60 protein-coding genes and 2 pseudogenes (1 of these 62 cut by a window edge) are annotated in these 57,671 nt (G+C 41.9%); 8 read left to right on the plus strand and 54 right to left on the minus strand.

The window, feature by feature from the left end; translation table 11 throughout:
- From WG8_RS16410 to WG8_RS16450, 9 genes are all read right to left on the minus strand, one after another.
- Window positions 1–781, minus strand: a 781-nt coding sequence (locus WG8_RS16410; protein WP_007431352.1) for a 2-keto-3-deoxygluconate permease, incomplete at its 3' end; no start/stop codon positions are given.
- Window positions 782–829: 48 nt separating this feature from the next.
- Window positions 830–1,837, minus strand: coding sequence for a tripartite tricarboxylate transporter substrate binding protein (locus WG8_RS16415; RefSeq protein ID WP_007431353.1), 1,008 nt, complete (start codon window positions 1,835–1,837; stop codon window positions 830–832).
- A 129-nt stretch (window positions 1,838–1,966) separates the two neighbouring features.
- Window positions 1,967–4,408: an AraC family transcriptional regulator gene (locus tag WG8_RS16420; RefSeq protein WP_083837588.1), complete on the minus strand. Its 2,442-nt coding sequence runs from the start codon at window positions 4,406–4,408 to the stop codon at window positions 1,967–1,969.
- A 179-nt stretch (window positions 4,409–4,587) separates the two neighbouring features.
- Window positions 4,588–6,252 carry a methyl-accepting chemotaxis protein gene (locus tag WG8_RS16425; RefSeq protein ID WP_007431355.1) on the minus strand — a complete coding sequence of 555 codons (1,665 nt, stop codon included), beginning with the start codon at window positions 6,250–6,252 and terminating at the stop codon, window positions 4,588–4,590.
- Between the two features lie 28 nt (window positions 6,253–6,280).
- Complete coding sequence (locus tag WG8_RS16430) at window positions 6,281–7,285, minus strand: BMP family lipoprotein (RefSeq protein ID WP_043891118.1); 1,005 nt, start codon at window positions 7,283–7,285, stop codon at window positions 6,281–6,283.
- 170 nt (window positions 7,286–7,455) lie between these two features.
- Complete coding sequence (locus WG8_RS16435; protein WP_007431357.1) at window positions 7,456–8,046, minus strand: restriction endonuclease; 591 nt, start codon at window positions 8,044–8,046, stop codon at window positions 7,456–7,458.
- A 193-nt stretch (window positions 8,047–8,239) separates the two neighbouring features.
- A complete protein-coding gene (gene aspA, locus WG8_RS16440) occupies window positions 8,240–9,649 on the minus strand; it encodes an aspartate ammonia-lyase (RefSeq protein WP_007431358.1) in 1,410 nt (469 codons plus the stop codon).
- 202 nt (window positions 9,650–9,851) lie between these two features.
- Window positions 9,852–10,382, minus strand: coding sequence for a GNAT family N-acetyltransferase (locus tag WG8_RS16445; protein WP_007431359.1), 531 nt, complete (start codon window positions 10,380–10,382; stop codon window positions 9,852–9,854).
- Window positions 10,383–10,500: 118 nt separating this feature from the next.
- Window positions 10,501–10,902 carry a VOC family protein gene (locus tag WG8_RS16450; RefSeq protein ID WP_007431360.1) on the minus strand — a complete coding sequence of 134 codons (402 nt, stop codon included), beginning with the start codon at window positions 10,900–10,902 and terminating at the stop codon, window positions 10,501–10,503.
- Between the two features lie 317 nt (window positions 10,903–11,219).
- Here WG8_RS16450 and WG8_RS16455 point away from each other — a divergent pair, with 317 nt between their 5' ends.
- Window positions 11,220–12,383: an aminotransferase A gene (locus WG8_RS16455; RefSeq protein ID WP_007431362.1), complete on the plus strand. Its 1,164-nt coding sequence runs from the start codon at window positions 11,220–11,222 to the stop codon at window positions 12,381–12,383.
- 335 nt (window positions 12,384–12,718) lie between these two features.
- Here WG8_RS16455 and WG8_RS27445 read toward each other — a convergent pair whose 3' ends face one another.
- The 10 genes from WG8_RS27445 to WG8_RS16505 form a co-directional block, all read right to left on the minus strand.
- Window positions 12,719–13,102, minus strand: coding sequence for a hypothetical protein (locus WG8_RS27445; RefSeq protein WP_043891119.1), 384 nt, complete (start codon window positions 13,100–13,102; stop codon window positions 12,719–12,721).
- A 14-nt stretch (window positions 13,103–13,116) separates the two neighbouring features.
- On the minus strand, window positions 13,117–13,743 hold the full coding sequence (locus tag WG8_RS28630; protein ID WP_232289112.1) for a hypothetical protein: 627 nt from the start codon (window positions 13,741–13,743) through the stop codon (window positions 13,117–13,119).
- A 74-nt stretch (window positions 13,744–13,817) separates the two neighbouring features.
- Window positions 13,818–14,258 carry a hypothetical protein gene (locus tag WG8_RS28635; protein WP_007431363.1) on the minus strand — a complete coding sequence of 147 codons (441 nt, stop codon included), beginning with the start codon at window positions 14,256–14,258 and terminating at the stop codon, window positions 13,818–13,820.
- 468 nt (window positions 14,259–14,726) lie between these two features.
- Window positions 14,727–15,800, minus strand: a complete 1,074-nt coding sequence (locus tag WG8_RS16475; protein WP_007431365.1) for an ABC transporter substrate-binding protein — start codon at window positions 15,798–15,800, stop codon at window positions 14,727–14,729.
- Complete coding sequence (locus WG8_RS16480) at window positions 15,797–16,618, minus strand: ABC transporter permease (protein ID WP_007431366.1); 822 nt, start codon at window positions 16,616–16,618, stop codon at window positions 15,797–15,799. Before WG8_RS16480 ends, WG8_RS16475 begins: the two co-directional genes overlap by 4 nt.
- Window positions 16,608–17,420, minus strand: coding sequence for an ABC transporter permease (locus WG8_RS16485; RefSeq protein ID WP_007431367.1), 813 nt, complete (start codon window positions 17,418–17,420; stop codon window positions 16,608–16,610). Before WG8_RS16485 ends, WG8_RS16480 begins: the two co-directional genes overlap by 11 nt.
- The gene (locus WG8_RS16490; protein ID WP_007431368.1) at window positions 17,410–18,519 is read right to left on the minus strand and encodes an ABC transporter ATP-binding protein; all 1,110 of its coding nucleotides are present in this window, start codon (window positions 18,517–18,519) and stop codon (window positions 17,410–17,412) included. Before WG8_RS16490 ends, WG8_RS16485 begins: the two co-directional genes overlap by 11 nt.
- Window positions 18,520–18,600: 81 nt before the next feature.
- Window positions 18,601–19,737 (minus strand): N-acetyldiaminopimelate deacetylase, encoded by a 1,137-nt coding sequence (locus tag WG8_RS16495; protein ID WP_007431369.1) that lies wholly within the window; start codon window positions 19,735–19,737, stop codon window positions 18,601–18,603.
- Between the two features lie 179 nt (window positions 19,738–19,916).
- Window positions 19,917–20,630: a 2,3,4,5-tetrahydropyridine-2,6-dicarboxylate N-acetyltransferase gene (dapD, locus tag WG8_RS16500; protein WP_007431370.1), complete on the minus strand. Its 714-nt coding sequence runs from the start codon at window positions 20,628–20,630 to the stop codon at window positions 19,917–19,919.
- A gap of 215 nt (window positions 20,631–20,845) precedes the next feature.
- On the minus strand, window positions 20,846–21,784 hold the full coding sequence (locus WG8_RS16505; RefSeq protein ID WP_007431371.1) for a hypothetical protein: 939 nt from the start codon (window positions 21,782–21,784) through the stop codon (window positions 20,846–20,848).
- Window positions 21,785–22,067: 283 nt separating this feature from the next.
- Here WG8_RS16505 and WG8_RS16510 point away from each other — a divergent pair, with 283 nt between their 5' ends.
- On the plus strand, window positions 22,068–23,012 hold the full coding sequence (locus WG8_RS16510) for a DMT family transporter (RefSeq protein WP_007431372.1): 945 nt from the start codon (window positions 22,068–22,070) through the stop codon (window positions 23,010–23,012).
- A gap of 100 nt (window positions 23,013–23,112) precedes the next feature.
- Window positions 23,113–23,985 (plus strand): sulfurtransferase, encoded by an 873-nt coding sequence (locus tag WG8_RS16515; protein ID WP_007431373.1) that lies wholly within the window; start codon window positions 23,113–23,115, stop codon window positions 23,983–23,985.
- Window positions 23,986–24,324: 339 nt separating this feature from the next.
- Here WG8_RS16515 and WG8_RS16520 read toward each other — a convergent pair whose 3' ends face one another.
- The 10 genes and pseudogenes from WG8_RS16520 to WG8_RS16565 all read right to left on the minus strand — a co-directional run bounded on the left by WG8_RS16520 (window position 24,325) and on the right by WG8_RS16565 (window position 31,066).
- Window positions 24,325–24,612 carry a hypothetical protein gene (locus tag WG8_RS16520; RefSeq protein ID WP_157136335.1) on the minus strand — a complete coding sequence of 96 codons (288 nt, stop codon included), beginning with the start codon at window positions 24,610–24,612 and terminating at the stop codon, window positions 24,325–24,327.
- A 185-nt stretch (window positions 24,613–24,797) separates the two neighbouring features.
- A pseudogene (locus WG8_RS16525) lies at window positions 24,798–25,164 on the minus strand (YdeI/OmpD-associated family protein); the annotation flags it as partial.
- A gap of 190 nt (window positions 25,165–25,354) precedes the next feature.
- Complete coding sequence (locus WG8_RS16530) at window positions 25,355–25,687, minus strand: hypothetical protein (protein ID WP_232289113.1); 333 nt, start codon at window positions 25,685–25,687, stop codon at window positions 25,355–25,357.
- A gap of 284 nt (window positions 25,688–25,971) precedes the next feature.
- Window positions 25,972–26,670 carry an HNH endonuclease gene (locus WG8_RS16535; protein ID WP_043891123.1) on the minus strand — a complete coding sequence of 233 codons (699 nt, stop codon included), beginning with the start codon at window positions 26,668–26,670 and terminating at the stop codon, window positions 25,972–25,974.
- A 179-nt stretch (window positions 26,671–26,849) separates the two neighbouring features.
- Entirely contained in the window at window positions 26,850–27,590 is a 741-nt protein-coding gene (locus tag WG8_RS16540) for a toll/interleukin-1 receptor domain-containing protein (RefSeq protein WP_043891124.1), read from the minus strand.
- 201 nt (window positions 27,591–27,791) lie between these two features.
- A complete protein-coding gene (locus WG8_RS16545; protein WP_043891125.1) occupies window positions 27,792–28,229 on the minus strand; it encodes a nuclear transport factor 2 family protein in 438 nt (145 codons plus the stop codon).
- Between the two features lie 242 nt (window positions 28,230–28,471).
- Complete coding sequence (locus WG8_RS16550) at window positions 28,472–28,843, minus strand: retropepsin-like aspartic protease (RefSeq protein ID WP_007431377.1); 372 nt, start codon at window positions 28,841–28,843, stop codon at window positions 28,472–28,474.
- Complete coding sequence (locus WG8_RS16555) at window positions 28,833–29,090, minus strand: hypothetical protein (RefSeq protein ID WP_007431378.1); 258 nt, start codon at window positions 29,088–29,090, stop codon at window positions 28,833–28,835. The genes WG8_RS16550 and WG8_RS16555 overlap by 11 nt, the downstream gene beginning before the upstream one ends.
- 280 nt (window positions 29,091–29,370) lie before the next feature.
- Entirely contained in the window at window positions 29,371–29,820 is a 450-nt protein-coding gene (locus WG8_RS16560; protein WP_043891188.1) for a GNAT family N-acetyltransferase, read from the minus strand.
- 187 nt (window positions 29,821–30,007) lie between these two features.
- A complete protein-coding gene (locus WG8_RS16565) occupies window positions 30,008–31,066 on the minus strand; it encodes a DUF5677 domain-containing protein (protein WP_052310869.1) in 1,059 nt (352 codons plus the stop codon).
- A gap of 479 nt (window positions 31,067–31,545) precedes the next feature.
- On the opposite strand from WG8_RS16565, the gene WG8_RS16570 reads away from it, so the two are divergent.
- Entirely contained in the window at window positions 31,546–31,971 is a 426-nt protein-coding gene (locus WG8_RS16570) for a hypothetical protein (protein WP_007431379.1), read from the plus strand.
- Window positions 31,972–32,395: 424 nt separating this feature from the next.
- Here WG8_RS16570 and comI read toward each other — a convergent pair whose 3' ends face one another.
- The 8 genes from comI to WG8_RS16605 all read right to left on the minus strand — a co-directional run bounded on the left by comI (window position 32,396) and on the right by WG8_RS16605 (window position 38,584).
- On the minus strand, window positions 32,396–32,488 hold the full coding sequence (comI, locus tag WG8_RS27450; RefSeq protein ID WP_007431380.1) for a competence inhibitor ComI: 93 nt from the start codon (window positions 32,486–32,488) through the stop codon (window positions 32,396–32,398).
- 348 nt (window positions 32,489–32,836) lie between these two features.
- The gene (locus WG8_RS16575) at window positions 32,837–33,559 is read right to left on the minus strand and encodes a hypothetical protein (protein ID WP_043891126.1); all 723 of its coding nucleotides are present in this window, start codon (window positions 33,557–33,559) and stop codon (window positions 32,837–32,839) included.
- A 177-nt stretch (window positions 33,560–33,736) separates the two neighbouring features.
- The gene (locus WG8_RS16580) at window positions 33,737–34,759 is read right to left on the minus strand and encodes a HEPN domain-containing protein (protein WP_043891127.1); all 1,023 of its coding nucleotides are present in this window, start codon (window positions 34,757–34,759) and stop codon (window positions 33,737–33,739) included.
- A gap of 156 nt (window positions 34,760–34,915) precedes the next feature.
- The gene (locus WG8_RS16585; RefSeq protein WP_043891128.1) at window positions 34,916–35,905 is read right to left on the minus strand and encodes a HEPN domain-containing protein; all 990 of its coding nucleotides are present in this window, start codon (window positions 35,903–35,905) and stop codon (window positions 34,916–34,918) included.
- 160 nt (window positions 35,906–36,065) lie between these two features.
- Window positions 36,066–37,454, minus strand: coding sequence for a hypothetical protein (locus tag WG8_RS16590; protein ID WP_043891129.1), 1,389 nt, complete (start codon window positions 37,452–37,454; stop codon window positions 36,066–36,068).
- Window positions 37,455–37,604: 150 nt separating this feature from the next.
- Window positions 37,605–37,865 (minus strand): hypothetical protein, encoded by a 261-nt coding sequence (locus tag WG8_RS16595; RefSeq protein WP_043891130.1) that lies wholly within the window; start codon window positions 37,863–37,865, stop codon window positions 37,605–37,607.
- A gap of 18 nt (window positions 37,866–37,883) precedes the next feature.
- Window positions 37,884–38,183, minus strand: coding sequence for a hypothetical protein (locus WG8_RS16600; RefSeq protein ID WP_043891131.1), 300 nt, complete (start codon window positions 38,181–38,183; stop codon window positions 37,884–37,886).
- A 176-nt stretch (window positions 38,184–38,359) separates the two neighbouring features.
- Window positions 38,360–38,584: a helix-turn-helix domain-containing protein gene (locus WG8_RS16605; protein ID WP_043891132.1), complete on the minus strand. Its 225-nt coding sequence runs from the start codon at window positions 38,582–38,584 to the stop codon at window positions 38,360–38,362.
- Window positions 38,585–38,737: 153 nt separating this feature from the next.
- Between WG8_RS16605 and WG8_RS16610 the strand changes: the two genes are divergently transcribed.
- A complete protein-coding gene (locus WG8_RS16610) occupies window positions 38,738–39,025 on the plus strand; it encodes a DUF6809 family protein (RefSeq protein ID WP_007431381.1) in 288 nt (95 codons plus the stop codon).
- Between the two features lie 342 nt (window positions 39,026–39,367).
- Here WG8_RS16610 and WG8_RS16615 read toward each other — a convergent pair whose 3' ends face one another.
- The 14 genes and pseudogenes from WG8_RS16615 to WG8_RS16670 all read right to left on the minus strand — a co-directional run bounded on the left by WG8_RS16615 (window position 39,368) and on the right by WG8_RS16670 (window position 51,865).
- Window positions 39,368–40,069, minus strand: coding sequence for a hypothetical protein (locus WG8_RS16615; RefSeq protein ID WP_043891133.1), 702 nt, complete (start codon window positions 40,067–40,069; stop codon window positions 39,368–39,370).
- 237 nt (window positions 40,070–40,306) lie between these two features.
- Window positions 40,307–41,242, minus strand: a complete 936-nt coding sequence (locus tag WG8_RS16620) for a hypothetical protein (protein ID WP_043891134.1) — start codon at window positions 41,240–41,242, stop codon at window positions 40,307–40,309.
- 166 nt (window positions 41,243–41,408) lie between these two features.
- A complete protein-coding gene (locus tag WG8_RS16625) occupies window positions 41,409–42,374 on the minus strand; it encodes a HEPN domain-containing protein (RefSeq protein WP_043891135.1) in 966 nt (321 codons plus the stop codon).
- A gap of 188 nt (window positions 42,375–42,562) precedes the next feature.
- Complete coding sequence (locus tag WG8_RS16630) at window positions 42,563–43,525, minus strand: hypothetical protein (RefSeq protein WP_043891136.1); 963 nt, start codon at window positions 43,523–43,525, stop codon at window positions 42,563–42,565.
- Between the two features lie 141 nt (window positions 43,526–43,666).
- Window positions 43,667–44,728 carry a RelA/SpoT domain-containing protein gene (locus WG8_RS16635; RefSeq protein ID WP_083837589.1) on the minus strand — a complete coding sequence of 354 codons (1,062 nt, stop codon included), beginning with the start codon at window positions 44,726–44,728 and terminating at the stop codon, window positions 43,667–43,669.
- Between the two features lie 255 nt (window positions 44,729–44,983).
- Window positions 44,984–45,412: a hypothetical protein gene (locus WG8_RS16640; protein WP_043891137.1), complete on the minus strand. Its 429-nt coding sequence runs from the start codon at window positions 45,410–45,412 to the stop codon at window positions 44,984–44,986.
- 244 nt (window positions 45,413–45,656) lie between these two features.
- The gene (locus tag WG8_RS16645; protein ID WP_043891138.1) at window positions 45,657–46,091 is read right to left on the minus strand and encodes a hypothetical protein; all 435 of its coding nucleotides are present in this window, start codon (window positions 46,089–46,091) and stop codon (window positions 45,657–45,659) included.
- Between the two features lie 382 nt (window positions 46,092–46,473).
- Complete coding sequence (locus WG8_RS27455) at window positions 46,474–46,845, minus strand: hypothetical protein (protein WP_043891191.1); 372 nt, start codon at window positions 46,843–46,845, stop codon at window positions 46,474–46,476.
- 258 nt (window positions 46,846–47,103) lie between these two features.
- Window positions 47,104–47,172 (minus strand): annotated as a pseudogene (locus WG8_RS29345) (tyrosine-type recombinase/integrase); the annotation flags it as partial.
- Window positions 47,173–47,252: 80 nt separating this feature from the next.
- Complete coding sequence (locus tag WG8_RS29350; RefSeq protein ID WP_269744430.1) at window positions 47,253–47,495, minus strand: tyrosine-type recombinase/integrase; 243 nt, start codon at window positions 47,493–47,495, stop codon at window positions 47,253–47,255.
- An 86-nt stretch (window positions 47,496–47,581) separates the two neighbouring features.
- The gene (locus WG8_RS16660; protein ID WP_232289122.1) at window positions 47,582–47,785 is read right to left on the minus strand and encodes a phage integrase N-terminal SAM-like domain-containing protein; all 204 of its coding nucleotides are present in this window, start codon (window positions 47,783–47,785) and stop codon (window positions 47,582–47,584) included.
- Window positions 47,692–48,072: a hypothetical protein gene (locus WG8_RS28640; protein WP_232289123.1), complete on the minus strand. Its 381-nt coding sequence runs from the start codon at window positions 48,070–48,072 to the stop codon at window positions 47,692–47,694. Before WG8_RS28640 ends, WG8_RS16660 begins: the two co-directional genes overlap by 94 nt.
- A gap of 352 nt (window positions 48,073–48,424) precedes the next feature.
- Window positions 48,425–50,497 (minus strand): methyl-accepting chemotaxis protein, encoded by a 2,073-nt coding sequence (locus WG8_RS16665; RefSeq protein WP_007431387.1) that lies wholly within the window; start codon window positions 50,495–50,497, stop codon window positions 48,425–48,427.
- Between the two features lie 369 nt (window positions 50,498–50,866).
- On the minus strand, window positions 50,867–51,865 hold the full coding sequence (locus WG8_RS16670; protein WP_007431389.1) for an ABC transporter substrate-binding protein: 999 nt from the start codon (window positions 51,863–51,865) through the stop codon (window positions 50,867–50,869).
- Between the two features lie 289 nt (window positions 51,866–52,154).
- On the opposite strand from WG8_RS16670, the gene WG8_RS16675 reads away from it, so the two are divergent.
- Window positions 52,155–53,351 (plus strand): MFS transporter, encoded by a 1,197-nt coding sequence (locus WG8_RS16675; RefSeq protein ID WP_007431390.1) that lies wholly within the window; start codon window positions 52,155–52,157, stop codon window positions 53,349–53,351.
- Window positions 53,348–53,992, plus strand: coding sequence for a TetR/AcrR family transcriptional regulator (locus WG8_RS16680; protein WP_007431391.1), 645 nt, complete (start codon window positions 53,348–53,350; stop codon window positions 53,990–53,992). Before WG8_RS16675 ends, WG8_RS16680 begins: the two co-directional genes overlap by 4 nt.
- Before the next feature lie 107 nt (window positions 53,993–54,099).
- On the opposite strand, the gene WG8_RS16685 is transcribed toward WG8_RS16680, so the two are convergent.
- Both WG8_RS16685 and WG8_RS16690 read right to left on the minus strand, forming a co-directional pair.
- Window positions 54,100–54,639 carry a CueP family metal-binding protein gene (locus WG8_RS16685; RefSeq protein WP_007431392.1) on the minus strand — a complete coding sequence of 180 codons (540 nt, stop codon included), beginning with the start codon at window positions 54,637–54,639 and terminating at the stop codon, window positions 54,100–54,102.
- 59 nt (window positions 54,640–54,698) lie between these two features.
- Window positions 54,699–55,244, minus strand: coding sequence for a GNAT family N-acetyltransferase (locus WG8_RS16690; protein WP_007431393.1), 546 nt, complete (start codon window positions 55,242–55,244; stop codon window positions 54,699–54,701).
- Window positions 55,245–55,738: 494 nt separating this feature from the next.
- Here WG8_RS16690 and WG8_RS16695 point away from each other — a divergent pair, with 494 nt between their 5' ends.
- Window positions 55,739–56,296, plus strand: coding sequence for a DUF1697 domain-containing protein (locus WG8_RS16695; protein WP_007431394.1), 558 nt, complete (start codon window positions 55,739–55,741; stop codon window positions 56,294–56,296).
- A 100-nt stretch (window positions 56,297–56,396) separates the two neighbouring features.
- Here WG8_RS16695 and WG8_RS16700 read toward each other — a convergent pair whose 3' ends face one another.
- Window positions 56,397–57,671 carry the 3' portion of a methyl-accepting chemotaxis protein gene (locus WG8_RS16700; protein WP_007431395.1) on the minus strand. Its footprint extends 471 nt past the window's final position, so only the last 1,275 of its 1,746 coding nucleotides appear in the window; its start codon lies off the right edge, out of view; it ends in the stop codon at window positions 56,397–56,399.

Below are 57,671 nucleotides of genomic sequence, written 5' to 3' on the forward strand. Positions count from 1 at the left end.
TGGAGGCTGCAATCCCTGCTGTGCCATTGCCGCCGCCGATATATTTATCCGCCAGAATCAGTGGGATACCCGTAATGATAATGACAAAGATGCCCAACAAAATACCAAGCAGGCCTGTCTGGACAATGACACTCAGGTCAATGGAGCAACCAAGTGCAAAGCCGAAAAATGGAATCAGGGCTTGCGTTGCGTTACCAAAGTATTTACGGAAATCGTGGTCCAGATTGCCTAATGCAAATCCGACCAGAAATGGTAAGACCGCGCCCACAAATGTCTGCGGCTCAAAAACGGCCAATCCGGTACTGCCCAAAATCAGCATTGTCACCAATGGACCTGATTCCAGGGACATCAGCACGAATGCTCCTGCCTCTTCCTTGGAGCCATATTGCTGCATAATAGAGGCGTACAGCCCGCCGTTCGTCATATCCATGGCGGAAATCAGCGCCAGCACGGACAAACCTGCAAACAGCCCGCTTTCCACACCATCAACAGGCAGCAGTCTGGAGGCAATGATCGCCACTACCCAGGCGACTGCGATTTTAGTCAATACAAGCGTACCTGATTTACGCAATACGGTACCCGTCGCCCGAACATCAATGGAAGCGCCCATACAAAAAAACCACACTGCCAAAATGGGTACCGTACCCGTCATTAGCCCCTTGGTAAAAGATCCAAAATAGTCTCCTGCCCATGGCGTAAACGTATGAAGCAGTGCGCCAATAAACAGCGGCACCAGCATAATGCCCCCTGGAATTTTATCAATGCTTTGTTTAATTTTCATAACTTCGTTCAACCCTTTCGTTTTTGCCAATGCAAAAACAAGGCCGGTTTACTTGCGGCTCAGGCCGAGATCAGGAATCAGTCTTGCGAAGGTATCATGGCTCTCCTTCAGCTGCCGTGCAAATGCCTCTGCATCCTTGACACGCAATCCTAGCCCATGCTTGCGCATTTCCTCCCTGAATTCCTCGTCCTCTGTCCCCTTGATCAGTGCGTCTGCCAGCATCCCGGCAATGTCATCCGGTGTATCCTTGGGTACAGCCAGCCCTCTCCAGGTGCCAATAAAATGCACACGCAGCCCGGTGGCCTGCTGGAGTGTCGGCACACTTGGAAACGCTTCCGAAATCGTGTCTGCCTGGATCGCCAGTATGCGAAGCTTTCCTTGGTCCACATATGTTTTCACTTCTGCGGGGCTAACGGGTACAGCATCCACGAATCCGCTCATCAAAGCGGAAACGGCTGGCCCAGCCCCCTCATAAGGGATATGAGTGAAGCGAACACCGCTTTTCTGCTCCAGCATCGCGGCAGCGAGGTGCCAGATGCTTCCCGTGCCTGCATTGCCCATTTTCAGCTTGCCGGGATGGGCACTGGCATCCTCCAGAAATGCCTCCGCTGTCTTCCACGGCGCATCCGCCCTGACCGTAATGGCGGAAGGGTCCATATTGGTTTGAAGCAGCGGCTTAAAGCGCTCATAGGTGAGCGGCAGCAGTCCCAAATGGGGTAACGTAGTCAGCTCCGCAACCAGATACGTTACAGTGTAGCCATCTGCCTGCGCCTCAGCCCCCTCCATCAGCCCAACGGAACCGCCACCCCCCGTCCGGTTAACGACGGTGATGGGCTGACCAAGATGCTTTGCGGCGGCCTTTGCGAGCGCTCTAGCGGTAATATCTGTACCGCCCCCTGCCGCATAAGGAACGACAAGCGTAATTGGCTTCATAGGAAATGTATTGCTGTGATCCCGCAGGGTGCGGTGATCCACATATTCACTGATACTCAAGGCAGAAAGCATAGCTACTCCTGCCGCAACCAGCACATATTTTTGCCATGGCTTTTTCTTCATTACGCGCCCTCTTCTCCAAAAAATAAACCGGGTCCAACATGCACCCGTTTTCACCCCCCAACGTATTCGGCCATGTTTTGTGCTTACATGAAGCTAATGTACCGCACCGTGGAGGGCCACAGCTATCGCTTAATCTTCGTATTTATCTTCTAAAACGCCAGCATATCGATCTTTTGGTCGATCTGCATATTCATTAGAACATTTGCTGATTTCCCGGAATTTCCCTGGAGTCACCTGTTTATGCTTGCGGAATGCACGAATAAAGCTGTTCTCATTCCGGTATCCGACCCGGTCTGCAATTTCACTAATTTTCAAATGGGTTTCGCACAGTAAAGCACATGCTTTTTTCATGCGTAATCCAGTCAAATAGTCGTAAACGGTACTCCCCGTCTCTTCCTTGAACATGCTGCTGACCGAGGACACACTCATGTGAACCTGATCCGCAATCTCCTGCAGCCCTATGTTTAAATGCAGATGTTGCTCCATATAATCCATCATCTCTTGCACACGCACAAAATCCTTGGATCGTCTGCGTTCATTCCATTTTTCTTCCATATCCGACAGAATGACGACCAGCAATGCCTCAATATCTTGCAGATCCTGCGTCAGAATCTGATTCCAATGGTAATCAGCAAGCTTATCCGGCGGTGTCACACTTTGGGTGGCACACCATTCCAGCAGATCTTCCAGCAATTCATGAACAAAAAGGTAAACTTGGGCTGGAGCTGTCCTGTGAAGACGAAGCTCTTTTACCCATTGGCCGATCAGCTTGGCACTTGCACCCGGTTCCTGTGACTCCAGAGTATGAATCATGTCAATACGCCGATTGTCCAGCATCGTTGAATCCCGAGTTTGCTCCTGTAGCAGCACATCCGCTGAGCCATCCTTTTCCACATATACGTCGCAGTCCATGTTTGTATGTGAGCGTCCATACCCCTCATACAAGCGCAGGTTAAGGGCCTCTTTTCCTTTTACATAGGACTCCCGCGCCTCTTGAATATCTTTGACTACATGACCAACTCCAATAGAAATCGTCAAAGGAAGATGCTCACCGACAACCTGGATCAGCCTGTCTACACTTTTGTAAAGCACAATGCCCTCTTGGACAGCAGCCTCCGTACCAGCTTCGTATGCTCTCTCGCCGAACTGTAGCAGCACAACAGAGCCACTCTCCTCATCCGGCGCACTTACCGCTTTCCAGCAAGGCTCCAGCGTCTCCAGCAAAATATTGTTCAGCGCATACTTAAGCAGCATGGCATCCTCTTCTGGAAAGCTTGCGGCCCATGTGGAATATCGGTCGATCGATACGACCATGACAACCAAGGAATTGCCTTCCCAATCAGAAAAATACTGCTCCCATTTCATCCGCATTTCCTGTATGCCCATTCTACGCTGGATGATATCTTCAATATATTTGGAACGCAGCTCAGGCAGACTTCGCTCAACCACCAGTGATTTGCGATGGAACTCGCCAACCAGCTTGCTAATCACAGGCTCCAGGTCGTACAATCCTCCTTGGCGCGTTCCCCTATTGCCCGAATTCAACAGGCTATTAATTTTTTTCATGGGGCGAAAAGCCGCATAATTGTAATAGTAGACGGCTGAGCATCCAGCCAGTATAGAGATAAAGGCCAGCCACAGCATCATATTGCGCGCCAGCTTTACATTTTTCAGGAGCTTGTCCATAGGAACGAGCGATACCAGACGCCAGCCCGTTACATCCGAAAAAGTCTGGTTTGCCATATATTCCATATCCCCTATCTCTACATAAGCATAGGGACTCACATCCAGCTCTTGCAAAACCCGGTTCATCTCATTTAAGGGTACGGACGATCTCAGCTTGGGATAGATCAGTTCGCCTTCCAGATCATACACGTATTGCGAGTTGGATAAATGGATATACAGTTTGGAGAAAAAACGGTCGTAATCCAGATTGATCAGCACCGCACCGATAACCTTCCCCTCCTTTACTATGGGCCTCGCCAGTGAAAGCAGCTCTACCGTCCCATGCTGGGGGTCTGTGCCATACCACCTCCGCTTAATCAGTAGCGGCTTCCTGTGGATGTCCTGAATCCAGGGAACCCACGTGGTATCCGGTGCCTGTTTCCAATCAGGCAAGAAGCCGTAATTGCTGGATACAAGCGCATGATTCTCCAATGAGATTACTTCAACCGAATCAATCTCTTCATGTGAAGAAAGGGCTTTCAAATATTTCTGGAGTCGTTTTATTATGGAAGCGCTTTTGGATAGCGAATTTCCATCTGCTTGGATACGAGCAAATGCCTCCACGTCAGGGTGATAAGCCGCATCAAGTGCCATGTTATCTGACTCACGAAAAGCACGGTTGGTCACATCCAGATTAATTTGCAGCAGTTCGATATTAGGAGTGTTCAGCTCGGTATCCAAACCTTCACGATACCTCGAATAGGATAGTAGGCCAATCCCGCTAATAACGAACGAAACGCATAGAGTAAGCAGCAGAATCAGTCTTGTCTGTTTATTTTTCAGCATTAGTCGAAGCTTAAGTTGCAACATTCCCGTAACTTCATCCTTCCGGACTTCCTTCTCCATCTTTCTCTTGCTGAGGCTGTAAAAGTAATAAAATACTCTTCCTAAGAATCTATTTGACACCAGATAGGGAAATCCCTGCCTATGTATAACGAAACTTCAGAGAAGTTACGTCCTTAAAATCAAAAAGAAGAAGCCTCCCTTGGCAAGGGTAAGACTTCTTCTAGATCATTTCGTGCTGTTTAGCTCGTTTTCTCCACCTGGAAACGATCCAGCTCGCGCTGCATCTCCTCGCGAATCTGACGAAGCTCTTTCACCTTCTCGGCCGATTCCTCAAAGGAACGCTTCTGTTCCACCGTGGATGCCGTAATTTCTTCGCTGCCTGCGGCAGACTGCTGAGTGATAGCACTCATATTTTCGATAGCTTGCTGCACCTGTACGCTTAGTTCCCGCGATACATTCATATCTGTCGATAGCTTGCTGACCTGGCCAGCAATTTGCTGCACTTTGCCACTAATCTCTGCGAACGATTCGCCGGTGGAGGAGGTAGCCTTCTCCTGCTCACGGAACAGCTCCTGACTTTGCGACACAGAAGTCTTCACTTTATCCATGGCCTGCATAATACGCTCAACAGCGGTATAAATTTGCTTGACAGCGGACTCTGATTGGTTTGCCAGTTTTTTCACTTCATTGGCTACGACGGCAAAGCCTCTTCCCGCTTCGCCTGCACGCGCAGCCTCAATGGAAGCATTCAAGGACAGCAGCGATGTCTGGCTGGCAATTTCAGATACGTAGCCGGTCATGGTTGTAATCTCGGCTGCATTGGCCTCCAGCTCCTTGACCGTCTGTTCCACTTCGGCCATCGCTGAGCGATTTTCCGCAACGATGCGCAGTTGCTCGCTCATGACCTGCGTACCCTGCTCAACGGCATGCAAAGCATCCTCACTATACGCGGTCGACTGCGTCGTTTCCAGCAGATTGGCCTCAAACTTCTGCTGCATCTCGTCCACCACGCCAACCGTCGTCGACAGATCCTCGGCAATTTTCTGGCTGCCTATCGCCAGTTCCTCTGTTGACGTGCTGACTTGTGTCACAATTTCCTTCATGGCTTCATTATGCTGGTCAATATCCCGAGCCATCAGATCGACACGATTACCCGCCTGATCAATAGAAAGAACAATGGTACGCAAGTTGCCAATCATGACCCGGAACGACTCGTTGAGCTCATCCAGCTCATCGCGTCCTTTCGTTTGGGCGAGCTGCACGGTCAGATTCCCATCGGCAATTTTCTTCGCGGCATCCGTTAACCTGCGGGTTCTGAGGGCAAGCTGCCTGGAGGTATATGTATTATATAGCCCGACCGCCACCATAAGAAAAACAGCACCTGCCAAGGCCAATTGCCAGGTAAAACGAATGCTCTTGGTCAAGTCCTCTGTGTATTCGTCATATCGTGCCTTAGTCAGCAAGTCCAGCATAAATACATCGTTTTGAATCCCTTGTACACGCATGGCCTCCCGCTTGGACTCCGGGCTGTTTTGAGTGCTCATTGCTTTTTCCGTTGCTGCCTTAAACTTGCTGAATTTGGTTTTAATCGTACTCAGACGCTTTTGCTGCGCTTCGGTCTGCATCATGCCCTGCGATAGCAGCGTAATCGTTTTTTCAGACTGAGTCAGTTGCTTCGACACGTCGGCTTTGTTGCTCTCCGTCATGGAAGAAGAATAATTTTGTAAGGCCTGCCCCGACTGAATCAAATAAGCATTGAGCTGCTGTACATTTAGCATAGCAGGTACAAGATTGCTGCTTTGCGAGTTAATACGTAGTAATTCGAAAATAATATACGCTACTAAAGCCAGGCAAGCGATCAGGGAAACCATCGCGTTCAGCACCAGTTTACCTTGCAGTTTCATCAACATTCATCCTCCGTTTTGCAAAAATTTATTGGGCAGGTACCACAAGTGCGCCGGACTTGATTTTTTCCTTTAAATCACCCAGCAACTTTTGCTGATCCGGATTCAGTGTCACGACACGAATAGGTGCTAATCCTATCCCATCCTCCGCAAGACCGAACACCATATTCTTGTCCGTAAATTTTCTTTGATGATCTGCAAAGCCTGTGACTGCTTTATATATCGCAATGTCCACATTTTTAATCATTGAGGTGACAACCGCTTTTTCCGCAATGAAAAACTGATCGCTGTCAACCCCGATAGCATATTTTTGCTGCTTTTGCGCTTCCTGTAGTGCCCCCACGCCCGTCAGACCTGCTGCTGCATAAATAACATCAATCTGATTCTGATTGATCATATCCTGTGCAATCTCCGTGCCTAGCTCCGGCTTTCCAAAATCTCCGGCATACGTCGCGGTGACTTTGGCATCCGGCTTGACGGATTGAACTCCTGTGCGATATCCGGCCTCAAACTTTTTTAACAGGGGAGACTCCACGCCTCCGATAAAGCCTACCTGCTCTGTGTGACTGGTCAAACCTGCGACGACTCCAGCCATAAAGCTGCCCTCTTCTTCTTTAAAGGTGATCGAAGCCACATTCGGTAAATCCGATTTTTCATCCACGATTAAAAAGCTGCGGTCCGGATATTTTTTAGCAACGGCTTCCAGACTGTCCTTTACCATATAACCCAATCCAATGATTAAATCAGCTTTTTCTTGCGCAAGCTGCTCAAAAGCAGCATCATATGTCTTGGTCTCCGAAATTTCCCGATATTCAAACACAATTTTGCCTTCATCCCGTGCCTGGATCAAGCCTCGAAAAGCTGCGTCGCTGTAGGATTGATCGCCCAGACCAATGTCTGACAGTACGATTCCCACCTTCATGGGCTGCGCCTTGGTTTGTGCTGCCGATTGTCCACATGCACCCAGCAGGAGTGCAAAAATGATGACCATGGGAATCCACCTAAAAGTTAATAATACAGCTCGTTTCTTCATGACATATCACCTCAACATAATTTGGAAATCCCCAACAATTTTATATCGGTTGTAATAGCATATTTTTTCATGATAATTTCTGTAAATTCAGTTCTTTTATTTTATTAAGAAAAATAAATAGGACTGATCACCAGGCTTGAATCACGTCGCCTAACAATCAGTCCTCAAATCTATTTGCTTTTACTCCATTTGGAAGCAATCACATCTGCTTTACTTTCTATTAAATCCATGGCTTCCTCACGGCGTTTCGTTTTGAACAAATCAATCATGTCCACCAAATCGTTGCGGTCCAATAATTTAACTCCGTTCACAGCAGCAAGTGTTTTACAGGAATCGGTATAACGCCCGGAGGTAATGACGACAGACTTGTCTGCCGCATAATAGCGCATGGAGGTGTAAATCTCCTGCACCGCGCCCAAACCTACCGGATGTTGTATACCATAGCGCTTGGCCTGAATTACGACTCTGGCACCTTCACGGTCTGTAAAAACCAAATCCGCCCCAAAATCCCGGCTGCCGGTTGTTTTATAGATGTCCTTATAGCCAAGGGCAGATAATAGTCGTTGCAAATAAAGCTCAAATTCCGAGCCTTCCTCCATCCGATCGATATCCTGAATTCCAATTCTACGTGGGTCCAGATCGCGTAAAATCCGATTCCGGCGACCACGTATAAGTCCTCTTATAATAAGTACAAGCAACACGAAGACTACAATAAGTCCTATCCCTAATTCCCTATATGCGGATAATTGCTCCAGCAGCATTCCTCTTCCCCTTTTCTACAATAAACGTGCAGCCGCATAACCCCTAACAGTTAAATCCCTATGTTACACCTGACTCACGTATTACATCTCCCATGTTACACTCACATATTAACATGATAAAAGCCCCGCCAAATTCGACGGGGCTATCTTCGTCTTGCCTCAAAGCTCTCTAAATTCTATACTCAAAACAAAATTATTCACGATTCAACAAAGATTCTCCAGCGATGCCAGGCTGAGTCATTTGATACGGGTCCAAAATAATGTCCAGTTCTTCCTCGGTCAGGACATTATACAGCAAACACAGTTCACGCACCGATTTTCCTGTCGTGATGGCCTCGCGTGCAATGCGGGATACAACCTCATATCCGAGATGAGGATTAAGTGCTGTAATAATGCCTACACTGTTCTCCACATATTCACGACACCGCTCTACATTGGCTTCAATTCCGTCCACACAATGGATACGGAAAACGTTGAAGCCCTGCTTCATAATTTCCAGTGATTGCAGCAGGTTGTAGACAAGCACAGGCTCCATTACATTCAGCTCCAGCTGCCCTGCCTCAGAAGCCAGACAGATCGTATGGTCATTTCCAATGACCTGAAAAGCAATTTGGTTAATGACCTCACACATCACCGGATTGACCTTGCCCGGCATAATGGATGACCCCGGCTGACGAGCAGGCAGGCTCAGCTCTCCGAGACCAGCACGCGGCCCGGAGGCCATCAGACGGATGTCATTTGCCACCTTGGACATGTTCATCATACAAATTTTCAACGCAGCAGATACTTCGGTGTAGGCATCCGTATTTTGTGTAGCATCCACGAGATTCTCATCAGCTTCCAGCGGGAAGCCGCTGACCTCTGCCAACACCTCAGCGACACGCTGAATATAACGACGGTCTGCGTTCAAACCAGTACCAACCGCAGTCGCTCCCATATTAATCGTCAGCAGATGCTGCTTGGTCGCACGGACGCGACCGATATCACGGCCCAGCACACGCGCATAAGCCTGAAACTCCTGTCCCAGTCGAATCGGCACTGCATCCTGCAAGTGGGTCCGACCCATTTTAATCACACTATCAAACTCTTTCGCCTTACGGGAAAACGCTTCTTGAAGCTCACTCATGGTGACCAGCAACTGGTCAATCATACTTAATACAGCCAGATGGACTGCTGTAGGAAAAGCGTCGTTGGTCGATTGCGCCATATTGACATGGTTATTGGGGCTGATCTCCTGATAATCTCCACGCTGCTTACCCATCAGCTCCAGCGCCCGGTTTGCAATCACTTCATTGGTGTTCATATTAATAGACGTGCCTGCGCCGCCCTGAATCGGATCGACGATGAAATGGTCATGCAACTGCCCTTGAATGATCTCGTCAGCTGCCTGAATGATGGCCTCTGCTTTGGGACGATGCAAGCGGGTCAATTCCATATTTACCGTCGCTGCTCCCTTTTTGACGATCGCCATGGCCTTAATCAGTTCAGGGTGCAACCGTTGGCCTGTAATTGGAAAATTTTCTTTTGCCCTCAGGGTTTGTACACCATAATAGGCGTCTGACGGCACTTCCTTGTTACCTAAAAAATCATGCTCCAGCCTCATATTCTTCGATTCCTCCGCTGTGTGTGCTACGATCTTCAATCCAGACCAGCCGAATTGACCATACAGAGACCTTGGGACAGTCCCTCTTTCATTATACGTTCCCATTCCCGTGCTTTTCCAGTCAAATTAACGCGGAAAAAGGTTACACTATCTTATGACAAGTTATGATTGCCTGTATAGACTCTAATTATTCGACAAATGCTCAGCAATGATCGGCATGGGGATTCAAGAGCTTATAATAATACTTCGTGGCATGCAGCTGACCATCAGCTGACCTGGCATAACCCGGAATCACACCCGCTTCTATAAAACCGATAGACTCATATAGTCTATTGGAAGGATCACCCACCCGCGTATCCAGCACCAGTAACGTTCTGTCCTGACGAAGTGCTTCTTCTTCTGCCGCTTTCATTAACTGCCGTGCAACCCCCAGCCTGCGCCCCGACGGATGCACCATGAGCTTTGCAATTTCCGCACGATGTGTAGCGTTGGCTTTTTGAGCCAAATGAAGCTGAACCGTGCCCACAGGCACTCCGTCCTTCTCGGCAATCCACAACACCACACCATCTTCAAGCACACGATTCCAGTAAGCAGCTGCTTCCGGATAGGTCAGTGGTGGCAAAAACCCTATAGAAGCACCGTCTGCCACCACGTCGATTAACAGTCGAGTCAATGTGTCCGTCAGTTCTTCGTTCACAGCTTGAATAGGATAGACTATTATTTTGTTAGACACTATGATTCCTCCCAATGGCGTTGATAACATATAACAAAGAAAGCAAACTATCCTTTTACGATAGCTTACTTTCCATGGTATTTCTGTTACATCATTATTACTTCCGCCATTATTTCTGCTACTGATCTGCCATATAAAAGAATTCCCACAGATGACCATCTAAGTCCTGAAAGCTCCATCCGTACATAAAACCATGATCCTGAGGTTCGTTCGAAGGCTTGCCCCCCGCTTCCAAAGCCTTGTGGACTATCTCGTTCACCTTTGCTCTGCTCTCTACCGATAAAGCGATAATCGCTTCCGTGCTTTTGGTTGCATCCGAGATTTCTTTTGTCGTAAAAGCTTTAAAGCGCTCTTCAACCAGCAGCATAACAAAAATATGCTCATTAACCACCATACAGGTTGCATGTTCATCGGTGAATTGAGCATTAAATTCAAATCCAATTGCAGTGAAAAAGTCAATGGAGTGCTGCAGATTTTTAACCGGTAAATTCACAAAAATTTGTTTGGCTGTTACTCCCACGACATTTCACCTCTTCATACGTCTTAAATTCTGTTTTTCACACTGCTTCTCAAAAAAGATAACTTAACTATCGTATAAAGTCAAACAATCTGACATTCGTATTATCTATTGCTGCCAATCCAGCTTATCCAGGGTCCGAGATAATACAGCCGCCTCCAGTACATATACACCGATCCTGACAGTCGAGGGTAATCGCTGCGCTTCCTTTTCCAGCAAACCCTCAAGTAAAAAGCAAAAATGAATTCTTCTTGCCGTAGCATAATCAGATCATATTATTGTAAACTTGTTCTAATACAGAAAAAGGTGGCACATACGCTATGGAGCATTTGCTTAACAATCAGGTTAAAAACATTCAAATCAGCGGCATCCGCAAAATTGCCAATAAGGTTGCCGCATTGCCCGGAACCCTGTCCCTTACGATTGGACAGCCAGATTTCCCTACCCCTGCGCATATTATGGAAGCCGCCCATCGGGCGATTAACGAAGGACGCACCTCATATACGCCTAATCCCGGACTACCCGAGTTACGGGAAGCCGCAGCGGCATTTGTAGCCCGTAAATACGGGCTGAATTACCGTGGACAGGATGAGGTTATCGTAACGAACGGGGCCAGTGAAGCACTGGATATTACCCTGCGCACCATTTTGTCACCCGGCGATGAAGTCATTCTGCCTGTGCCAATCTACCCGGGTTACGAGCCATTGATCCGCTTGTCAGGCGGCATTCCCGTGTTTGCCGATACTCGCAGCAGCGGCTTCAAGCTCACTGCTGAGGTGCTGGAGCCTTACCTGACCGAGCGGACGAAAGCAGTCATCCTCGGCTATCCTTCGAATCCGACCGGGCGAGTGATGAGCCGTGAGGAATTGGAAGCGGTCGCCGATTTGCTGAAGGAACGCGAGCTGTTTGTCATTTCGGATGAAATATACAGCGAACTGATTTACGATGCTCCCCACGTGTCCATTGCAGCACTTCCAGGTATGCGGGAACGTACCATTGTCATCAACGGACTGTCCAAGTCACATTCCATGACGGGCTGGCGCATTGGTTTTACGCTTTCACCCGCTGAAATTTCACAGCATATGGTTAAGGTTCATCAGTATAACGTGACCTGTGCCAGCTCGATCAGCCAATATGCTGCGCTGGAAGCTCTGACCGCCGGTGTGGACGATGCACTTCCGATGCGCGAGGAGTACCGCAAGCGTCGTGATTATGTGCATGGAAGGCTGACAGACATGGGAATTCCGCTTGAGAAGCCCGAGGGAGCCTTTTATCTATTTCCTTCCATCGCCCATTTTGGATTAAGCTCGATGGATTTCACCTTGAAACTGCTGGAAGAGCATGGAGTAGCTGTCGTACCAGGAGATGCCTTTTCTTCCTATGGCGAAGGATACATTCGCCTGTCCTACGCTTACGGACCAGAGGTGCTGGAGCAAGGGCTGGATAAAATAGAAAGGTTTGTTAGAGGAATTGTGAGGAGTTAAGGTGGGAGAGGCGCTACGCGGTTCATTTGATCTTCCAATCGCTGTTGCAGTGGGATTCTTGGATTGTATAAAACATTTATAGGTAAGAATCCCACTAAGCATATGCTTTCGAAGCGAGCTTTCCTATGGAAAGCTTTTAGGCGAACGCTCCGCTTCTCCAGATTCAAATGGCCCGCTTCGCTACTACCCGCCTTAAAGTCACCACAATTCTCTAACGTGTGTGTGAAGTAGCTAGGGTTAAAAAAAATACTCACCGCTTTGCGCGGTGAGTAGATATAAAGAGAACCCTTGGATGGAACTTCCCCCATGGCAACCACATTGCTTATGATATTCCTCTATTTTTCCATTAATTTATTGAATATCTCTCTATCTTTGGAAGTAAAGTCGGAAATCCGTTTTTTTTGCTCGTATGTGTTGGTACTTGAATCCAATTTAATGAAGCTATTTTCACCAACCACATATACGATATTTTTTTTTATCTTATATGACACAATATTATCAACAGTATTTTCCAGTGGATCAGCAAGATGATTATAAAGTATTAAAGGGTCGTGCGGCCCCCCTCTAAAAATTTGAAAAGTCCCGTCACCAAAATATTCTACGGTATCTTTGCCTGATGGGTATTTATACTTCGTATGATCCCCGGAATTTACCAGGAAAATTAGAGTTGTAGCTATAACTAGTAGAGAGATCAAGATCAAGATATATCTACGCTTCATCTGCAATTCACACCTCACTTCCAAGCTTTTCTTGCATCAGTTACTGTAACATAAGATGTATAATCATTGAGTGTTCCCCATGATTCCATTAAATTTGTTAGATTGGCTGCAGCCCAACCAAGTTTGTTGTTCCCAGTAAACATTTGTTTAAAATTATACTCAAAATTATAGACATCAGAATACGTTGTAGTAATTTTCCATTGCCCGTCAACGTAATTTCCATTTATTTCATAATACATGTTGTGAAAAGCATTATATAAATCTTTATCACTTTCTAATCCCTTAGATCCATTATATGAAAAACTTTTAACTTTATTAGCGTTAGCTTTTTTGACTTCGTCATTAACTATTGCGATGTGCTCTTTAGATTTTTTAATTTGCTGCGCCTCATATGACCACTCATTAAAGTATAAATTTCCTGGTTTGTAATCAAGTGAATGTTGAAGTAAATTGGCTGTGATGTCTCCGTACTTCTTTCGAGCTATAGGAACAGCTACGGATGTAAATGCTTTACGATCAGGATAATGTATTACAGTGTCTGTCGAATCTTTTACTTGTTCTACACCTCGCACCCAAGCCTTTTCTAGTTCTACCAGAGGATTTTCAAACGGAAAAGTGTTATTTCCAGCATACACTAACATATTCTTACTATATGCGCCTTGCAGCACTTCCTGCGAGATATCAGACAGATCCTCTTCTCTTGTTTCCTTAGGTTCTAACTGAGGGCTGTATTGAATTTTCCCAATTGATCTTCTTTTTGTTTTAAAACAAGTTCAAACTCAAGGATCTCTTTGCTGGTATCCATTTGTTCTTGATACTTTTCTACATAAGCGTGTGTAAACGTAATTTCTCGGATCGTGTTTTCATTTCTCACGATTTGGATGTTACATTTTCGATAGTAATCCTCACTATCAGGTTTATATTCTGTGTTTGCCCATGTATACAGCATGTTGGTATTATCCGCATTGTCTATAACCGAAGGAAGCGAATGGAGCGGAATTTTGCTTCGAATATGTAGTGAATGTGCCAAAACTGAAGACTTAGCTGAAAGGTTTTTGGCACTATTGTTCATATATGTAAAACCAGTGATTTCACCATTTACAAACTCGATTGGCTCACCACCGGATTTGCGTTCGATTCTTAATGAAATGCTCATTGAAGTAATCTCCTCTGTTAATTTAATCTAGTTCTATAGGAAAAATTTATGAAACCAATTTCCAAATATTAATATATACGAAAGATATTAAATAGTAAACATATTTTTAACTTGATAAAGGACGTAAAAAAATCCCTTCTGAGTATAGACAGTAAGGGGGCTTATTCCAAACTGTCTACTCAAAAGGGATAATAGCAAACCACCCATACAGGTGATCCAACGGCCTGTTCGCTCTTCCTCTACTCCCTCACCTCGGTGTGGGTTTCATGGGTGCGTTGCTTTAAGCACGGCGCAGCGGAGGGGGCGGAATGGTGCTGGACAAGCGTAAGCGGTCGCCTTTAAATTCCGATTTTAACCTTAAAATATCCAATCATAAAAAATCGGAATTTAACAGCGATGGTAAGCACCATCCGCCACCGCAGCGGCCTTTAAAGCTCAAAACCTGAATCCGCGCCGCACCTCTACCGCCTATTTTAAATGCATTTTGAATTGCAGGAATAGCTCATTATAATGAGCCAGCATCCGCTTGCCAAGGTTGTCGTATACCTCCAGCTTATCGGTAATTTCGGACGGAGGATAGAATCGCTCATCGCCAGAAATATCTGCAGGCAGCAGCTTTTTACCGTCTTTGTTTGGGGTAGAGTAGCCTACAAACTCGGCATTTTGAGCGGCTACATCGGGCTGCATCATAAAATTGATGAATTTATGGGCCGCATCCACATGGGTAGCTGTTTTGGGAATAACCATGTTATCAAACCACAGGTTGGAGCCTTCATCCGGAACGATGTAATCCAGCTTGTCGTTCTGGTCCATGATTTCCGACGCATCGCCGGACCATACAACCCCCGCAGCAGCTTCCTCATTGGCCAGCAGCATTTTAATCTCGTCACCAACAACGGCCTTGACATTCGGCGCTAGCTTTTCGAGCTTCGTCAAAGCCTGCTGCAAATGCGCCTTATTCGTATCATTCAAGGAATAGTGGAGACTGTTCAGCGACATGCCCATAATCTCCCTGGCTCCATCGACCAGCAGCAAATTGTTGCGCAACTTCGGGTCCCACAGGCCATCCCAGCTATGAAAATCAATGCCTTTGGTTAGCTCCGGGTTAAACACGATCCCGACCGTACCCCAAAAATACGGAACTGAATATTGGTTATTCGGATCAAACGAAAGGTTTAGAAAATGAGAATCCACATGCTTCAAATTCGGCAGCTTGCTGTGATCCAGCGGAAGCAAAAGGTGCTCCTGCTTCATTTTAGCCAGCGCATACTCCGAAGGAACCGCGACATCAAACGAAGTTCCACCCTGCTCAATTTTCGTCAGCATCGCCTCATTGGAGTCAAACGTCTGATAAATGACGGTAATCCCCGTCTCCTTCTGAAACCTTTCCAGCAGCTCAGGGTCAATGTAGTCTCCCCAGTTGTACACCGTCAGCGTGTTGCCACCGGAATAGCCCTGACTGGAGTTGAGCCATGCCGCCACCCCCATCAGACTGAACGAGATAATAAAAATGGAGAGAAATACGCGCACTAGCGACTTCATCTAGGTGCCCCCATTTCCGCCGCAGGCTCTTTTTTTCCATTACGGTTCGCCTTGCGCATAATAAAGTAATAGCCCACCACCAGCAGCACCGTAAACAGGAAAATGAGCGTGGACAACGCATTGATGGACAAGGAAACCCCTTGGCGAGCACGTGAGTAAATTTCCACTGACAAGGTCGAATAGCCGCTGCCTGTCACAAAAAAGGTCACCGCAAAATCATCCAGCGAGTACGTTAACGCCATAAAAAAGCCCGCATAAATCCCTGGCTTGATAAAGGGTAAAATCACCTTGGTCAGCACATCCAGTCGGCTGGCACCCAAATCACGCGCTGCATCGACCAGAGATGGGCTCATTTCCTGAAGCCGCGGCAAAATCATAATGACCGCAATCGGCACACTAAATGCAATATGGGATAACAAGACCGAATAGAAGCCCAGCTTGATTCCAGCCATTGTGAACAAAATGAGGAAGGAAGCGCCGATAATCACGTCAGGGTTCACGATCAGCACATTGTTGAGCGACAGCAGCGTATTTTTGACCCGACGATTCTGCATCTGGTGAATAGCCAACGCGCCCATGATGCCGATAATCGTAGCCAATGCAGACGACAGCAGCGCGATCACCAAGGTGTTAATGATAATAATGATCAGGCGAGTGTCAGCAAACACTTCTTTATAGTATTGGAGTGTGAACCCTTCAAACTTGTGCATCGTCCCGCCGCTGTTGAAGGAATAGTACATCAGATACAGAATGGGTGCGTACAACACGAGAAAAACGATCACCAAATACACATTCCCGAATCGATTTTTATTTGCCATGTCGTACCCTCCGTTTCGTTCCCGATGTGACCACCATAATGATACCCATCGCCAATATCAGGAACACAGCCACCGTAGAGCCCATCCCCCAATCCTGTGTCACCAGAAAATGCTGCTCAATCGCCGTTCCCAGGGTAATGACACGGTTGCCCGCAATCAGACGGGTGATCATAAACAGCGACAGCGCCGGAATGAACACCGCCATACAGCCGGATCGCACGCCCGAAAGCGTTAGCGGGAAAACAACCCGGCGAAATGCCGTCCACCTGGAGGCTCCCAGATCACGTGCAGCATCCAGCAGTGAAGGATTTAACCCTTCCAGCGCATTAAAGATCGGCAAAATCATAAAAGGCACAAAAATATACACCGACACAAACACAAAGCTGGAGCTGGTAAACAGTAATTGCTGTCCCCCCAGCCCAATCATGCCCAACACGGCATTCACCGGACCATAGGTACCGAAAATCCCGATAAAAGCATACGTTTTGAGCAGCAGGTTAATCCATGTAGGCAAAATAATGAGCAATAGCCACAGCTGCTTATGCTTGGTTCGTGTGAGCAAATACGCCGCCGGATAAGCCACCAGGAGTGAAAACACCGTGATCAGAAATGCAAACCAAAACGAACTGAGCGTCATGCTCAAATATACGGGTGTCAAAAACTGTGCATAGTTGCTGAATGTGAAATGACCGTCTACATCAAATAAAGAGTAGTAAAATACAAGCACAACTGGTGCTACGACGAACAGCACAATCCATAAATAGTAAGGCAGCAGGTACGCCGCTCTTGTATTACCGGACATGCTGATCCACCTCTTCATAGGCTTCCAGACGCCGATCAAATTCTTCCTCTGTTTCCCCGAAACGCATCACGTGAATCGCTTCCGGGTCAAAATGCAGGCCGATTTCACTGCCAAGCTCCGCTTTTTTGGTGGAATGCACCAGCCATTCCTGCCCCGAATCATCATAGCAGCTAATCTCATAGTGAACCCCGCGGAATAACTGGGTGTCCACCTTTACACGCAGCTTACCCTCAGCAACACTGGTAATCTCCAAATCCTCCGGCCGGATCACGATTTCGATCGGTTCGTTCGGACGCAGCCCTCCGTCTACACACTCAAACTGTCGACCATTAAATTCCACCTGATAGTCTGCAATCATACGCCCGGGGACAATATTCGATTCACCAATGAAATCGGCAACAAACCGATTGATCGGTTCATCATAAATATCATTAGGTGTGCCGCTCTGCTCAATCTTTCCTTTGTTCATGACAAAAATTTCGTCCGACATGGCCAGCGCTTCCTCCTGATCATGCGTAACGAAAATAAAGGTAATTCCAAGGCGCTGCTGCATTTCGCGCAAAATGTACTGCATTTCTGTACGCAGCTTTAAATCCAGCGCAGACAACGGTTCATCCAGCAGCAGAACCTCCGGCTCATTGACGATGGCCCGTGCGATGGCTACACGCTGACGCTGTCCCCCGGACATCTCGGAAATTTCCCGTTCGCCGTAGCCTTCCAGATTGACAAAGGACAACGCCTGTGTCACCTTTTCCTGAATGTCCTTTTTGTTCATCTTTTTGATCCGCAGACCAAAAGCAACATTTTCAAACACATTCAGATGCGGGAATAACGCGTAATCCTGAAACACGGTATTGACCTGCCGCTCATTGGCCGGAACACGATTAATGAGCTTGTCATTCAAATAGATGGAGCCTTCCGTTGGCTCTGCAAAGCCTGCAATCATACGCAGAATCGTCGTTTTACCACAGCCGGAAGGACCCAGCAGTGTATAAAATTTACCACGCTCAATCTCAAAGCTGACATTCGCCAGCACCGGGGGATCGTTGTCATATTGCTTGGTCACCCGTTCAAACCGGATGATGGTTTGCTCTCCCATAACACCCTCCTTCAAAGATTCGACTTCATTTCATTCCAATTCTTTCTTTTCATTAAACATATTTATTCAAGCCGTATCATTTTACCCTTGAGACTTCCATGTAAAATAATCTGTCAGCACACGAATGGCTACCTTGATCGCTTCCTCCGCAGGCTCCAGCTTGGCATGGTGCAAGCCATAAGGCGTATCAACACCGAGCCAGAACATCAGGCCCGGAATCCGCTCCAGAAAATACCCGAAATCCTCGCCGGTCATCGCTTCCCCGCATTCAATGAGCTGCACATCCTGCCGATCACTGACCCAGTTCATGAATTCTTCTGTCACCTTGGCTTCATTGTACACTTGCAAATAATTGGAGCCATAATGAATTTCCGCCTGGCATTCAAACCCAGCTTCCATACCACGCACCAGCGCTTCAATCCGCGATTTAACCAGCTTCATGGTACCCGCTGACAATGTACGAATGGTCCCCTCCAAACGTGCGGTTTCTGCAATAATATTCTGCTTCGTGCCGCCGCTAACCTTACCGACCGTAACGACTGCCGCATCCAGCGGGTTCACATTTCGGGCCACAATCGTTTGCAACTGACCCACCAGTTGACAAGCAGCGACGACCATATCGTTCGCCTTGTGCGGGTAAGCAGCATGCCCGCCCGTACCCTTCAGATCGATGAAAAGCTCCGACGTGTTGGCAAATAAAATGCCCGGGCGAGTCGCAATCGTACCGACCGGATACTCCGGTGCCACATGCAGCGCGACAATTTCATCCGGCATCCAGTCTGCCAGTTCTGCGCTGTCGCGCATCGGCAACGCTCCGCCCGGCCCTTCCTCGGCAGGTTGAAATATTACAACCAGATCGTCCTTCATGGAATGACTTGCAAAATGAGTAACGATTCCCAGCCCAATCGTCATATGTAAATCGTGTCCGCAAGCATGCATATAGCCGGGATGGGTCGAACGAAAATTATACCCCGTCTCTTCTTCAATCGGTAAGCCATCCATATCGCAACGATATCCATAGCGGCGTTCGGGAGCCGTTCCATGAATAAACACCAATACACCTGTACGCCATGTACGAATTTCCAGACGCTCCTGAGGGAGCGTTCCCAAATAATTCAACAAATATTGCTGTGTTTTATATTCCTCAAAACCTGGTTCGGGAATCTGATGTAAATCCCTCCGTATTTGGACAAAAGAACGGTAATCGACTGTACTCATTTTGTTGCTCCGCCTCCTTTTTCTAGCTCACCAACTTTTATCTGGCAAAAGAATAAAAGGACAAAAGCCCGGCGCAGCCGCCGAGCCTTGTCCGTTGTGCTTCGTCCCTAAATTGTGTGTCAGTGCATCTCATCTCTGACAAGGAATCGTTCACCTTGGTACATTCAAAATCGTTTCTCTTACAGAACGCGTAGCTCTTTCAAAATCTCAGTTTTGGATTTCGTCTTGTCGTCGACCTGTTTGATCACACGTGCTGGTGTACCAGCAACCACGGAGTATGGAGGCACATCTTCCGTTACGACAGCTCCGGCTGCAACAACCGCACCTTTACCGATTCGTACGCCTTCCAATACGACTGAATTTGCACCGATCAATACTTCGTCTTCTACTATAACAGGCTGTGCGGACGGTGGTTCAATAACACCCGCAAGGACAACGCCTGCACCGATATGGCACATGTTGCCTACTTTAACACGACCGCCAAGTACAGCATTCATATCAATCATCGTGCCTTCACCAATCGTAACACCGATGTTAATCACTGCGCCCATCATAATGACTGCATTGTTACCGATACCGACCATATCACGAATATATGCACCTGGCTCAATGCGAGCATTGATACCTTTCAAATCAAGCATAGGTACAGCAGAGTTGCGGCGGTCATTTTCCACCACATAGTCTTCCTCTTTAGCGTTTGCGTTGTCCAGTACAGGCTTGATGTCTGCCCAATCGCCAAATACAACACCACTGTCCCCGGAAATAAAAGCTTGCACATTCTCGCCAAAGGATGCGGAAGCCAAAGCTCCTTTTACATATACTTTAACAGGCGTCTTTTTCTTGCTGTTTTTAATCACGTTGATGACTTCTTGTGTATTCATTTCGATGGACATAGTAAATCGAACAACTCCTTTATCACTTCATACGACTTTACAACAAGCCGGAATGATCTTATTCTCTCATCCTTTATAGCACAAAAGTGCAGGTCTCGCAATTACAGAATAGATCTTCAGAGCGCTAACCTAGTACCTAAAATAACAAGTTTCAGCAGTTTGACTGCCTTAGATTCATTATTGTAAGCCAGCGACCGCCCGACATCAAAACAGGGTTATTTATTCGCTTGCAGGCTCTCTAGCGATGTATAAATGAAGGACTCAAAGCCTTCAGCAGCTTCCCCAAGGGGAATGTTCACTTTCACGATGAAAGCCCCCGTTGTATTTTCCACAATAATATATTGTTGTGTGGCCTTCAAACCGCTCGCTTGCAGGAATAGGTGGCTGCTGGACAGCGCTTGAGGCACCGCTGCTTTGTCCAGCTTTTGCACCTTGCCGATGGAAGCCAGATCCTTCTCGCCTTCTTTTTGAAGCTCATCCAGATTAAAATCGGAAGGCAGCTTCGTAATTTCAGCGTAATAGTTATCATCTACAGCCAAGGCTACGCGGTTTTGATCGGGGAACAGGGACATCGGATCAAACACATACAACGAATAGCCCTCTCCTTGTGCCAATGTAGCCGTCTGCGTTTCCTTTTTGCCTTCAAGGGTAAGCTCAAAGGCTTGCGTTTTCGAGCGTTCCCTGCCTGCTGCTTGGCTTGAGCCTCCGGTGTCTTTGTCCCCTCCTGCTGCTTGGCTGGAACCCTCGTTTTCCTTGCCCCCTGTTGCTGCTTCTGTTTTTTGTATTTTCGTTAAAATGAGCTGCTTCGCAGTTGTGTCCCCCTCAACAGCCTTTTCGCTATATTCAAACGATACTGAATCGCCTTCCTCAAGTCCGGCCACTACCGTGTCCAGCCCTTCGCCCAGTTGGAAGGATTGGGCTTCACCATTGATTTCAATTTCAACCGTATGCGGATCAGCGGCTCCGTTGTATACGCCTGTGCCTTGTTTGACCTCCGGCTCAGCGACCGGGTTCACTTGCGGTTGTTGCGTTTGCGATTGGTCTGCCCCTTGAGGTGCGGTGTTATGGGTCTGCGGTTTCGTTCCACAGGCTGACAGGGCCAGCACTGCTACTACAGTCAATAGTATGATTGAAAATGTGTTGTTTTTTTTCATAAAATCCACCTCCATTAAGATAGACGAGTTTGTTCAGCAAAAGTTCTACGCAGCAACACACTTAGTCTCCTGCATTTTAAAGCCCTTCTCCTGCTCCCGTTTTTTTACACTCTCAGGTATTTGCAAAATCCTCATACCACGCAGATGTCAGGTACGGTATAATGGGCTGTATCAACTATTTTTCGAGATACTCTTTTCAAAACACTTTTTCAAAATACCCATGGAAGGAAGCAAAAGAAGGAAGCAAATAGCCTGAATTCCTTCCGTACGGATGGAGCTGCATATGAATCAAGCACACAAATCGTCGTTTTCTTTTGAACTATTGTACATCGTAGGCATTATCGCTATATCGTTCTCCTCAATCTTCGTCAGATGGTCTGAAGCCGAGGTGTCCGTTATCGCTATGTACCGTTTGTACCTGACCAACCTCGTCATGCTGCCATTGGTCTGGAAATACCGCACCGAGCTATTCAGCCTCACCCGCAAGCAGTGGATACTAATCCTCTGGTCCGGTATCGCATTAGGGCTGCATTTCTTGCTCTGGATGGGCTCACTGCGACTGACCACCGTTGCAAGCTCTACTGTTATTATGACATTGGAGCCGATCCTTGTCATGCTCGGTTCTTTTTTGTTTTTCCGGACAGGCACAAATCGAGCCATGCTCGTCGGAATGGGGCTGGCCTTTGTTGGCTCACTGGCCATCGGGGCTGGAGATTTTCACGTCTCCGGACAAGCCCTGCTCGGAGATGCTCTTTCATTTTTAGGCATGGTAGCGGTTTCCATTCATATGCTGATGGGCAAGCATCTACGTGAGCATTTGAGCGCTTTTGTGTATAATTTTTGGGTATTCGCCATCGCCGCCACTTCGCTTGCGCTGTATAATGTGGTCAATGCCATTCCTTTTACCGGATACGCTCCACGGGAATGGGGACTGTTCCTGCTGCTTGCGATTGTACCCACGCTATTCGGACATTACCTGTTTAACTGGCTACTCAAATACATTAACGCCACCGCGGTGTCGATGGCGGTACTCGGCGAGCCCGTTATTTCTTCTCTGCTAGCTTGGGTGCTGCTGGGAGAAAGACTATCAGCGCTGCAATTTGGTGCAGGCTTCTTCATCCTGCTGGGGGTATGGATTTTTATCCGATACGGCACAGATTTTAAAAAGCCAGTCGTCCACCAAAGCGAACTATCCAACACAGAGCGTCCCCTTAAAGCCAGCTCTTAACTTATTTATCCCATTTTCATATACCATACTCAATTTATAAATGTAAGGATTTTGCGAAAATCCTCATATCATTATTGAAAAAAGAAAGGCGGAATCCTCTATGAAATCTATCGTATCCAAACGCTGGCTGCTGGCCCGATTGTATGAGCCGGACATTATCATTGCCGACTGCCGTTCTCTGCTCGGACAAGCCGGGGCAGGGCGGACTCAATTTAATGAAGACCATATTCCAGGGGCGATTCATTTCGATCTGGAAGAAGACCTCACAGCCCCTCTGGGTGAGCATGGCGGTCGCCATCCATTACCTGATGTGGATACACTTGCCGCACGTCTGAGTCGTGCCGGAATCAACGCAGCTTCACGCATCATCGCTTATGATGACCAAGGCGGTATGATGGCCTCCCGCTTCTGGTGGCTGCTGCGCTATCTCGGGCATGAACAGGTATATGTGCTGGAAGAAGGCTACAGCGCTTGGAAGGAAGCGAAGTTCCCCGTTACGGCAGACCAGCCGATTCGCATTCCCTCGACCTTTGTAGCGAATGTTCAATCTCAGCTTGCAACGGATATACAGGAGGTTCGTGAGATTTCGTCGCAGCTTTCGCAAACAGGGCTCAATGGTAAAAGTTCCGAGAGTCCTCTGCTTCTTATCGACTCCAGAGAGCCGCGCCGTTATGCGGGACTGGAAGAACCTATAGATACAGCAGCAGGACATATCCCCGGTGCAGTGAATTTCTTTTGGAAAGAAGTATTAGACGAAAAAGGCAGCTTTAAAAATGCAGAACAATTGCAAGAGCACTTTGCCGACCTTGACCCAAATGCAGAAATTATCGTGTATTGCGGTTCCGGCGTATCCGCCTGTCCCAATGTACTGGCCTTGAATGAAGCTGGATTTAGTAAGGTGCGTTTATATCCGGGAAGCTGGAGCGACTGGATCAGTTACGAGGAAAATCCGGTGGCGACCGGGGAGGAATAAAAAGTTTTCAACGGATATACAGGTTCTAAAGACAAATACACTGTCCTAGGCGATTAGGCTTACGGCAGTATATTTGCTTTGTTCAAAAGTCAACAAAAATCAACTTGAATAGAGTGAAAATAGTTTCTTGAGAGTTGAGGGAATATAGAAATAAATGAAGCGGATGGGTACAGCTCGGACAGGCTAAAGCGATCAAAGCAATCTTCTACAGAACTCCAAAGCTGACTTTTTCTACGCTCTGACAATTGGTCTGCTGCATAATATACTATACGTTCACCTCATCCCATCTATAAATGACATAGCCCAATTGACATATAACTAGTAATAAATAAGTTACGTTTATAAAAATAGATATATTTTTATTTTTTTCTTGTGTTCATTTAAATTTATTTCTCCGTTCGCTTCTCTTTTCTTTATTTTCTCAATCCAACTCATTATTCTTGAAAATTCTGTCACACCCAATACTCCCCATAGCAATGTAAAGATTAATAATAAGGCATTTATTAGAGATAATAATATACCCATCCCTACATCCATTGTTCTTATTGCTTTAAAACAAATGTGCTCCACTAGTGTCAGGCTGAATAATCCCAAGCCTATAATACTTAGTATCGGTTTATCCTTCATCCTCATTTTTTATTCCCTTCGGTCAATTTAAGGTAACGTTTGCGAATATACGAAGTTGGGGAAGCCAATTTTGGGAAGCGAAGTACAACGAGCTTTCCGTATAGTCGCTGTTGTACGCCTCGAGGCTAGGCAATGCCGAGAGTGCAACGTGGCTCGGAGCAAAGCGGAGAGAGTTCAAAAAATATTTACCGATCATTTAATCCCTTTCCATTGAGAATGTCCTGCATACATTTTTCAACCCTTGACTCCCGAGTTTTGGATTGTTTGGGGTGCAGAAAAATACATAATGTATGCTCTTTGCCGTCCCGGCGTCAATGCATCAAAAGCAGTTTTCAAGGCAGAATTTTCATCTAATTTAGCTTGAAATTCTTCAGGAATAATGAGTTCTGTACTCTTTTTAAAATCCACTTTCAAACCGACTTTTTCCACTTCCACGGCTTCAACAATATAGGCTTTCAAGATGGTTTCCATCTCAACTATTTCTCGAACATTGGTGAACCGAATCTGGCGCCCCGCCTGCGTATCCTCCCCAGGTTTGACTAGAATACCATTGCGTATAACGTTTCTGTATTCACAAACCCGAGAACCTTAAGCCCCAACGAGGCGGCCGTGATGCGGTTAGGATCACAGGATTGTCTGCCTAGGTTCATTCATTGAAAATTCCTCGGGCAGACCAAGAAGCCGCCAAACCCCGCAGCGTGAATAAGATGTTATGTGATATCGACGACTTCCTGAGTTACTTTCATAATAATTCTCTTGCAACTTCAGTTATTATTGGATCTGATGTTGAAACAATATCAATTATATGATTCGAACAAGATATTCCATAATGCTTATATGGTCCTGGATAATCATCAGTTGCTATTGTGCTTATTTTGATAAAATCCAAATACCTAGACTTACTATAAACTCTAAAAATCTTACCATCAAATTGTTCATAATCGTCCCAAACTGTATAGCTTTCGTTTCTTACTGAATATCCGATATACCATTCAAAATCCATTTGAATTTGTGGCAATGTTACATCAATATCAATTGAGTAGGACTCATTAATTTCGATATTTCCAATTGTCATTGTCTCTGCAACTCTATTTGTCTTACTCCTACTAAAAAGTAATCGTAGATGGTTATCTTTTGTCTCGAATATCTTATCTAAATATATGTCTTTAAGATTGTATAGGTCTGAATACCTCAATATCTTCACTTCCCATATTGTTTTATTATAATTGCATTGGTTCAGCTAACGTTTCTGAATTCATGAACCTCGTTAGAGGTTGTATGTTGAAATTCCTCCTCGAAATCTACCTCGCAGACCCAGACTCCAGAGGATCCGTAGCTTGAATATTCTGTTAGACGATGTTAATCAACTTCGGACGGATACACTATAAAATGTTTTTTACCTGATTCTTTCTTTAATTTTTTAATCAATAATTCTTCATCACTAAATATTTTAAATTCCTGGGGGACATCATTTCTTTGAAGTCTATTATTCTTGACACCAACTAATGGCATAGAAATTTTCGTAAAGTATTGCATTAAAAACCCCAAAGCAAAGTCCTTTTGTAATTCAAACATATCATGATCAAAGCCGCCCTTACTGTTTTTATGGCCCTCAATATCAAGATACAAATATCGTTTCTGATTTGGACTCTGCTTCTGAGCATTTTGTAGTAATTTTACTATTATGTTAGCCGAAGTATCAAAGTCCTCATGCTCATAAACAACATGATATATCGCTACCCCGCTGTTTTTTAACATATTTATGTTTTGATGATCTTCCATTATTGGTTCCAAGATATTAATTTCTCCATCAGCTCTTCTTTCCATGAGTTCAAACCAATGGTCTCTCATCTCTCTTATTTGTTTACGTTTATTCGGATTCCCTCCAAAAAGATCGTGACATGAAGCACATAATGGAGCAGCGTTCTCAATAGTATCATTTCCGCCCTCCGCTTGTGGAATTATGTGATGTATTTCAACAAATGATTTATGACATATAACACATCTAAAACATGCTTTTCTTTTTGCTTCTAATTTAATCTTCTCTGAAAAAGCCACTGAAATCTTCTCCTATCGATTAATTTCGCTTAATGTTTTTGTACATGAACCCTAAAGGGGTTGTCTGCTGAAATACCTCTCCGAAATCCACCTGGCAGACCAAGGCTCAAAAGGAGCCGCCGCTTAAATATTATGTTATCTGATGTCGAAATCTTCTCTAAGATACATAAACAATTCAATTAGTTTAATCCTAATAGAAGTTCTCTAAGAGCTTTACTATATTCACCTCTAAAATCAGCATATTTTTTTGCCTTCAATAGTTCGGGAATCTGACAATCTTCAATTAATATCGGGACAACCTTTACCATTCCAGTTTCGATCTCATCCCAATATTTAGAGTACCATTCTTCTTGAACCCACCTTGATTCTACAGAGCTTTTTGATAGAATTACCAAAACATATTCACTTTCTTTCAGAGCAATACTTATACTTCTCGGAATTGACTCACCATCTTTAATACGCCATTCATCTAACCAAGGATTATGTCCTGCTGCGGCTAAATCAGTTGCTATTAATCTAGCCATGATTTTATCCTTAGAAGAATGTGAGATGAAAACCTTTCTTACATTGCTATTTGATAATAACCTCGTTTTAAAATATCTATCCGAAAATAATGATTCAATAAAAATAAATTCCGTTAGCAAATCTGTTTTAGTTTTCTCATCCTTTACTTTTACTTTTGAATATTTTATATCAAATAATATCTGTTCAATTTCACCTTGTCTTCTTAATAAGTCTTCTGTTGTAACTTCCCTCAAATTTTTCATTGGGATCTCGTATTCATTAGCGTAGAGGGGATTACCTACACACACATATCCAATATGCTTGCCTGAATCTCTAAAATCGTCATCATCTAAATAACCAACCCGGCCTTTGAATTTCCCAGCTTTAATAAAAACTGATGAACCGTAATATAGCATTAATAAGTCCTCTCCTTTTCTATCTTCACCACGATTTCAAATAACGTTTCTGTATTCACGAACCTGAAAAAGGGTTAAGCCACACAAGCGAAGGGTGGCTCCGCCACTTAGCCTTACAGGGTTGTCTGGCCTGATTTCGCTTCTCGAAATGCCTCAGGCAGACCAAGGACAGTCAGGCCAGCAGTGAGAATACTTACTTTGTTATCTGCCGTCAAGTCCATCCTTGTATTCCCTTGCACTTTCTTTGTTTTTTACGCTTCTGTAAGGAAAAAACTTATTTTGCTTCATTTTATACTCATTTAGTTCAATTATTAAAGAATCTTTGAAATATACTATACTAGCCCCATCCCATTCATATTCTTGAGCATCATATAAACACTTGAATCTCCATTCAACAAACGCTGCTTCACTTGCTTCATCAAATCCTATTTCTTTGATTTCCCAGCAATCAACCTTATTATCACTGTTATTCCATTGAGTGAACCAGTTTACTAATTCATTTTTTCCTTCCATGACTGCACCGGTACATTCCCTTATTATAGCTGCATCATGTATAACCTTATTAAATATTTCAGTGTCTTTCTTAATCCATGATTCGAAGTATTCACCAATTATTCTAAATGCTTGATTTCGATTCAAAGAAAGCCCTCCCCTGAATTGCTAGGTTACATTCATTACCTTGATTGTAGATAACGTTTCTATATCTATGACAGAACCCGACCTTAGATAGCTCTTATCTTAGGTCGGGTCCTGTGTTGTCTGAATATGCTTTTGTGCGTGACACCTGATAACCAAGGGGTCAATGCCCCACAGCATAGATGCATTGCTATATGATTTCGACGGCATCTTCGATTTTACTAACTTTATTCTTTCTCCAAAAGTCATACACGTAATTCTAATGTTTTCAAGTCGATAATAAAATTTTGTTGTTTCAGAATATCCAATCCGAGTAGCCCTTTATGATCTTTAGGCAGTATGCCTACATCTATTTCTATATTTTCAAAGCTACTTGTACCTATTTCAATCCTGTCGATAATCTTTGTGTAGAATGGAATGCTTCCGCCGATCCCATATGCTTCATATATTGAATCCCCTGTTTCGTAGGTCACACCGATTTTCTCTAAAATATCAGGACTAATTATAGTATGTGAAGATCCTGTATCTATAATTACATCATCTATTCTCAAAACTCTTCCTCTGAATGTTACAGTAAGTGACGTCGTAATTAATTTTCCGTCATAGTTAATTTTCATCACTATTACGTCTCACTCTCATTAATGGATCCCTACGAAGATGAATCACAAAATCTTGATTTGAAGTATGGTACACTAAATTTCCAGGCTTTGCTTGAAAAAACTCTTTATTAGCATCTTCTTCTGATATTGTGCGAATCGGTGCAACTTCATCTACTATTTTTTTGTTGCCTTCCTCACGATAATTAAGTATGGAAACCAGAACAAATTGGTCAGGAAACAATTCTCTTACTTCTTGCCATTTCATTCGTTTTACCTCCTACAATTTCGTCCTATTCCTTCTTTCTATCTCGATTTTATCATACTTATAGTCGAGCGTTCGCAATATATCTTTTTTATTTTGAACACCCTTTTTATTATCCACCGATTTCATATAACGTTTGGGTATTCATGAACCCCGGAGGGGGTGTCTGCCGAATGCCTCCTCGAAATCTTTCCAGTAGACCAAGGCTCCGTAAGGAGCCACTGCTTGAATATTATGTTATGCGATAATTGTGCCATCCCTGATTAAGCCACAAAAAATAAGTTTATAAAGTCTTTTCAAAAATGTATAAGTCACCTTCTTCTCTAACTTTAGTAAACCCACACTTTGAATAGAAGTGATGATTCTTGACACTCCAGCTAGGAGTATCCAGCCACCATTCAGTGCTGTCTGGAAATTTATTTTCAATTTTCTCCATTACCTTCGTTCCAATTCCTTGATTTTTAAAATTTGGATCAATAAAGATTCTTCCTAGATTATGCACTTGATTGCATTCTACAAATATCATAGCTCCCCCTATTATTTCTCCATTAAAGAGTACCTTGAAATATTCACAATTTTGCATCATCTCTTCTTGCCAACTTATGGAGTCATATCCTATTGACCCAACGGTTTCGTTATTATTAAAATGCTTTGATTCATCCTCAAAACTGGCCTTTTGTATTTCAGCAAGTTTTTGTGCATCATTTTTTCTAGCTTTTTCTAATGTCAGCACCAAACATACCTCCATTGTCTTTTTATTTTTTCCTTGCACAGGTTCGTCTAACGTTTCTTTATTCATGAACCCCAAAGGGGTTGCTGCTGAAATCTACCTCCGAAATCCCCCTGTAAGACCAGGGCTCCAACGGAGGCGCAGCTTGAATATGATGTTATACGCAGTTGCTTACTTCATTGAATTACTTTTAATCGTAATCAATTTCCATTTCCTCATATTCAATATTTTTTTGAACCTCTACAAATAACTCACATATCTCTTCAACAAGTAGAGACATGACTTTGGCTATGATCAATCTTTCATATGAAGGGTATATAGTTAATAAACAAGTCGTAATTTGAGTCAACGATACACATGTATTCTGACCTGGATCTGCTAATCCATAGTTTGATGCCCCAGCTAACATTACACTGCTTCCTTGCATTACCCCTAATGAAAACGAACTTGCTTTCGGCCCTAAATGAACATAATTACACGCGAGTTTGTAAAATGGTCTCAAGTAGTCAAGCTGAATTTTCTCTTCTACGCCTTTGAAGTTCCTTTCCTTCTTTGGGAGAACGTTCATAGTCCATCCGAATGGCTTTTCGTAGTCTGATCCATATCTAGTAACCAGGTTATTTTTCATTTCAGTTATTTCATCAATTTCTTCTTTAGATAATTCCTCATATCCCAATCTTGGTGCATGCCGGATGTACTCCAACATCTCATAGTATCTTTCAATATATTCATACTCTAAATACATTTTCGCCACTTCATTAGAATTTTGATTTATAAAAAAAGCGAGCACTGATAATTCGTGAAGAGTTCGCCACCTAGTCAATGCTCCATCAGCAAATCCTCCTCTCAATAAACTTAATATTTCATAAGAAATTTGACATGCTCGTGCGTGAATCTTCACAAGCACTTCAAAGACAATATTATTCTCCTCCCTAGCTTCTTCATAACAACTATTAAAGCATGCTTCCCCTCCCTCACTTGAAATAACTATTAAGGTTTCAAGCAAGTTAATTGGTTTTGACCATCTTCTTTGCAATCGTGCCTCAAACTCAGTTCTAAATAATCGATGTTCTTCCAACATCTCCATTGAATCAGCCTTTAGAGAACTTAACAATAATGTCGCAGTCTCAGGTAGAGTATTTTCAATTACTTTGCTAATTAATGATTCAAGCTCCTCTTCATCCAGGTCAAAATTTGGATTTTCTTGAAAAACCGCATGCAGTGATTTTAGAAGCCAATCTTGCTCCATAATTCTCAACCCTTTCGCTTTTAGCAATTGAGTATAACGTTCTCGTATTCGCGACGTCCATTTCCCTTAGATAGTTCCTATCTTAGGGGAATGGATGTATCTGCCTGACTCCTCTTCTTCGAAAGAACTTCTGGCAGATCAAGAGCCAACGGCCACAGCGCGAATATTATGTTATAGGATGTCAGCGCCTTCTTCGAAATACAAAATCATTTTTTAACTATCGTTTCCCGTAACATCCTTCTATGTCTGCTGAGGCGCTCCTGGTGGATAATAATTATTTAGTAACGTTACAGTCATGAAATACGTAGTAGGTTAGGATTTCTTGTACGTCCCCTTACAATTATTCACCACCACCTGTAATTCGCTCTTTACCATTGTTCAATGTATTTGATTCAAAACAAAGTATCTTACATAATTGTCCAATCATTCTCTTTGTGTCCAACATATCATGGAGATATCAAACAAGAGGAGTTGATATTTTGGTACGTATTCTTGATAAAGCTGCCGTACAACCGCGCCGTAGATTCAACTTAGCAAACTCATTTACTATCCGACGTTCACCAGCAAGATCTCTCCTTGCAACAATCACTTTACGGATTCCAGTCAATTCTCAACCTAATCGGGTAGATTTAGTAGCAACTGCGGGTGTTCGAGGTGTCACTGGCATTGCGCAAATACTCTTTAGAATCTTCCGCGATGGAAGAGAGATTTTCAACACCCAACAAGGTATCGAATCTGCTGGTTCTGAACAAAATTATGCAGTTACGTTCCAGGCGGAAGATAGAAATGTAAAAGCCGGTGCCCATGTTTACACAGTCACAGCAGAAAACCTTACTGCAAATACAAGAGCCGATGTTGTTGGACCTGTATCGTTTAGTGGATTAGCTGTTAAAACAAGAACCTAATACCATATTTTCAATTTTCATAACTTGAATGATATATCTGTAAAAACCTCAATTTTGAGGGAATAGTTCCTCGGGAAAATGGAAAAAGAGATAGAAAAGTAATAAGCAGCTCGTTCCTCGTCAGAGGATGGGCTGCTTTTGCTCATTTCCGAAATCCATCTGCAGACCAAGGCTCCAACGGAGAAGCAGCTTGAATATGATATTATATGATGGAAATGCTTCTTCGAGGTTGCTTACTAATCTGCTTTTCACTTCACTTATCTAATTTTTTCTTTGATTCATCTTTTCTCATGTGTTATCATAATCTTAAATAAAGACCAAGTGCGTCAACACTTGGTCAGTACAATTGGCTTGGATGGTTTATCCCTTCTTAAAGCTTTCGGAATAAAAACCCACCTTTGGCGGTCAACCTTGGGGTGGGTTTTTACTTTCTCTTGTTGTTATTGATGTAAGTTAAAAGTGCAAGAATGAATGTTCCGAATAACAGCATAAGAGTCATCGCATCTTTCACTTCCATGGTTTCACCTCCTTTCGAAGGGAAACCATACCCACCCAAGATTCAATTGTATCTATATTTTACCTGTATTTACATCTGCGCACAAGCGTTCTTATCTGCTTTCTTGTATTTTCTTTCTTTCATCTATGTGTGTTGCGTATAACGTTCCTGTATTCACGAACCCGAGAGCCTTAGGTAAGCGCAGCGAACGGGTCGAAGAATTAGGCTCGCAGGGTTGATTGCCTGAGTCCACTTCCTTGCTTCTTAACCTCGTGCAATCCCAAGGGCCGTATGGCCCTGCCTCGTGAATATTATGTTAGCTGGAGTATTGTGACTTCCCTGATTCTACTTTCAATTTATTATTTTCATTCATTTAATCTTGTCCATTGGTATAGTGATAGTATTTCTGCTCTTATCAATACCAGTAGCCAAATCTTTATTAATATCATAAATTAATAAATCGTAGGTCTCTTTGTCAGTTTCTATATGCATTTTTTTTACTGCTTGTCCATCCAAAAAGTTCGATATTTTGTTGCTTTCTGTAATTTGTCCAACCCAATAAATGTTTGCACACAACGAAATTACAAGAAAAGTAGAAGATATAAAAAAGTTAATTCTACGATAATTGCTTGTGCTAGCTCGGGCAGAAGAAAAAATATAAATCAATAAAAAAAAGTAAAAAACAAAATAGAGAAATAAATACAATTGGTATAAGTGGCTACCCATATATTCTTTACTCAATTGATAAATCCAAATTGAAATTGAATGAAAAAGCACTGAAGCTAGTATAATGAAGAACCCCGTTTTTAATTGATACTCGCCAAATTTGTTAATAAATTCAAGTAATAAGATTGCAAACCAAACGGATGGCAGTAAAAGTCCAAATGAAATAAATAGCCCCTTATAAAGATATACTTCAAAATTAAATGGATATATAGGGAATGCAATATCCGAAATTAATATAGTCCCGTTTATAGCACTAAAACTTCCTTGTGAACAAAGAAAGCCTATAATATAAATTATTACAGGGATAACAAAATAAATTTCTTTACACTTTAAAATGAAATTCAAAATATTATTATTATTTGTCATGTTTGTAATCCCCCCACAATATTTCAGCTAACGTTCCCGTATTCACGACGCTTGGCGTATGCCAAGTGTGTCCGGCTGCCTCTGCCTCCCCGAAATCCTTCTGCCGGACCGAGGGCGTATGTCCGATGCGTGAATATTATGTTATATGATTTACCCCCATCTTCGAATAGTCTAAATTCATTCTCCTGTATAGGTTGTAGAAAAAGTGATTTTTGTCCAGTTACTAAGTATTAGTTTTTGAAGTGTTGCTATAATTATGGCTAATCCAAATCTCTCGACTTCAAATAATTTATTAAAGTAGTGCCCGTGAGCTTCGTCAAAAAAATCAATACTAGGTATTGCAATTGGTAAACCTCCGTGGACAAACTTACTACGATATTCATAAAAATCATTCAATTTCTTCTTAAATTCTTTCTTTTCAACAATGTCCAAAAATATTGCAATTCTTTCTCTGAGTGAGTTCACAATACCTGAATGCGGAGTTTCATATAACGCCTCAATTGCATGCGCAATCCATATTAATCGAGAAGGATTCAATTTCTCCTCAGCGCAATAACTCATGATTGCAAACAATGCCTTCTCAATACTTGTAGCTGCAATATCCTTGCTCCATACACCGAGTTTATTGTACCATTCGAAAGTAATATTGAAAGGTATTGAACCCATTTGGGGCCATCCTCTGTAAAAACTCTCTGTCAGACTTTCTTCGAACGTATGCTTACTTAGTTTTAAATCTTCATTGTTTGGTGTTAATGTTGCTGCATAAAAATCTACAATGCCTGGACAAGATAAATTTGCGACCAAAAAAATGTGTTGCGATAAATTAAAAATCACTTGATCAACTTCTTTCTCATTGTTTTCTGTTGTTTCGACAATAAGCGAGAAAGAAGATTTACTTTTATGATTTACAACTTGATCCTCTAAAAATTCCTGCAGACTACTATACCCCTCTGCTTCTTCATAAAGTTGAAAAGCTTCATCTATGAACATAGCTTTGTCTACATGGTCTTTGATATCAATTATGGCAGTTTTCCAATCTATGGACACCTGATATCTTTGCCCATCGTAGAAGAAGTCTATATCTTTATGTGTCCAATTGTCTGGGGCTAAAGACGAGGAGTAAAGATCACGTAAATATTCCCTATAGTCGCTATCATGAATACCTAAATTGGCAATATTAATTTTATATAAGAACTGCATCTTGATCTCCTCCGGGAATTTATTGCGGTAATGTCATATAACGTTCCTGTATTCACGACGTCCGACGCAGTCGGATGTGTCCGGCTCTCGCCGGACCAAGGACGAATGTCCGCAGTGTGAATATTATGTTAGGTGAAGTTAATTACGTCCTTCACATTAAAAATCTCTACTAGGTTCAAAATTATAATAAGTTCCAAATCTATCGTAAATTCTATCTACCGCAACTTCAAAATCTTTAATGATGACTTTAAGTTTTTTGTCAGTAATACTTAAGTCCATTCCACCTTCGTGAACAAAAGCATTCCTTAATTCAATAATTTCTTCAATAGAATCGAAAAGAGGTATTTTTCTCTTTGAAATAGGTTTGTTTAACACAGTAAATATATCTAGTTTCTCATCCAGCTTTTTATAATTTTCAGCGATTATCCTAGGCCTCTGAAATGAAAACTTTTCAACTAAAGCTTCTTCAATTGACATTTTTCCAGCAAAGATATCTTTCAGATTATTTACTGAAAATCGTGCTTCTTTAAAAATCTTGTCTCTATTATCTGTATATTTCAACAGCACAATAAATGATGTCTTTAAATATTCTTCCCAAATTGCTACTAAGTAAGGTATTAATAAGTTATTCGAGAAGAACCTTGGATTCAATTCATCCATATACACAATACCTGTAGAATCTGGCCTTGCAATTTGACCTTGTAAATTTCTTGAATTCAAATATATCTTAGGTTTAATAAGAGCATTATTATAAGTCCATCTAGCAATAAATAATCCTGCTTCTAACTCAGTAGGAACTTCCTCATCCATTATAAAATAACGATTTTTCCCTTCGTCCGTCGAAAAGCTTCCTTTAAAATAATCTTTTATATATTTAATAGTTTTATTTTGATGTTCAAGATCCCAATAACTTCTCCCCGCTCTAGTTCTTGTGTCAACTGAAATAACGCCGTTTTCTCTATAAATATAAAGTTCGACTCCAACATACGATCTATAATTTTGATGCTGATACCAAAAATAACTTGCTAGTAGACCTTCAATTTTAACTTCGTTTCTCTGCTTTATGTAACCTAATAAATCTATTAAATTTATTAATTTATTATAGGATGCATCGTCTGGAAGGATACTTGTTGAAGTAAAACTCATTGTGCAATCATACTCCTTTGATTAGAAATAGAATTAAGTAATTAATTTCACCTAACGTTGTTGTATTCACGACCTCGGCGAATGCCGAGGTGTCCGGCTCCTGCCGGACCCAGGGCGTATGCCCGCAGCGTGAATATTATGTTAGATGACGTAATTATCTTTACTGCTTTAAATAACTTAGATACCAGATAGGTGGAACATTCATTTTTTCTAAATAACTATAAATATCTCTTTTATTAGACCAAGCATACCACCTATTTTGAACTATCAAATCTATGTTCTTTATAGCTGTATTTTGAATTTCCTCGTCCTTTGAGTCACTTAAGATCACAGATATATTAAATAAATCACCGGCGCTAGACTCGTTCACTGTACAATTCATAAATAAGCTTTTTAGAGCGATTTCAATTTTGTCTATTTTGAACTTTTTAGGATTACTTACATAGTGTTTGAAAATTGACCTCCATGTAATATGGTACTGATTTGGTTCATTAATACTTACGCAATTCAATTCGGGAAATTCCGCAACATTTGTCAAAAATTTTTCTAGCAATTTATCAGGCGGCATTAAATCTTTATCCACTTCTTCCCAATCCTTTTTCCAACATTCAATCCCTAAATAACAGCTAATCAATCTAGCTGTAAGAAAATTTAAGGAGTCTAATATTTCAAACGATTCATTAGACATGAAAAAAAATGGCGGTAAAGGCCAAGATAATTTTTCTTGGTATGTAAATCTACCATGAGCAATAGCATTTCTTGTTTTTATTACAGAGTCTATAAAATATTCAACAAAAGGATTCAACATATTGAATTTAGTTAGAACAAATTTAATTTTATGTGACAATGCCAAGTCTCTGCCAATCAAAACTTCAGTAAAGACTTTTTTCACTGAATTGACTTGTGACTCAAGTTGATTTTCATTGAAAAAGAAATGTTTTTTATAAAACTCTTCAACATACCCTTTTATATTTTCTTCTAGATCGATTCGTAAACCTTTTGAATAGATTTCACAAATTAATTCTATTATATGAAAATAACTGAGAATGGCTTCATCGTGGTAGAGATTTGCATCAACACTTTCATTTACTAAATAGTTAGCTTTTCTCCAACGGTCTAATAAAGATACTACAATCTCTTCATCAGATTCTAACTTCTCTAGCACAGATTTTAATTGTTGCGTATAATCTTCATTTTCAATAATTAATTTTAAAGGTTTCTCATAAATTGAATTATTCGGTATTATTGTATCTTCTCCTTTTATTTTATGATAAACCGTTAATGGGATTCCCACGAAAAAAGAAATAACTCCAAGTACTGTAAGTATGCTTGCTCTATTGTATCTGTTACTTTCATTTATCCCTTCGTGCTCTTCAATACTAGTAATGCAATTCAATTTGAACTCTCTTGCTTGAGAAGCACCATTGTCTGTATAAACGCTTGTAAGGTTATCAGTACTAAAAAAAGTCATATTTTTATATTTGAAAAAGATCTCTATATTTGTGAATTCATAAGCATATGTAATCTGGCTGAAAACTATTTTTTCCATATTTATTCTCCTTTATGTCATCTAACGTTTCTGTATTCATGAACCCCGAAGGGGTTGTCTGCTGAAATTCCTCCCCGAAATCCATCCACAGACCAAGGCTCCGAAGGAGGCGCAGCTTGAATATTATGTTATATGAAGTACATTTACTCCTTAGAGATATCTATCAACATCATTAATAAAGAGCTTTAAAATATCTCCCCTCTTATGTTCCTTATTCTTGTGACCAGTATCTTTCCTAATTGCAATTAATAATTGCTCCATCTGTAACATTGTCTTCATAGTATCTGGATTATCTTCATTTACAAACATGTTCCTATATTTTGACCACTGCAGTACAACATCATCAGAACCCCAAATTAACAGTTTTTGAGTAAAGCCACTCATAAACCTTAACATTTCATGCTCAGTCATAGGATTTCCTTCAAGTTTTTAATTCATTAAGAGTTTAAATAAGAATTCAACAAACTCCTCATAAATAGGTATTTTTTTACTTCTATGTTCTAATTCGATTGCTCTCTTCTTTTCATAATACTTTGCTACAACTACTGATAAAACTGACACTACAATTGTCGCGGATGCTGCAATAAGAGCTGCAGCAACTTCTTTCTGTAGTCCATTAAACACCGATATAAGCCAAGTAATAAAAAGCCAAAATAGATATGATAACAATGACAAAACCAATAAAGAAAATATCATCTGGATCTTATTTTTACTTGAATTGTTATTCATTTATTTCACCTCAACTAATAGAGTGTATTTCATATAACGTTTCTGTATTCATGAGCCCCGTCAGGGGTTGTCTACTGAAATCCCTCTCGAAATCCATCCCGTAGACCAAGGCTCCGAAGAAGCCGCTGCTTGAATATTATGTTATACACCGGATTCACTTCTTGAATCTGCCCTCACTATTGATGATCTCCAGGTAGATATTCAATCAAATCAGATAATTTACAGTTAAATGTATCGCAAAGCTTGAATAAAGTCTCCAGCTTTGTTGTTTCTAGATTCGTTTCCCTATATAGCTTATTAATTGAATTCCGACTCAATCCCGATTTCGCCATCAATTCTGTTATATCATCTATTCGATGTTCTGCCATGAGTTCCCTTATATTGCACTTGATTACGGTCATCTTTTCCCCTCCATAATTCTATCTTATCTCCCATATCAGTAATCATCAACGAAAAGCAAAGATTTAACTCTACAAAGTCAAATATTCACCTTGTAATTAACTCTATAAGGTTATATAATAACTCTATGAAGTTAATTAAAGGAGGAACAACATATGATTAATGCATTAGAATCATTGACAGAGCCACTTATAAGAATACGTTTAGAATTACTCTTTGCTGAGCTTCTGGAGTACCATACGGAGTACAATCAGCTTTCTTCGGAGACAGATCGATACTTTAGAACGCTTCGCGAAGCGTTACCCGATCAACTTCAACATACGGTTTTTCTGTACGAAGATGCTCAAATTTCTCTCCAATCCATCTTAGAAAGAAGCATCTACATACAAGGTTTCAAAGACGCTCTACAACTCTTTAGTGAATTGAAAAATTCTAACATCTAGAGGATCATATGATCCTCTTTCCTATTGCTTTTGATTCTGTCGTATAACGTTCCCGTATTCACGACGTCCGACATAGTCGGATGTGTCTGCTGAAATGCTTACCCGAAATCCATCCCGCAGACCAAGGCTCCGAAGGAGACGCAGCTTGAATATTATGTTATACGACGGAATCACTTCATCGATTAATCAGCATACATTCTTAATTCAAATCTGTAATTGATATGCTATGTGCTACAATAAACCTCTTGGCAGATAACCTAAGCCATACATATCACTTCTAATGACCTATATTCATTGGTGTTAAGTTTTGCCGTTGTGGCATACGAAGTATCCGTCATGTCGTTAATCTTTCTTTTTACCCAAGTGTCTAAATTGACCGTTAGCAGAAATGTAGAGATTATGCTTTGGAATTGAAGATGGTAAAACTCTTGTAACCACCTCTACTCTCTTACCTACCATTAACGAGTAATCTGTTTTCAATAAATCTAATAGCCTTTCAAAACCTTTTTGAAGATGTTGAGCTAGTTTATAGTTCCTCATTGCATCTTCTTTGTTTATATATTGGCTATAATTTACTTCGATTTTTTCTGATGGCCATTGAAACTCAGGATGTGACTCAAGTTGTTTCTTTCTGTAGTTTCTCCATTCCATCATTTTTGCGTCTGTGAAATGATGTTCATAATTTCTTCGCTTGTAAAGATCGTTCATAATTTCAAGATCTTTTTGTTCGTGTTCTACATAATTTATATGAAATTCCTCTGCTTTATCTGACATCACTTTTCTGATACGAAAATAGGAAGCTGAATTTTTCGATCTGTCCGCAAATAAATTCAATAAATAGTTTTGTGGTGAATATAACTTATCTTCGACTGCTTTATATTGTTTATAATCTATAGACTTGTTAGATTTAGTGACTTTCAATAATTCATCTAAATATCTTTTATGTCTATTCAAATGCTTAATAGACAACTCTAATACGAGGCTAGTGTACATAATCAAATCTTCTTTACTATCAAATCTAAACAATTTAGGATCTTCGCCCATAATTTCTCTCCTATTAATTACCGTATTTTTTGATTCTGTCGTATAACGTTCCCGCATTCACGACGTTCAAGCGGCTTAAGGACCGTAGGTCCGGGTGGCTCTGCCACTTAGCTGGTTGAATGTGTCCGGTGAATTTACTTCCCCGAAATGCCCCTTCCGGACCAAGGGTCGAGCTTGTCTCGGCCCGCAGCGTTGAATGCGATGTTAGGCGATGCTCTCGACTTCTTCGAAATACCTTCAATTTATATTGTTAATTATATAATTCAGTGCCTTCAAATGTGTTTTTGATAAACCGTTTTTGTTCTTTAGTTTTTCAATTATCTCACTCTCACTATGCATCGGTCTTTGAAGCTCACTTCTAGCGCTCACATAGTCTCTACTAATATAAAAATTACATGTTACAATACTTGCATTATTCGCTAGAACATAATCAATTATCTTTAACAATTTTTCAGGATTCCTTGTTATTGTTTTAAAAGAATCAGTAAAGAAGATTGGATAACCTTCGCTTATTGCTTTAAGTACATTTGACAAATAAGGGTCAATATTAGGATCCATACCACTCAAGACTACTGTATTCTCCTTAAAATATTGGTCAATTCTTAATAAATTATCAGATTTCTGTTTCGAATTCTTAACTATGCTTTTGTTAGTCTTGTCATCAATAATCGAATATTTCTTATTTTGAAAAACGATTTTTCCTAATTCTTTTATAATGCTCCATGCTAGTGGATATGAAGACATTAGCTTACCGTAAACATCATTATCAGTAATAACACTTTTTGAGACTGTACTAATATCAATACAACAGAAATACTTTATTGCATCAGAGGTAAACTTTCTGATATCTCGTTCAGGAATAATTGTCTCCTGCAGCCCCATTAACTTTGCGGCTTCATTAGTGCTCGCAAGATCCTCTATTAGACTATTTCTAATAGTCAATACAACAAGACATCGAATTTCTATGTCTTCAGGAGGCTGATAATAATGTGCTTCCTCAACACTCGTAACTAACAACGCTCTTCTATTATCACAATTATTCCAGTTATTAAATAAAGACAAGAGCCGGGTCTTTATATCAAGTCCTACTCTTTCAATGATGTCTTTATTCATTTCATATTGTTCAAATCGTGGGAACAATACATTCTGTAGATAGTTTTCAATAACTTCCATGTAACCCACTCTTTCAGTTAATATTTTCGGGAGTTTCGCCTAACGTTCCTGTATTCATGAACCCCGTCAGGGGTTGTCTGCTGAAATGCCTCTTCGAAATCCATCTCGCAGACCAAGGCTCCATAGGAGCCACAGCTTGAATATTATGTTATGCGAAGACCTTCGGCTACTTTAGAATAAGCTCCAAATACCATTTATTTAAATCTTCATTTGAACCTTTCTCTAGAAGTTCGATTAGCTCTTTATCCAGTAATATCTTATTAATGCATTCCCTAAGTATACTATCTAAGTTAACGGATATTTGTTTAAGTATGTCATCATTTCTAAAACTCTTTTTAATTTTATCTCCATGGACTGTAGAAGAACGAATAGTATATGCTTGTTTAATTGTCTTAAAGTACGTAAGTCTCTCATCAAAATCCTTTCCTAGAAATTTCCCCACTCTTTCTGCAATTTTATGAGTAATTTCCATATTATCTTCAGAGCAAAATATTGTTTCAATCATCGTACAATAAAGAGCAATTCTACTTGGTAAATATGATTGTGTTCTAGCCGATTGTAAAAAGTAAAAAAAACGTTCTATTCTTGTCGCTCTATTGTATAGGTAATTATGTGTCTCATCTTTTGTAAATTGCATGCCTTCATTTATAAAAAAACCACCAAATAATTCAGAAGTTTTCTCTATTTCTTCACGAGTGAATAACACATCTTCCCTTTCTCCAAGTGCATTGGAGAAAAAAGGGGTTCTCATATTAGATGAAACTGAATTCTGCTCGACACTATCTGCGGAAATATACAAATATCCATTCTCACAGTTTATACTGTTATCCTTTATTAACCAAAAAGCACTGCATAGAAATTGTGTGAATTTAAGATAATCATTTAAAGTTTCAATTCTTTTACTCTCACTCAAATTCTCTTTTAAATCACTAATAGCATATAAATAATGCCCATTAAGTAAATAATCAAACTCGAGTAAACCAACCATATCCTTAAAAATTGTATCGCTAAAATGGTCATCAATAATATTGTTACTATTAGATATCCTAATATTACCTTTAATAATAGGCCCTCGATTAAGTTTAGTTGTGGTATTAAAATGATACAATTTACTAATAAATTTCATCTTCATTAAAATCACCTTCTTTATATATTTTGTATGCTCTCGGAGGTTTTCGCATAACGTTCCTGTATTCACGACGCCCAGTGAATGCTGGGTGTGTCCGGCTGCTCCTGCCTCCCTGAAATTCTTCTGCCGGACCGAGGGCGAATGCCCGATGCGTGAATATAATGTTATAAGATGCCGGCTCTCCTTTGAAATTACTTTAACCTATCTTCCAGATTATTAGTGCAATCTTGTCCCATCCCTTTAATAAATCCCTTTCCATTCGCTAACACCTTTGCGTGCTTCAATGCATATGAAGCATATAACTCTGCAAATGGCATTAAATGCTGATCGATATAAGTTGAAAAGAAATCTTTGTGGATAACATCAATTACATAATGTTTACCTTTGTACATCCACTTCAATTCATCGTCATTTTCATGACGTAATACTCTGACCCAAGGCGTAAATACTAACTCGTTGTTGCCATCTTCATTAACATTAATCCCTAACATTGGACCATCAATAACTGCTATCCCCATAGTTAAATAACTACTGAAATAATGAGCTGTTTTCGGTGGAGTGCAAACTTGAGAATAGTGACTCATTGCCTTAATGACTGGCATTACAACAGAATTATATGTGTCACTTCCTGATAGTTCAAATTCTCTTCCCTTCCTTACACACTTGCTAAATACTTTTGATTTGTAGGGAGAATTGCATATAAAATCATGTTCAACAAGACCAAATAGTCTATTTATTGACAGTGACCAAGTGTCTCTTGTGTCGTTGGATTTTATTTGAATGCGATTATTGTTAAACAAACCAGTATATATAGGAAAGTTGTCAAGAAAAGGTTTATGTTTTGTTAGAAAAAAGACGTATGGTAATGATGATTGCTTACATTCTATCAATAAACTTATGTGAGGTCGCACTCTAGTATCTGGGAAATCCTCATAAGTATATAGTCTTTTTTCAGCCAATATATCTATATTCCTCATGCTTTTAGTATCTCTATCAACGAAACTCCATTCTTCTGTCAAATCAAAAGATTTTAGTTTTTCAGTAATTATTGTTTGTAATGGATACCCAGATGATTTAACTGCCTCTAAAATATCCTGCTCACTTATTCCTTGAGACAATGCATTCGTTAATGGGTTTTCAAATTTAGAAATCATGTTGAAACTCCTCTTTTTTTTGTTTTAATCGGTTTCTTATAACGTTCTTGTATTCACGACTCAGCTTATGCTGAGTGTTCGGCGAATGCCGGGCCAAGGACGAATGTCCGCAGCGTGAATATTATGTTATCAGAAGTTTTACTATTCCTTTGAATCATCAGATTCTTTTATATTTCTTTTCTTTTGATTAGAATCCATTCTTAAAATATTGGAAGAATTTTCAAAAGCGACAGAATCAATTAAAGTCTGTAAGTTCTTTTCAGCTTTCTTAACATCCACAATAGAATTATGATAAATTTTAAAGAAATTAGAACTTCCAGAAAGATCGTAAGTATTATTTTTCGAAATAAATTCGTCTAAGCTAGATATTATAGATTTCTTTTCATCTGACTTGATGTCAGCTTTATTAATTTTACTTTTTAGTTGTTCAATTTCAAAATTTTTATTTTTTATTTCAGCCTCATATTTTCCCTCCATATCTGCCCAACTTTTCTTTAAAATATTGATGAATGAAGCCATCTCATCTGCACTTCCTATAATACGGTTAAAAAGCAGTAAGTTTAGTGCAAGTACTTCAGGAACTTGTCCATGCGGATAACTTAACTGGTGGTCTATTTCACCATAACCTTCTTCAAAAATAGTCCTAACTTGTATCTCTGCCACCACACGCTTATTAGTTGGATTAAACTCTATTAAGTAATGGACTGAACGATAGCCATTGTTCCGAGCATCAATCGGAATATTGAGCTCGTCGAATCTTTTACTATCATCTCCCTCTCTTACATTCGCTGTCACCTCTAAAACATTCCAGTTTTCTAATATAAATTGATGAATCATCTCCCATTCTTGTTTGAAAATGTGAATTGCTCTTATTCCAATTAAATCAGTTATCTCATGTTCATAATTTTCCAATGTAAATTGAAAATCTTCTCCATGTTTCTCTTTTCTTTGCGGGGTTTTTCTGATTATTTTTGCGATCAAATGTTCCGGATCTTTTACTCTTGATCTAACAGTATGGATTTGATTATTTGCTCTCAACATATTTGCAATAAAATCTGCTTGCGTGGTCAAAGTATTTCTTCTTTCTACAAAATCAGAATAAATATTGTTAAGTACCTCCCAACTTATTTTATTTTCATCAAGTATTTTCTCATCAAAATGATATTCTTTCAAAAATTCTTCTTTTATTAATTTTCCCATCATTTTCTCTCCTCTGTTGTAAAATTTCTGATAACGTTCACGTATTCACGAACCCTCACCACCTTAAAGGAATTCCGGAGGCATAGATAGCTCTTATCTTAGCCCCCGGAGTTCCTGGCCGCGACGCGGTTAGGTGGTGCAGGGTTGTCGCCTGATTCCACTCCCCGAAATCCATCTCGGCGACCAAGAGACGGCGAATGCCGGATCGCAGCGTGAATTAAATGTTAACTGAATTAATGCCATCCCTGAATTGCATAATTATTTTCTATTCTTTTTCTGATCCTGATCATGCTTTCTTTTTAACTGTCTAAAGTACTTAATATAATCTGTTGATACTTTTATGTTGGCTACTTTTCGTATGGTATTTTCTGTTGCACTTATACCCGACACGTTTCTAATCAGGTATTTTGTTTCCTTAAGTTTCGTTCTAAATTCGTATAAACGTTTTGACCTCTGTTCATCGAAAAGAATCTCTTCAAACCCTACAAGTGTAATCATGCAATGAGCGATTATTTCTTCATTAACGTAAATAAAATTAGTGTCAAGATAATCTGAAATCTTGAATACAATTTCAGTCCATTGCTCAGTCACCACATCTTTTTCTAGCTCATGCTCAAGCGTATATGAAATCTTCTCTGCTTCTAGCATTAATTGATACAATTCTTCAAATATTTGAAGCCTCTTCAAAAAAACTTCTTTTGTGAATAATTCAATTCTACTCTTACATCAAAAAAACTCACTAATAAATACTCCTAATAATACACCTGATAATCCAAAAATAGCGGATGACATTAATGCACCTTCTTTACCTAGTACTTGCAGTAGTTTCAGTTAACGTTCCTGTATTCACGACCCAGCGCAGGCTGGGTGTCCGGCTCATGCTGGACCGAGGACGAATGTCCGATGAGTGAATATTATGTTATCTGAAGGACTATACTAATTTAAAATGTAATTCTCGTAAGTCATTAGCTATGGTCTTATATCTTTGATAATCTCCATTAATAAACTCATCGTAGATAAATCTAAAAAAAGTAGCATAGATAAATGCAAGTAAAACAATTGCCGAAATTATCACAAATATTGTAAAAACAGCAGTTAAATCATCAGTATATTTATTTAAAATATTTGTATAGGTGGCTGAAACAATGGGTAAAAGGATAGTCAAAAGAATTCCTCTCCCTACAAAGAACGGAACTTTCTGTTCTTCAGCTTGCTTTTCTACTAGCTTTATCAGTAAATCTATCTTTTTAGGATCTGTATCAATGCTTTCATTTCTCAAAAATGCTCTTAATCCCTCAATTCTAATTTGATAATAATTTTTCACTTTATTATCAAATTTAATTATCCGATCTCTTTCTAAAATCAAGTCTCTAAAAAGTATAACAATACAAATTATTAAAGAGACAAAAGATACGTTACTCCAATCAGATTTTATATTGTACTTTATTGCAATAATTAAGATAATGCTTAAAATTAGGGCAATAATAGATCTATTAAACCCTTGCCATTTTATTTTTTCATCATTATGTGTAACAAGCTTAAGTCCTTTTTATAAAGTTTTAGAAGTTTATCTGTCATTGTTTTCTCCCTTTAGTCTTTCAGATAACGTTTCTGTATTCATGAACCCTGTAGGGGTTGTCTGCTGAAATCCCTCCCCGAAATCCATCTCGCAGACCTAGGCTCCAACGGAGCCGCAGCTTGAATATTATGTTATGTGTAGTTATCACTCCATTGATTGACGTTCTAATTTACGCCTTCCAACCCATCTCTTTATACAATCTTCTAATCTGTTTTATAAAACTATCATCTTCTCTTCCCTTATTTATAATCTCTCCATCGGTGGTTACAGCCCATCTAAAAATTTGTTCAATGCTCCCGTAGCTACGTTTAAATCCTTTGGCCAACTTCAGTATGTTTTCTTTAGTTGGTGCAAATGATAATACTACTCTTAACTCTTCATCTGTCCAAGGTCTCCCCTTATTTTCTGTACTATACGCTTGTTTTTTCTCATATTCAAAAATCAATAATTTCGTTTTATGGATTACTTGGTCTGTTGTTAGTTCTTCAATTCCTTCATTAAGTAATTCAATTAATCTATCTTTATATTCTTTCTTTTTCATACATTGCCCCTCCATGATCTTTTCAATAATTGCACATAACGTCCTATTTACGAACTTCCGAAAAAATGCTCTCTTTGTCATATTCACGCACTTCGTGAATCCTGCACTTTTCTTCATATTCCCGCACTTTCTGCGTTTCAATCCTCCAGCCCTTTCCATCCGATCCAACGGACTTTGAATCCGCCCAATGTCCCGCCTGCTCACATGTGTATACCGCTCCGTCGTTCGCACACTCTGATGCCCCAGCAGTTCCTGAATATAGCGAAGATCGATCCCATTCTCCAGCAAATGGGTCGCAAAGGAATGCCTTAGCGAATGGATACTCACCTGTTTGCGAATGCCCGCTCAGCCAGCGCTTTTTCAAACACTTTCTACGCTGAACGTTCCGTCAGGTGGCGGCCTTCCCTCTACCCTGGAAACAGCCAGTCTTCCGGCTGCTTCGCCCCTATGTACTGCTCGACCACCGCAAAAGCCGCTTCGGAGAGCAGCGTTTGCCGATCCTTCCTGCCCTTTCCCTGACAGACTTTCAGCACTTTTCGTTCCCGGTCGCAGTCTTCGGGACGCAACCTCACCACTTCGCTTACCCGCAACCCGGATGTATACGTCAGGAACAGAATAGCCCGATGCTTCGAATTTTTCAATGCTTTCAATAGACGCATGACCTCATTCAGGGACAGCACATCCGGCAGTTTACTCTCCTTTTTCGGACGAACATAGATTGCGGATTTTGGCTGCTTTAGCACATGGCGAAAGTAAAATTCAGCGCGCTGATCGCTTGGTTCACATAAGCGTGCGAAAGGCCTTTTTCGAGCAGCACCAGCGCATATTTTTGCACCGCCGCATCATTTATACTTGCTTCGGTCCCTTGCAAATCGGCGAAAAAGCGTTCCGTTTGCGATATGTAAGCTTTAATCGTCTTGCTGCTGTAACCCCTTGCCACCAATGCATCGCGCAATTGTTTCCGTCGATCCGGATTCCATTACCTCGTTCCGAAGAAGAGAGAACCGCATTGACCTGCGCACCCCACCGATCCAGCCATTCCCGGATGTACGGCAGCTCTTTATTCAAGCGCTCGTCGCACTCGAACTCGCAGCTCCGATACGCTTCCAACAGGCTTTCTATAGCCGCGATGCTGTACGGAATCGTCCAGATTTTTTCGTCCGGAACCCATCTCCTCCCCAGTATGGACCGAATCCCTTCTCGCTCCTCGACTCCGTATCGCTCCAACCGTACGCCGATCGTTTTTTATTCTGATAAAGTATGGTTAATCCTATCTCGCTTGCCTCCTTAGTATATCAACCGTTCAAAAAATTGGAAATCCAATTTTGCACAAAAAAATTAGTTACAATGCCAATGTATTTTTGGGATCTGACCATCGCTATGGTTCTGGTAAGCCAGCTACCTGCTCGATTTAAGATGAGATAGTCCGGCATTTTCAAAAAACTTATAATCGACAGCAACCTACTGTAACGATAGCAACTGTAGAAGAACAAAGAAAATCCGGTAGTTAACGGGGAGAAGTAAAGACAAAAAGCCCGCGCTGGACGCGGGCTTTGCTGTATATAAGTCAAAATCATGCCTATTCATGTTCCTCGACCTTAAACTGGCTTAATTCGTTTTGAAGCTTATTGGACAGCTGGCTTAATTGTTTGGATAGTTCAGCAACCTGTTCGAAGCTCTCCAATTGTTCCTGCGTGCTGGCGCTAACCTCTTCGGTTGAAGCGGAATTCTCCTCCGTGGTGGAAGAGATGATCTCCAGGGCCTGTAAAATTTCATCTTTGTGCTTGTGGACTTTAGAGGTGTTCGTGCTGATCTGGATCATTCGCAATTTCAAATCTTCCAAATCCTTGTTAATACTAAAAAATACTTGCTTCGTGTTCTCCACCGATCTTGCATTTTCTTCTGCAATTTTCAGACCGTGAACCGTATGCTCAACCGATACGCTGGTTTTTTCTTCAATCACACGTACCTTCTTGTAGATTTCCTGTGTCGCCAGTGCAGTCTGCTCAGCCAGCTTGCGCACCTCCCCGGCAACAACGGCAAACCCTTTGCCTTGTTCTCCTGCACGTGCAGCTTCGATGGAAGCATTAAGCGCCAGCAGGTTGGTCTGCGTTGCAATTTGATTAACCGTGTCTACGATACTCGAAATCTCATGACGGCTCAGATCAATATCCTGAATAATAGCCGACATCGCTTGTGTGGAATTGTGATTTTCTTCCGCCCATTTGGATAGCTGATCTACTACATTCAGCCCCAATCCGCTTTGTTCGGCAGAGGTTTGCACCATCATTTCGATGGCTTTCGTATCATTGGCAATTTCGTCAATTTGGCCGGATAATGCTCCGGTTTTTTGTAAAATATTATCCGTTTCGGTGGACTGATAGTTCGTCGCATTGGCAATTTCATTGATTGCTGTCGCGGTATCGTTCATCGTTATCGCGGTTCTGGAAGAAATGGATTGCAAATCATGTGAAGACTGATTCAATACTTGAGCTGAGCTGCCCACCATTTGGAGCATTCCTTGAATTCTTTGAACCATATTGTGAACTCCTTGAGAAATTTGACCGATTTCGTTGTTGGAATGTGTATCAAATTGAACGGTCAAATCTCCATTTTCAATCAGCTTGATTTTTGCGAGCAGCTTCGGTATTGATCTCAACAGATAACGGAGCGTTATATAACAAATCACAACCAGCAGGATTGTGGCTGCAGCAAAACCGCCAATGGTAATCCAGGTAAAGGCTTTTAATTGTGCGAGCGCCTCTTGTTCAGAAATGGTTAAACCTACGGACCACCCGGTATCTTTACTGGTTGCATATCCGATATAACGACGTTCTCCATTATCATTAATCAGCTGTACTCCGGACTCGCCGGCAATCATTTTCTTTCCGATCTCCCCAAGCTCGCCTGTGCTTTCGTTAATCTTTTCTTTCAACACTTTATTTTGATCGGGATGATATAAAATATCGCCCGTTTTGGATGCAAGAATCGAATAACCTGTGCTTCCGAGCGAATAGCTTTGCATAACGGCAGGGATGTCTTTGAAAGCAATATCAATAGCAGCAAATCCGATTAATTGGTTACTGCTGTCTTTGATCGGATAGAAAATGCCCATAAGCACACTACCCGAATTGACGTCAATATAGGGATCTGAGTAGTATAAACCGTCTGCTTCTACAGCCGGCTTGAAGTACGGGCGTGTTTGGATATCGAAATCCGGGCCCGAAGCAGCACCATCATTTTGAAGAAAGAAGCCTTTACCCGATATTCCTGCAATCCAGGCGTCGGCAAAAGAGGGCTCTGCTTTTACAATGGCTGCCAGAGTCGCTTTGGTTTCCGCAGCATATGGAGAAGTTTTCGCCATCTCTGCCGATGGGGTGGTTTCTAGATATTGCCTAAATAAGTTGTTCGTTGACATTTGTTTGACAAGCGATCCCTTTTCCTTAAATAACGCATCAAATTGACTGACGATAGCCTGCGTCTTGGTCTGAAGCATGTCCTCTTGCTGCTTGACAAGCATGCTTTGCGTGCTTGCAAACATAAACGTCCCCAAGGTTGCAAAGACGACAACGATAATGACTAACAGCACCAAGGCCAATGTGTTCGCGATGCTGGATGATCTGTATACGCGCTTTTTCATATTTTGTGACATGCTGCCATCTCCCCGAGGAATATTGAGCGAAAAGCTCTTAGATAATATGTCGGAAGTATACAGCTGTTTTAATAGGTTTTTAGTATATACAAATTAAGGTATTTCACGGGACCTGGATGCCCATGAGTATACAGGAGATGCAGCGTATGTCCCCAGGCTCGATTTCCGTCGACGAGCAACTGGATTAGCTATGAGGAGAAGCCTGTAGCTACGGGTGAAGAATAAACTGGGGAACTAACGGATAGAGAGGCAACGAGATAGCAGCCATTCTATAAGCCTATAAAAAAAGCATGGATGAGAGCGGTTAGACCGCCCCATTCATGCTTGCCATGCGCCAGTTATATACCGGATGGAATACTCAGCCCCGGCTCATTTCGTAATCGCCGCAACAACGGTGTCAACTAACGCTTTTGACGAGACAGGACCACCAAACGTCCATGTCTTGCTATCCAATGCATAGGTACGTTTTTCTTTGACAAAATTCAGGCCGTTCCAGACCGAATTATTTTTTAGCGCTGCCCCGAAAACATCATCGTCCGGCTGCACAATATAGAGGAAGTTGCTGTCCTGAACAGCAGGCAGTGCTTCAATGCCCACAGTTGAAAAACCGTACTGCTCAAGCTTGGCTGGTTTCCAATCGTTAACCAACCCGATCTTCGCCAGTGTGCCTACGACAACCGAGTTATCCGAAAACATGCGCAGGCTGGCTGCATTTTGATAAGTGAACGCCTGTGTCAGACTATAATGAAACTCCGCTTTACCGGCAGTGGCGAGCTTTTCTTTGGCTTCCGCATAATGCTGATCTAGCTCCTTCAACACCTGCTTCGCTTTATCTTCTTTTCCAAGAGCGACCGCGATGTTGTTGAATATCTCTACCATTTTGTCATAATCATAGCCTTTACCGCTATTCAGACTATATTCGACTGTCGGTGCAATGGCTTTCAGCTGATCATAGATAGCTGCATTTCCATCAACATTGGAAATAATCAGATCCGGCTTCAATGCAGCAATCGCTTCCAGATTGGGCTCGTCACGCGTTCCGACATCAGTCACGCTGCTGTCCAGAGCCGCCTCCGAAGATACATATTGCTTGTATCCGGCATTATCCGCATTACCAATGGGCTGAACACCCAGCGCAACCATATCCTCCGTAAATGTCCATTCCAGCACGACAACACGCTTGGCCGGGCTATCGAGTGTGATCTCACCACGATTGTGCTTTACTTTCACAGGTCCCGCTGCTTCGGCTGGTGTGCTGCCGGAAGTTGACGCCTGGTTTGTATCCGATGGTTTACCTGCCGCTCCACAGCCTACCAGTGCAAGCGCAAAAGCCAGTAGCAATAAAACCCCGCTTAAACCTTTTTTCATAGAATGTATCTCCCCGTATATGTACATTTTAAGATAATGATAATCATTATCATTTTTGGATTATGACGGAGAAATGTAATTTTGTCAATGATAAAAGGTGGCACAGAACGCTCAACGGGAACGCAAACATGGCACAATGGCATCTGTTTTTCTTTTTCGTGCGTTTGCCTGATGCGATTTCTTAAAGTACAGTGTGTGGATTATACTATTTACATATTGTAAACTATTAACGAGATGTAAATGATGTTCTCTTATTTATTTCACGACTATCTTGAAGGAGTGCTTCCTAATGTCCAATTCCCCATTGCAGAAAAAACTGCCCCTATTTATTTTAATGCTTAATCTATTTATTGCTTTGCTGGGTCAAGGCATGGTTATTCCTATTTTGCCGGATTATTTAAAACAGTTTCATGTTGCAGGCACGGCTGCTGGATACCTGGTTGCTGCTTTTGGTGCAGCTCAGTTCTTGTTTTCACCGATTGGCGGACGCTGGTCTGACCAATATGGACGCAAGAAAATGATTTTAATCGGCCTGGCTCTCACTGTTATTTCGGATTATATATTTGCGATAGCGTATCACCTGCCTGTATTGTATCTTGCCCGCTTTATCGGAGGAATCGGCTTAGGCATCATGGTTCCTTCCGTACTTGCCTATGTCGCGGACATCACAACACATGATCAGCGTGCAAAAGGGATGGGGTATCTGAGTGCAGCAATGAGCTTGGGGATGGTACTGGGCCCGGGGATCGGAGGTCTTTTGGCTGGCTTTGGCGTACGATTTCCTTATTTTATAGCGGCTGGCTTAGGGCTGGTGGCTACCGTATTGACTTTCGTTCTCCCTGAAACATTGCCTGTCGAAAAAAGAACGCAGGTTCATAAAGAAGCAGCTACCCCCTCGATTTGGAAACAACTTGTACAATCGTTTACGTTGCCTTATTTTCCTTTGCTGGTGTTAGTTTTGGTCATGACCTTCGGCTTGGTAAATTATGAAACCGTATTTTCATTGTACATTGAGCAGAAATATGGATTCAGTTCTATGGAGATTTCCGTCCTGATTACACTGGGTGCAGCGATAGGTATTATCGTACAAGTATGGTTTATGGATAAACTCATCCGAAGGATTGGAGAATACAATCTCATCCGATACTCGCTTATTGTGACAAGCATTGCTCTGTTGCTCATGCTTATCAAAGTTAATTTTTCCTATCTGATTGCGGTATCTGCTCTTTTCTTTTTATTCAATTCATTGTTACGTCCTACAGTAAATACGCTCCTTTCCAAGCAAGCTGGTGACCAACAAGGTTTTGTTGCCGGACTTAATACTACATATAATAGTTTGGGCAACATATTGGGCCCTGTTATAGCCGGAACACTTTTTGACGTTCACATCAATTTGCCTTATATTCTGGGTGCATTTATTCTGATGGCAACGATTGGCTTGATTAGACGACCCAAATTACAAAAAAAGGTGAGTGTTGAACAATGACCAGCACATGGCATACAAATCTGAAACACAAGCATCAGGAGGAAATTCTCAAAGCTGGAACCCAATTATTTTTGGAGTATCATTTTTCAGGTATAAATATTCAACAAATATGTGACGTTGTTGGAATCAGCAGAGTTACCTTTTATAAATATTTTAAAAGTTTGGACGAACTTGTTTTTGAAGTAGCTATGAATATACTCAAAAATATGACCGAGTTTATAAAGGCGAACAATGAAGACACTATAAGCGGGAAAGAAAGTCTGCGAAGCTTGCTGTACAGCTGGATTGATTTTGCCAAAGAGCATGGGAAGGAACTACGATTTATCATGTTTTTTGATCTTTACTACAAGTATAAATGTCAAGAAGAGGAGTTGGCAGCCCGCTTTGAGCGTTTTATCAAAGAGGGTTTTCATAATCATTTTTTAGAAGAGATAATTTCTAAAGGCATACAGGACGGTTCTTTGAAGCCTGATGTTGATGCTTTCAAAATGTCTGTATCTATTTTCCAGACGATGATGGGATTGCTGCAAAGATTAAGTTCTACTCCCCCGTCGATTCCTGATGCTCGAACCGTTGAATTGGATGAGATTGCAAGTACTGTAGCTGATATGATTCTAGATTCAATATCTAACCCAGCTTAAAAACGAGTCGTTCCAGGAACTTAATTCTTGGTCGACTCGTTTAGTCCACTATGCATAACTTCTCCTTCAAAGCCGTTCAGTGGGATACTGGATTTAGATTCACTGCGTTAACCCAATTGCATCGTGGTAATACAGGTATCGTCATTCTCAAACGTGGAGATTTGGGATTTTGCAGTCTTCCCTTCATGCTCCACCGTAACGCTATAGGTTTTGTCACGCGGCAGCCATAGATCAATAAATCCATTGGACTGGGATTTTACTAAGGTTTTATTCATGACTGAATTCCCAGCGGAATCATGAATCGTTACACTGAACTCTTCATCCTTCATTTCGCCTTGACAACCGGTCAGGCTATGGGTTGCACAAGGGTGGGTCTGTTCCATATATGGCGCTATCGAAAGAAAAAATTCGTTATCAGGCAGAGCGTAGGTCTTTGTGGTTTTACCATCCTCCGATACACTTAACTGACTGGAAGTGATGGAAGCAGACTCGGCCGTTGCCTTTCTTGTACTGAAATCATGCACCAATTGCTTGATATTTGACGCTCCCTGGTTGTCGGCTTCTTCTCTCTGGGCATTCCCTGCAATCAGGTATGTCCCTATGGCGACAGCAACTAACCCAGTTGCTATCAAGGTTAATTTTTTCATTTTGATTCATCTCCTTGTCCCTTTTTTATTATTATAAAGGAGTTGGTTCACTCTGTTTCTCATAAAAAATCCTGCACTTCACATAGCCACACCATGTGATCCCCATCCTCGCCCCAATAATCCTTTGCAACCGTGTAGGGGGTGCCGAATTTTCGCAGCCATTTGGTCTGGGCTATTTTGAAGCCGCTATCCAGGCAAAATTGCGCAACTTCCATTTCCTGCAGCCTGATCATCAAAGCTCGAATTAACGCCGAGCCTACTCCTTGTCCTTGATAATCGGGCAGCACATATAAACTTCCCAATGTTCCCACATGCTGGAGCTCGTCGTTGGTGCACTTCCTGATTTCTTCTCCACAAGGGCCATAAGAGATCGTTCCAACAACGTTATGGTTATGTTTGGCCGTCAGGAAAAACAAGTCTGGATTCAAATCTGACAAAGATGCACGCAGCAATTGTTTTTTATGTTCAATCTCCTGCTGTATGTCGTCGATTAAAGCTTCCAGACCCTCCTGTTCAAATGCCGCAGATATGGAACTTTCAAAAACATGATCCGCCGCCTCCAGATCCGAAGGAACAGCGAGTTGAATGCTGAACTGTTTTTTCATGATGTCAAAACTCCTCCATAGATTCGATAGATAGGAATAGAAAGGCTGTTACTGCCCAGCAATAGTAATCGAATTGTTCACGGACACAACACCTCCCTATCCAGATAAACCAATATGACCAGTGCCCGACTGTTCATGGGACAGTACAAACACAAATTTATCATAAGTCTATCATAATCGGCATTCGCTGTTACTGAGACTTTGGCTCTGATCCTGATCACACATTAGGACCATGGCAGCCTTTGATTCTGGACCTGACTGGATCAACAAGGTGGTAAAATGAATCCATAAGTACCTGTGGTGCCTAGGACTCTTGCTGAAAGATTCTATCATTCAAATATAGAAACATATGTTCTCCATCGCCATATTATGATATCTTTTAGCTAGAACGTAGAACCGTTGTTACAGCATTTGCTGGGTGAAAACCAAACCGCATTTTTATTTGAATATCTATCCTTTTGTTAAATTCTTTTGCATAGGAGGGGAGGCCTGATATGATCTATGTCGCATTGCTGCGAAGCATTAATGTGGGCGGCAAAAACAAGATTAATATGAAGAAGCTCAAGGAAACTTTTGAGCAGGCTGGTATGAGCCATGTTACGACGTACATTAACTCCGGAAACATCATTTTTTCCAGTGAAGTTCAATCCAACGAGGAGTTGGTGCTTCAACTGGAGCAGGCCATTTTGGAAGATTTCAGCCTGCCCATCCGGCTTATCGTCCGCAATATGGCGGAAATACAGACCATTATGGAGGCATTGCCGGAGGAATGGTCTAATGATACACAGATGAAAAGTGATGTATTTTTTCTGTGGGATGAAATTAACGGTATTTCCGTTCTGGACAAGCTTCCTTTGAAGCCGGGAATAGGCCATGTAATATATACGTCCGGGGCCATTCTGTTTTCTGTCAGCAAGGAACATGTCACAACAAGCGGGATGACGAAACTGATCGGCTCCAGCCTATATCAGCATATGACGGTGCGGAATGTGAACACGACCCGGCAAATTTATAAGCTGATGCAAATGGCTGAACAGGAAGAGTTGCTGTAGTAGATACAATCCAGAAGGGAGCCTGCTTCTGACTCCCCTAATTGCGTTCTTTTAAATGTGCTGTTAAAGTATGAAATACCTTTCGCCCGTACTGGCTTCGTCAAATTGTAAAACCGTCAACCAGTTCATTCAGTCGAGCAGCACTTTCCTTCACCTGATCGGACTGCTGCGCCACTTCAAGAGACTTTCCCGCCGATGAAACCATATTCCCAGCAATGTGCTGGGTAGAGACGGCAGACTGTTCGCTGGCTGTTGCAATCTCATGGATAGCTCTCACCATGGTTTGAATGGTTTCATTTACCTGCTTGGAGGTGGCGTTTAAATCATTGACTGTATTCGTATGCTCAACTGCATCATTGTAATATTGTGCTGCCGTATCCTCAAGCAGCTGATAATCCTTGCCCACCTTGGCATGCAGGAAGTCCAGTAATTCCTCGGCATTGGTCGTCAAATTGGCTACAGACTGCACAACCTCTTGAGTAACACTTTGAATTTGGTCTACTGCCTGCCTGGACCCATCTGCCAGCTTGCGAATCTCGTTAGCCACAACCACAAAACCCCGGCCTGACTCACCCGCACGAGCCGCTTCAATGGATGCATTTAGAGCCAGCAAATTGGTTTGCGCCGTAATTTCCAGAATAGACTGGGAGAGTATGCGAATTTGGTCTACCGCCTTGGCTTGCTCCAGCGCTACTGCCATCTTTTCGCTGGTCTTCCGGTAAATCTCTTTGGACGCTTTATTGGACTCACTAGCCTCATGCTTTAACACTTCGGCCTTTAGGCTTGTATCATAGGCAGACTGGGCTCTTTCTTGAGTTTTGACCGAAATGTACTCCGCCGCCCGCTGCATTTCATCCGCAGAATGATTCATGTTTTCTGTGTACGCCGAAGTCTGCTCCATCGCTGCTGACAGCTGTTCGACCGTTGCCGATACGTCTCTAATCCGCCCATTGAGATCTGTCATATTATAATTAGTCTGGTCACTTAGCTGATTAATTTTGCGGGATTCATTGATAACTCCCGTAATAACCATTGAGGTCGAATCTGTCATTTGCTGAATAGCACGTGCAATGACAGCGATTTCGTTATTTCCCTTGAGCAGGGCCGGATCAAGTGCTGCCGTTAAATTTCCTTGGGTAATCTCTTCACAGTATTTCGTAATGGTGCTCATCCGAGAACGGATATTCCGAATGGCCGAAAAGGAGATCATACCAAGAACAGCCATCACCAGGGCCAGAATCACGATCAAAACAATCGTGCGCATTTTAATCTCATTTTGTGTATTTTGATATAGGTTGGCCGATTGTTCATTGTTGTAATCAGAAATATCGGTTAGTATCTTAACAATTGCCGTACTGGATGTATTAATCCGACC

Origin of the sequence: Paenibacillus sp. Aloe-11 (assembly GCF_000245715.1) — a bacterium.
Classification (GTDB): Bacteria; Bacillota; Bacilli; order Paenibacillales; family Paenibacillaceae; genus Paenibacillus; species Paenibacillus kribbensis.

Coding starts and splice junctions, on each gene's coding strand:
- WG8_RS16415 (WP_007431353.1), bottom strand. CDS start 1,837: ATGAAGAAAAAGCCATGGCAAAAATATGTGCTGGTTGCGGCAGGAGTA.
- WG8_RS16420 (WP_083837588.1), bottom strand. CDS start 4,408: ATGGAGAAGGAAGTCCGGAAGGATGAAGTTACGGGAATGTTGCAACTT.
- WG8_RS16425 (WP_007431355.1), bottom strand. CDS start 6,252: ATGAAACTGCAAGGTAAACTGGTGCTGAACGCGATGGTTTCCCTGATC.
- WG8_RS16430 (WP_043891118.1), bottom strand. CDS start 7,285: ATGAAGAAACGAGCTGTATTATTAACTTTTAGGTGGATTCCCATGGTC.
- WG8_RS16435 (WP_007431357.1), bottom strand. CDS start 8,046: ATGCTGCTGGAGCAATTATCCGCATATAGGGAATTAGGGATAGGACTT.
- aspA (WP_007431358.1), bottom strand. CDS start 9,649: ATGAGGCTGGAGCATGATTTTTTAGGTAACAAGGAAGTGCCGTCAGAC.
- WG8_RS16455 (WP_007431362.1), top strand. CDS start 11,220: ATGGAGCATTTGCTTAACAATCAGGTTAAAAACATTCAAATCAGCGGC.
- WG8_RS27445 (WP_043891119.1), bottom strand. CDS start 13,102: ATGAAGCGTAGATATATCTTGATCTTGATCTCTCTACTAGTTATAGCT.
- WG8_RS28630 (WP_232289112.1), bottom strand. CDS start 13,743: ATGTTAGTGTATGCTGGAAATAACACTTTTCCGTTTGAAAATCCTCTG.
- WG8_RS28635 (WP_007431363.1), bottom strand. CDS start 14,258: ATGAGCATTTCATTAAGAATCGAACGCAAATCCGGTGGTGAGCCAATC.
- WG8_RS16475 (WP_007431365.1), bottom strand. CDS start 15,800: ATGAAGTCGCTAGTGCGCGTATTTCTCTCCATTTTTATTATCTCGTTC.
- WG8_RS16480 (WP_007431366.1), bottom strand. CDS start 16,618: ATGGCAAATAAAAATCGATTCGGGAATGTGTATTTGGTGATCGTTTTT.
- WG8_RS16485 (WP_007431367.1), bottom strand. CDS start 17,420: ATGTCCGGTAATACAAGAGCGGCGTACCTGCTGCCTTACTATTTATGG.
- WG8_RS16490 (WP_007431368.1), bottom strand. CDS start 18,519: ATGGGAGAGCAAACCATCATCCGGTTTGAACGGGTGACCAAGCAATAT.
- WG8_RS16495 (WP_007431369.1), bottom strand. CDS start 19,737: ATGAGTACAGTCGATTACCGTTCTTTTGTCCAAATACGGAGGGATTTA.
- dapD (WP_007431370.1), bottom strand. CDS start 20,630: ATGTCCATCGAAATGAATACACAAGAAGTCATCAACGTGATTAAAAAC.
- WG8_RS16505 (WP_007431371.1), bottom strand. CDS start 21,784: ATGAAAAAAAACAACACATTTTCAATCATACTATTGACTGTAGTAGCA.
- WG8_RS16510 (WP_007431372.1), top strand. CDS start 22,068: ATGAATCAAGCACACAAATCGTCGTTTTCTTTTGAACTATTGTACATC.
- WG8_RS16515 (WP_007431373.1), top strand. CDS start 23,113: ATGAAATCTATCGTATCCAAACGCTGGCTGCTGGCCCGATTGTATGAG.
- WG8_RS16520 (WP_157136335.1), bottom strand. CDS start 24,612: ATGAAGGATAAACCGATACTAAGTATTATAGGCTTGGGATTATTCAGC.
- WG8_RS16530 (WP_232289113.1), bottom strand. CDS start 25,687: ATGACAATTGGAAATATCGAAATTAATGAGTCCTACTCAATTGATATT.
- WG8_RS16540 (WP_043891124.1), bottom strand. CDS start 27,590: ATGCTATATTACGGTTCATCAGTTTTTATTAAAGCTGGGAAATTCAAA.
- WG8_RS16550 (WP_007431377.1), bottom strand. CDS start 28,843: ATGAAAATTAACTATGACGGAAAATTAATTACGACGTCACTTACTGTA.
- WG8_RS16555 (WP_007431378.1), bottom strand. CDS start 29,090: ATGAAATGGCAAGAAGTAAGAGAATTGTTTCCTGACCAATTTGTTCTG.
- WG8_RS16565 (WP_052310869.1), bottom strand. CDS start 31,066: ATGGAGCAAGATTGGCTTCTAAAATCACTGCATGCGGTTTTTCAAGAA.
- comI (WP_007431380.1), bottom strand. CDS start 32,488: ATGGAAGTGAAAGATGCGATGACTCTTATGCTGTTATTCGGAACATTC.
- WG8_RS16575 (WP_043891126.1), bottom strand. CDS start 33,559: ATGACAAATAATAATAATATTTTGAATTTCATTTTAAAGTGTAAAGAA.
- WG8_RS16580 (WP_043891127.1), bottom strand. CDS start 34,759: ATGCAGTTCTTATATAAAATTAATATTGCCAATTTAGGTATTCATGAT.
- WG8_RS16585 (WP_043891128.1), bottom strand. CDS start 35,905: ATGAGTTTTACTTCAACAAGTATCCTTCCAGACGATGCATCCTATAAT.
- WG8_RS16590 (WP_043891129.1), bottom strand. CDS start 37,454: ATGGAAAAAATAGTTTTCAGCCAGATTACATATGCTTATGAATTCACA.
- WG8_RS16595 (WP_043891130.1), bottom strand. CDS start 37,865: ATGACTGAGCATGAAATGTTAAGGTTTATGAGTGGCTTTACTCAAAAA.
- WG8_RS16600 (WP_043891131.1), bottom strand. CDS start 38,183: ATGAATAACAATTCAAGTAAAAATAAGATCCAGATGATATTTTCTTTA.
- WG8_RS16605 (WP_043891132.1), bottom strand. CDS start 38,584: ATGACCGTAATCAAGTGCAATATAAGGGAACTCATGGCAGAACATCGA.
- WG8_RS16610 (WP_007431381.1), top strand. CDS start 38,738: ATGATTAATGCATTAGAATCATTGACAGAGCCACTTATAAGAATACGT.
- WG8_RS16615 (WP_043891133.1), bottom strand. CDS start 40,069: ATGGGCGAAGATCCTAAATTGTTTAGATTTGATAGTAAAGAAGATTTG.
- WG8_RS16620 (WP_043891134.1), bottom strand. CDS start 41,242: ATGGAAGTTATTGAAAACTATCTACAGAATGTATTGTTCCCACGATTT.
- WG8_RS16625 (WP_043891135.1), bottom strand. CDS start 42,374: ATGAAGATGAAATTTATTAGTAAATTGTATCATTTTAATACCACAACT.
- WG8_RS16630 (WP_043891136.1), bottom strand. CDS start 43,525: ATGATTTCTAAATTTGAAAACCCATTAACGAATGCATTGTCTCAAGGA.
- WG8_RS16635 (WP_083837589.1), bottom strand. CDS start 44,728: ATGATGGGAAAATTAATAAAAGAAGAATTTTTGAAAGAATATCATTTT.
- WG8_RS27455 (WP_043891191.1), bottom strand. CDS start 46,845: ATGAAAAAGAAAGAATATAAAGATAGATTAATTGAATTACTTAATGAA.
- WG8_RS16665 (WP_007431387.1), bottom strand. CDS start 50,497: ATGTCACAAAATATGAAAAAGCGCGTATACAGATCATCCAGCATCGCG.
- WG8_RS16670 (WP_007431389.1), bottom strand. CDS start 51,865: ATGAAAAAAGGTTTAAGCGGGGTTTTATTGCTACTGGCTTTTGCGCTT.
- WG8_RS16675 (WP_007431390.1), top strand. CDS start 52,155: ATGTCCAATTCCCCATTGCAGAAAAAACTGCCCCTATTTATTTTAATG.
- WG8_RS16680 (WP_007431391.1), top strand. CDS start 53,348: ATGACCAGCACATGGCATACAAATCTGAAACACAAGCATCAGGAGGAA.
- WG8_RS16685 (WP_007431392.1), bottom strand. CDS start 54,639: ATGAAAAAATTAACCTTGATAGCAACTGGGTTAGTTGCTGTCGCCATA.
- WG8_RS16690 (WP_007431393.1), bottom strand. CDS start 55,244: ATGAAAAAACAGTTCAGCATTCAACTCGCTGTTCCTTCGGATCTGGAG.
- WG8_RS16695 (WP_007431394.1), top strand. CDS start 55,739: ATGATCTATGTCGCATTGCTGCGAAGCATTAATGTGGGCGGCAAAAAC.